The organism is Bacteroides faecalis (genome assembly GCF_003865075.1).
GTDB lineage: Bacteria > Bacteroidota > Bacteroidia > Bacteroidales > Bacteroidaceae > Bacteroides > Bacteroides faecalis.
The window spans coordinates 1-57,671 of record NZ_BHWB01000013.1; the positions used below are offsets into that span (position 1 = coordinate 1).

The window sequence follows — 57,671 nt, forward strand, 5'->3', positions numbered from 1 at the left end:
TTTTGATTCGGATAAGCCGGAACGCTTGGGTACTCCGACTGTTGCCTTTTGCGCTGATAGTTTGCATCTATCCTCAAATTATTTCGGTGATTTGATAAAGAAAGAGACAGGTAAATCCGCACAAGAATATATCCAGCAAAAGACAATGAATATGGCAAAAGAACTACTAACGGAATCGGATAAGAGTATCAGTGAGATTGCATACACCTTAGGCTATCAATATCCGCAGTATTTCAGTCGGGCATTCAAAAATAGAAGGATGCACACCAAATGAATTTCGGGCATTACAAACAAAATAGGTCAGATATTTTAATGGTTATTGTTTGTCTCTGAAGAACGATTGTACTTTTACGATATGAAGAGTTATTTGACAGCATAGCATCGCAAATCGCTGAAAATTGCACAGTTGCCAATTCGTTACTACTACTCAAATAATTCGCTAAAAATTTATTCCTCAACCGGTTATATCAACCGATGAAAATCTAAAATAAAAGAAACACTTATAGTAGTATTACAGATATTAAATAAAAGAAAACTTGTTTACTTCCGAAAAAAAGTGTATCTTATAAGCAACCAATCTTTAACCACAAGTTCCGGTTTTAAAACTGAAGCTTTTGATTATATAACCGAAGCTTGCGGTTAAAGTTTAGCATTGATAAAAACAAAGTTTTCTATTAAGAACAAGTAAATTATCTATTAATAGGGAACAAGTTTTTTATTAATAGACAGCAGTACATTTATTAATAGACAGCATGAACACCAATCTGGAAGAAGAACCAGATAACAGAAGAATTTGTTGAAAAGTAAGCACTATCCGTTTTCTTTTGTAATTTTGCACTAAATTTTCTCGAATCATGAAGAATGAACCTACATATAACTTGCTAAACTCTATCAATACTCCTGATGACCTACGACAGCTGAACGTAGAGCAACTGCCGGAAGTATGTGATGAACTGAGGCAAGACATTATAAAAGAACTCTCGTGTAATCCGGGACACTTTGCCGCCAGTCTTGGAACTGTAGAACTTACAGTTGCTTTACACTACATTTATAATACACCTTATGACCGTATTGTGTGGGATGTCGGTCATCAGGCTTATGGACATAAGATTCTGACAGGAAGACGGGAAGCTTTCTTTACCAACCGCAAATTAGGAGGTATCCGCCCCTTCCCTTCACCGGAAGAAAGCGAATATGATACTTTCACTTGTGGACATGCATCCAATTCGATATCTGCCGCACTAGGCATGGCTGTCGCTGCATCCAAAAAGGGAGAAAAAGACAGGCATGTTGTAGCAATCCTCGGTGATGGTTCAATGAGTGGCGGACTAGCTTTTGAAGGGCTCAACAATACTTCCACTACTTCAAACAACCTGCTCATTATCCTGAATGATAATGACATGGCTATCGACCGTAGCGTGGGCGGGATGAAACAATATTTATTCAACCTGACAACTTCGAATCGTTATAATCAATTACGTTTTAAAGCTTCCCGTCTATTGTTCAAACTCGGTATTCTGAACGATGAACGCCGTAAGGCTCTTATCCGCTTCGGAAATAGCCTGAAGTCAATGGCAGCCCCAACAGAATATTTTTGAAGGAATGAACATCCGTTACTTCGGTCCTATCGACGGACACGATGTGAAAAATCTTACAAGAGTATTACGTGATATCAAAGACCTGCAAGGTCCTAAAATACTACATCTCCATACTGTGAAAGGAAAAGGATTCGCCCCGGCGGAAAAACATGCTACCGAATGGCATGCCCCGGGTAAATTCGATCCTGTAACAGGAGAACGTTTTATTGTCAATACAGAAGGCATTCCTCCTCTCTATCAGGATGTATTCGGAAATACATTGGTTGAACTGGCGGAAGCCAATTCCAAGATTTTTGGTGTAACTCCGGCCATGCCTTGGATTCGGATTTCGATGAACATTCTTATGTCTAAAATGCCCGGACGGGCTTTCGATGTAGGAATTGCCGAAGGACATGCTGTAACTTTCTCCGGAGTATGGCAAAAGATGGCTTGCTTCCATTCTGCAATATCTATTCATCATTCATGCAACGAGCATACGATAATATTATTCATGACGTAGCGATCCAGAATCTTTCTGTTGTATTCTGTCTGGATCGTGCCGGACTGGTTGGCGAAGATGGTCCTACACATCATGGAGCATTTGATATGGCATATCTACGTCCAATACCTAATCTGACGATCGCTTCCCCCATGAATGAACATGAACTAAGAAAATTAATGTATACTGCACAACTTCCGAATAAGGGACCGTTTGTGTTACGTTATCCACGTGGAAGGGGTGTATTGGTCGACTGGGAATGTCCGTTTGAAGAGATTCCAGTTGGCAAAGGAAGGAAATTGAAAGATGGTGATGATATTGCCGTTATCAGTATTGGACCTATTGGCAATAAGGTAGCTTCAGCCATCAGTCATGCTGAAGCTGAATCCGGAAGAGAGATCGCCCATTACGATCTGCGATTCCTTAAACCGCTGGATGAAGAGCTACTTCACGAAGTTGGTCGCAATTTCAGCCGAGTCATCACTGTAGAAGATGGAGTGATTCAGGGAGGTATGGGAAGTGCCGTACTTGAATTTATCTGATCATGGATATACTCCGGCAATCAAACGTATCGGACTTCCTGACAAGTTTGTGCAACATGGTACGGTAACGGAACTCTACCAGCTTTGCGGAATGGATGAAAACAGCATAACCAAAGAGCTATTAAATCAATGTGCTCTTTTACCTGTTACAAGCAAAATAAAAGAACTAACGAACTAGAAATGAAGATCATTATCGCAGGTGCCGGCAACGTAGGCACTCATCTGGCTAAATTGTTGTCGCGTGAGAAGCAGGATATTATCCTGATGGACGATGACGAAGAGAAACTAAGTACTATTAGTTCCAATTTCGACCTGCTAACGGTCACAGCTTCCCCTTCATCTATCTCCGGTCTAAAAGAGGTAGGTGTGAAAGAAGCGGATCTATTTATTGCTGTTACTCCCGACGAAAGCCGGAATATGACTGCGTGTATGCTAGCCACTAACCTGGGAGCTAAAAAGACGGTTGCCCGCATTGATAACTACGAATATCTTCTACCTAAGAATAAAGAGTTCTTCAAAAAACTGGGTGTTCATTCGTTGATCTATCCGGAGATGTTGGCTGCTAAAGAAATTGTATCGTCCATGCGCATGAGCTGGGTACGTCAATGGTGGGAATTTTGCGGAGGTGCTTTGTTGCTTATCGGTACCAAGATGCGAGAAAAAGCAGAGATTCTAAATATTCCACTGCATCAATTAGGAGGACCGAATATTCCTTATCACGTTGTAGCAATCAAACGCGGCACGGAGACAATCATCCCGCGTGGAGACGATGTGATCAAACTGCATGACATCGTATACTTTACTACTACTCGTAAATACATCCCTTACATTCGGAAAATAGCCGGTAAAGAAGATTTTGCCGATGTACGCAATGTTATGATAATGGGGGGAAGCCGCATCGCTGTCCGTACTGCGCAATATGTGCCGGACTATATGCAGGTCAAAATTGTAGATAATGATATTAACCGTTGCAACCGCCTGACGGAGATATTAGATGACAAAACAATGATTATTAATGGAGATGGGCGTGATATGGACTTACTTATTGAAGAAGGCTTAAAAAACACCGAGGCTTTTGTTGCCCTCACAGGAAATTCGGAAACGAATATTCTTGCTTGTCTTGCAGCAAAACGAATGGGAGTTGAAAAGACAGTCGCCGAAGTGGAGAATATCGACTATATCAGTATGGCCGAAAGTCTTGACATCGGTACAGTTATCAATAAAAAGATGATTGCGGCTAGTCATATCTACCAGATGATGCTGGATGCAGATGTTTCCAACGTGAAATGCCTGACTTTTGCGAATGCGGATGTGGCAGAATTCACTGTACCGGAAGGAGCCAAAATAACAAAGCACTTGATTAAGGATCTTGGACTGCCGAAAGGTACTACTATCGGTGGTATGATACGTAACGGCGAAGGTGTGCTGGTTACCGGTGATACACTAATTCGTCCCGGTGACCATGTCGTAGTATTCTGTCTGAGCATGATGATAAAAAAGATTGAAAAGTTCTTTAATTAATAATATGCCAATGTACTAATATACCCAATTGATTGCGTTTTATATATACAACAATTAGTATATTAGTCAATATATTGGAGGATTACTTATATGATCAATTCCAAAATGATATTGCGGATTCTAGGTTTCCTGCTCTTGATAGAAACAGCCATGTTAATGTGTTGTGGAGGAGTTTCCCTATTTTATAAAGAGAGTGACCTGAATAGTTTCCTTCTTTCGTCAGCCATCACTTGTTGTGTTGGATTGTTGTTACTTGCTATCGGAAAAAATGCCGTGAGATCGTTAAACCGACGTGATGGATACGTCATTGTAAGCATATCCTGGGTTGCCTTTTCTATTTTCGGGATGTTACCTTATTATATAGGTGGATACATTCCTAAAATAACAGACGCTTTCTTTGAAACAATGTCGGGTTTCAGTAGTACAGGGGCGACTATTATGGATAATATAGAGTCCATGCCTCATGGAATTCTCTTCTGGCGTGCCATGACTCAATGGATTGGTGGTTTAGGTATTGTATTCTTCACCATTGCCGTTCTTCCGATTTTCGGTATGGGAGGCATTCAGGTGTTTGCAGCAGAAGCTAGCGGACCGACTCATGACAAGGTTCATCCGCGTATTGGAGTCACCGCTAAATGGATCTGGGGTATTTATGCAGGAATGACGGGGACTTTGATTCTTTTACTAGTATTTGGTGGTATGGGTATATTTGATAGTATCTGCCATGCTTTTGCAACTACCGGAACAGGAGGGTTCTCTACCAAACAGGCAAGTATTGAGCATTACCAATCACCTTATATAGAATATGTAATTTCCATCTTTATGTTCCTTTCAGGAGTCAATTTCACTTTGCTTTTATTGCTTGTAAATGGCAAAATTAAGAAATTCATTCATGATGCAGAACTAAAATGGTATTTCATGTCGGTGGTATTCTTTACTGCCTTTATAGCGATCTGGCTTTATGAGACAAGCCCAATCAGTATCGAAGAGGCATTTCGGAAATCATTATTCCAAGTGATTTCACTTCACACGTCTACAGGGTTTGCTACGACAGATTATATGTTATGGCCTTCTATCTTATGGGGATGTCTTATTATTGTCATGGTGGTAGGAGCTTGTGCAGGAAGTACTACGGGAGGTATCAAGTGTATCCGAATGGTGATTCTAAGCAAGATTTCCAGAAATGAATTCAAGCATATCATACATCCGAATGCTGTGCTTCCTGTTCGGGTAAATAAACAGGTGATTTCTCCATCCATACAATCTACAGTATTGGCATTCACTTTCCTCTATGTAGTGATTGTCATTATCAGTACGCTTATCATGATGGGTTTAGGAGTAGGATTCCTCGAATCATTGGGTACTGTTATTTCCAGTATGGGCAACATGGGTCCGGGTCTTGGACTTTTCGGTCCTGCTTATTCGTGGAGTGCACTTCCTGATATATCCAAATGGTTACTTTCTTTCCTTATGTTACTTGGACGGTTGGAGTTATTCACTGTGTTGTTGCTCTTTAGTTCTGATTTCTGGAAAAGAAACTAACTCTCTCAATTAAGCTTTACGCTTTTCTATGATTTAATAGTTTCTGCGTTATATGATAAAAAAAATGGTGCCGACCGCTGTCTGCACCATTTCCTGTTTTACAATCCTTTCAAAAGGAAAGATCAAATCTTTCTTAAAACGACCTTTCTTGTAATCGGTTTATTAATTTCATAAATCTTAGATACCAATACTTCCATTTCTTGTTGGCGTGCATCCCGTACAGATTCGTAAATCATCTTCGAATACATATCACGACGTCCTTTCAACCACATATTCTTATCTACATTTTCGTCCATGACTTCGATCGCTTTTCTATTATTAGCAAAAAGTAATCCTTGCTGTTGGAAAAATCCAAACTGACACCATGCATATTCGCGGAAAGTTCTTTCAAGTTCCCAACGATATTCATTGAGGTGCATGATGGCCAATGCTTGTTGATATTGAGGGGTCTTCGATTCAGCCGCCAAGTTGATACCTTTCTCCAGGTCAGCAGCATTCCAAGTGCCTATTTCTTCGTCATCAATCAATAATCTATATTGTCCTTTCAGTCCGGTTACTTTCAGGATCTCACTATTCATTTCTTCCATAAAAGGAACAACCTTGATAACATCTGCCTGACTTTTCTTTGATCCCCATCCACGAGCAATCGTATCCAGAGGATAAGGCAAAGACTCTGCTAAATAATCAAAGCTAATATCTTTACCAATCTTCTTTATATTCGAAATGGTACAGTTCTCTGATTTAACCGTCTCCTTTTTATTAGCGTTAATTTCTATATCCGCTACATTCTTACCGCTAAATCCTTGTGCTTTTAAAAATAAATAAGCCATTACCATGTGCCCATCGTTATCCGGATGGATTCGATCGTTTCCACAAAGAGTAAAAGTAGAGTCTTTTTGCTGAAACTGCTGATTTAGTGCAACCATCGGTGCATTCAAATCAGTAAATTCCCAACCATTCTTCGCAGCCGATTCTTTCTGATATTCAACGATTCTTTTAATCGTCTCATTCTTTTTCTTGAATACGGTATTATCTTTTATTTTTGCTGTTTCATCATAAGGAGAAGTTCCTAACATTACCATACGCGTACTCGGTAGTTCTTTGAAACGTTTCTCCATTTGCTGAAAATTTTTAATACTCTCTTGATACTTCTGTTCACCGAATTCTTTGGCATTATCACCGTTGTATTCAAAATAACCGGAATCATTCATTCCAAAAGTAACCATCAAGACAGTAGGATTCATACTGAAAATATCCCCATCCAAACGTTTGTTCATGTCATAAGCCGTATCACCTCCAATACCACCATTGAACACCCGGATATGCATATCCGGAAAACGTGTCATATAATACAACCAAATAAACGAATGATAATGTCCTCCATCCGTTATACTATTTCCTAAGAAAACAGCTCTATCTCCTTCTTTAAAGGGCTTTACAGTCTGAGCAAATGCAGAAGACACCAAACAAATGGACGCTACTGCCATCAATAAAATCTTTTTCATTTATCTTTTTACTTGTGTTTTAAAATATTCAAATTCAGCTGGTTCATTTACATCACCTATATGTATCAATCCCGGACGTGATACTCTATCCCAACGAACTAAATCTTGTCCTTGAAAATGTGTATCCTGCACCGGGGTCCACTCTTTTCCATCTTTACTTTGGTAGAAATTGAGGAGGCTTCCTTTTTCAACTGTGATTTTCAAATAAACTTCATTGTTGTTGTAAACAGATTCGTACAGAATAGATTCTTCATTATCTTTAATTCCTTTCAGGAAGAGTTTATTACCGGAAACTCCCCATATAACCAGATTCTTGTCATCTCCGTACATTGTCAGCCCTTTCACACTTTTATTTGTATTCACCAACTTTGTTTCATAAGAGTAATCCGGTGTTTCCGAACGCAAACATAAAGCTGTACCATGAAGATTTCCTTTCTTGGGGCGACCAGCTAACAACAATTTTCCCTTTTTGAAAGTAGTTAGCACATCAGAATAGAGATAATTCCAGTTCCATTCTACTTTCAGGCTCTTTCCATCAAAGGAGTCTTCAAATCCTTCCGACTCTTTCTGGAACGTACCGAGAAATGGTACAGGTTGTTTAACTTGTGCCACATTTCCAGTTTTGAAATGTACCCATCGGTCATCACCTACAAACATTTCCTGAAGAATCGGTTGTCTTCCGGTGTAGAATCCGTCTCCCTTTAAATAAGCATGGCATAAATAAAACATTCGTCCATCAGGAGTTGTCACAGCAGTACCATGACCACAGGATTTATAATCACCGTTTCCACCATGCAGAATAGGATTTCCTTCATATTTCTCATAAGGTCCTTTATAATTTTTGGAACGGGCTACATATACATCGTAATCACTGGACGGTCCGCAACATCCATGGGCAGCATATACTATATAGTAATACTCACCTTGTTTAAAATGATATTGTCCTTCCATTCCAATGTATTCATCATCGACTAACAGAGTAAATGGTTCACCTTCCAGCTTCAATCCATCAACAGATAATTTACTGCCTAATATTTCGATTGGACGTTTATCCAATCCGTATGCTTTCCAACTAATGTACAACTGTCCATTGTCGTCATATACAAAAGCATCAATAGCTTCCGTACCATATTCAATGATAGGACCATGATCAGTAAACTCATGAAGAGGAGAATCCGAAGTGGCAACTCCGATATATGAGATTCCGGTACTTTTCTGACGAGCAGTGTAATAACAATAAACCTTATTATTATGATAAAACAACTCCGGTGCCCAGAAAGAATTAACCGTCCAATCCGGCTGTTTTTTAAAGACGTGCCCTACTTGTTTCCAATTAATTAAATCCTTAGAAGTAAACATCGGATAAAAAGGAGCCCACTCTGAAGAGGTTCCGGCTGCATAATAAGTATCTTTAATCTTAATAACAGAAGGGTCCGGCATATCTCCCAGAATCACCGGATTGTGGAAATAGCTCTCTTGACCTACTGTATTCAGAGAACAAATCATTCCGAGAAGGAAAAGACTTAATTTATTCATTTGTTACCTCCATTGACTTTAGCCGGATCATATACGGCTACTGCGACACGCGAATCTGCACAACCATAATACAGATACCACTTATCTTTATAATATACCAGTCCTTCAATAAATACTGTACCCGCCGGATATTGGCCACTCTTTTCAAAATCAGACTCAGGGACATAGAACGGTTTATCCAGACGATCAATCAGTTTAGTCGGATCATTTGTATCAAACAAAGCCTGTCCGGCACAATAAGAGTTGGCTGTATACAGTGTATCACCTTCTGCACCTGCTTTATTTTTTCCATTATACATTAGAAGAATACCTTTATCTGTCATCACTGCCGGAGGGCCGCATTCGGTTAAATCACTATCAAATTTACCTTCACGAGTAGTCATCACTTTCAGGAAGTCTCCATTTTCGTCCAACATTGGCTCCCAATTTACCAAGTCTGTAGAAGTTGCTACATTCACAAACTTCTCTCCCCAGTACATCCAATATCTTCCATCAATCTTTGCTATGACTTGTTTACCGTCTACCAGTTTCGTTATGATAGAAGCTGATTTCGAGAATTCATCGAAGAAACGTCCGTCATAAGCTTTTGCAAAAGCAGGACCATATTTCTCCCATGTCTGCAAATCACGAGAGGTAGCCACTGCCAAACGTGCCTTCTTACGATTCCATTGAGTGTAAAGCATTACATACAATCCATCATCAGTCATTGCAATACGAGGATCTTCACAACCTCCGGGGCATTCTAACTCTTTTTGACTATCATCACCCGGATATAAAACAGGAGCGGACATACGTTTGAAGTTCAATCCATCTTCCGAGTAAGCATATCCCAAGCGGGAAGTACGGCTTCCAATACCCACAGCCGAATTATCTTCTGCCCGGTAAAGAACAACTACTTTGCCATCATAAATCGTAGCTGCCGGATTAAAGGTGTCGCTTGCCTCCCACGCAACTGAGTCCTGTCGCATCGGACAATAGAAGAAGGTAGTAGTGTCCGGAGAAATAACCGGATTCACTCCTGCCGGACGCTGAAAGTCGGCCCATGCCCAATTCGGAAATTCCTGAGATGTTTGTTTTTTCTCACCACACGATGAGATAAAAGCTACTGCCATCAATATACAGGCAATATTCAAAAAGTTTCTTTTCATATTTATACCATTTAGAATTGAACCTTAATTAAGGAAAAGAAGGAGGAAGAATCTTTGTTCCCCATTTTGTATCCGGTTTACTTGAAGTACCATAATCAATTGTAGCTCCATTGGAAAGTTCATCCCAATCGATCCAGGTACTATCGTATGGTTTACCATTCAGTTTCATGGAATGTATATAGATATTCTTTTCCGAACCACCTTTAATTACTATATCTCCTTTCTTCAAATGTACTTTTACTAACGAAAAGATCGGTGTATTTACCGTGAAACCTCCTACACCCGGAATTTCAGGATATAATCCGATACAGGCAAATACATACCAAGCTCCCATAGTACCTAAATCGTCATTGCCCGGCAAACCGTCTATCTTACTGGAATATTGTTCATTCAATACCCGGTTGATAACTTCCTGAGCTTTATACGGACGACCAATCCAATTGTATACCCAAGGAATATGGAAACTCGGTTCATTACCGGAAGCAAACCAGGCATCATTATATCCTGCGTCCAATCGGTCAAAAAATTCATCCAGACGTTTTTCGGCTTCCGCTTTACCACCAATAATGCCTACCAAACCTGCAAGATTATAAGGAACCATCCAGAAATAGTTCTTATAGGTAGATTCACGAAAGTCCTCTCCTAACGATTTCCAAGAACCGTCCGGATGACGTGACTGTAACCAACCTGTCTCTGGGTTATAGAGATTCTTCCAGGAACGGGCAAAGTGGAAATAACGCCAACTGGCAAATTCATCACCAACAGCATGTAAAGCAAATTGTCCGATTGCAAAATCTGCTGACGTATATTCTAACTGAATAGAGGCATTGTAGTAACCTTTATCAAGATATTGCTTCAGTCCCGGACGAGTTTCCTCATTCTGTGACTTAGCTCCGGGTTCTTCCGCTCCTTTTCGCATAATCTTGAAAAGTGGCTTCGGGTCATAATTGCGGGCACCAAAGGCATAAGCATTGGATACCAAAATAGAACTAGGATCACCTTGCATAACACCTGTTTCTATATTTGCCATTACCCAGCGTGGGAAAGAACCTCCGGATTGCTCGGCAAATAACTGATGAGAGATCACGATGTCGGAGGTTATTTCAGGATCCAACATTGCCAACAACTGTATCTGTGTGCGGTAAGTATCCCAATTACTAAATGAAGTATAATGTTTCGAACGGGATTTATGAACTCTGAAATCTGCACCCATATATTCTCCATTCACATCACTGCATACATTCGGGTGAACAAAAGAGCGATACAGATGTGTATAGAATTGTGTGGTACGGTCCGGATTTGTACCTTCCACTTCAATCATTCCCAAATAATGATTCCACTTCGTCTCAGCCTGGTTTTGTATCTGAGCAAAATTCCATCCTGGATTTTCTGCCTTTAGATTTTCCCTTGCATTCTCAACAGAAACATAAGACACACCAATTTTATATTGTATATTCTTCTTTCTATTTACATCAAATGTGAAATAAACTCCGGAATATTTTCCTTCTGCAAAAGTTGCATTTGGCTTCAGTTCATCTCTTTTCCAAATCCCGGATTCCAAAGCATCCGTATCAAATTCAGCAACAAAATACACTTTATAAGGAGTATTAAGTCCGCAGAAGTTACCTCCTTCGGCATATCCCTCACATTTATTTGGAGCAGTAATGACTATGGCAGCCTGTTCTATTGGAGTAGCTGAAATTCCTCCTCCGATAATGACAGTACCAAACTGTTGATCTTCCGGATACTCATAATGCGCCATCCCTGTTCTTTCCGTTACCGTTAGTTGGGCTTTGATACTCTCCTGCACTGTTGCTTCATAATAACCTGCATGTCCCTTTTCTTCTGTTACATTGATCCGATAGTCCAATATATTATTAGGAGACATTTTCAGTTTTCCTTTGACAGGAAAAGTCGGAAAATTTCCCATATGCTCGCATCCCGCACCACTTAATTGGTTAATCACAAATCCCGACCGTTTGGAAAAGTAAGACGGTGTAAATTGCACCATACCAAAAGGATAAGTCGCTCCCGGATAAAGATATCCTGAAGCTAACCCCACTCCTTTCGTACCAATCAGCGTATTCACCTGATGGGCGTAATCAGTTGCCACAACTTGGGCCTTGGCAACCTTTTCACTCATCAAAACAGACGCAAACAATAACACACAAAAAAACTTATATTTCATTACTGATTTTCATTCATTATACGAATTCTTATTCTTTAGACAAAGAGAAAGGAGCAGCATACTTGGAAGTACATCTTTCTTTATTTGGCTGGCTTCCCATTTCAAATTTCAACACTCCACCATCAAAAATATCGTCATAACGAATGTAATTCTTATCCAGAGTTCTTCCGTTCAAAGTAGCCGACTGTATATACAGATTCTCTTTACTATTATTATCTGCTTCAATCACAAATTTATTTCCATTCTCCATTGTAATGGTAGCTTTCTTAAATAACGGACTACCAATTACATATTCATCCGTACCCGGACAAACTGAATATATACCTAATGAACTCAATATATACCATGAAGACATACCACCTTGGTCTTCATCACCCGGATATCCTTTTTCCGTAGAATTGTACAATCTTTCAACAATCTGACGTACCCAATATTGAGTCTTCCAAGGTTGTCCGGCATAGCAATATAAATATGGCATATGTTGAATCGGTTGGTTACCATGAGCATATTGTCCCATATTAGCTAGTTCCATTTCTTTCATTTCATGGATCACACCACCATAAGTTCCCGGTTTGATCACATTAGGAAGAGTAAACACTGAGTCTATTTTAGCCGTAAACTTCTCGTCACTTCCAAACAAGTCGATCAATCCTTGTACATCGTGGAACACCGACCATGTGTAATGCCATGCGTTACCTTCACAGAAAGGTCCGCCCCATTCCAACGGATCGAATGGCTCTTGCCATTTACCATCTACACCTTTACCGCGCATAAACCCGACAGACTTGTCGAACACATTTTTATAGTTATACATTTGTCTGGAAAAGACATCTTGGTAGTGCTTATTTCCAACCATTTTAGCCAATTGGTAACCGCAGAAATCATCATAAGCATATTCCATAGTCTGCGCACTTGATCCCATAGATTCCGGATAAGGAACATAACCTAATTCAAAATATTCTTTCCAGAAGCCACGACCGTTAGCACCTCCCCAAGGACCTTTATTCATCGCTTCGTTAGCATATGCTTTCAGTGCTTTTTCGGGATCAAAAGAACGAACACCTTTTGCCCATGCATCAGCCAAAAGTGAGATTGAGTGATTACCCAACATACCTCCTGTCTCACCCGGAGAAGACCAGGAAGGCAACCAGCCACATTGTTCTTGTGCAGCAAGCAATGCATTCATATAACGCCCCTGCATAGTAGGATGAAGGATATTTGTCAGTGGGAATTGTGAACGGAAAGTATCCCAGAATCCGTTATCAGTATACATATATCCGTCATATATTTTACCATTATAGGGGCTATAGTAGTAAGGTTCTCCACTCTCCTTACGTTCATAGAATTTACGAGAGAATAAATTTGCGCGGAACAAACAAGAATAGAAAGTTTTGATTTGTTCTTCTGTACCACCTTCAACAACAATTCTGTTCAGCAACTCATTCCATGTCTTTTGACCACGTGCTTTTGTTGCTTCCAGATTCTTATCTTTACCTAACTCCTGATTTAAAGTTACCAATGCTTGTTCCGGGCTAATATAGGAAGAAGCTGCTTTTGCCTGTACTTTAGATCCTTTTTTAAACTTAATATAGGCTCCATATCCTTTTCCTGCTCCTTCATTCTTTTTCGGAAATATCTCATCTTTTTGATTTTCCCATATTCCATAGTCCTCAAAGGGTTTGTCGAATTGAACAACAAAATAGTTATGAAACGACTTTGAATCATTTACAAAACGCTGATTATTTACCCAACCTGAGATTTGTCTCTTTTGCGGATCAATCTTAATTTCACTCATGTCGGTATATCCGTCAATCACGAGATATGCATCACTGGTAGAAGGATATGAAAACCGTAAATGTACACCACGTGTAGTAGGAGCCATTTCAGTTGTAATACCATTATCAAATGTCACCTTATAATAATGAGGTTTGGCTATCTCATTATCATGGCTAAATTTTGTAGCACGATTATCTTGATTAACCACCAATTCACCTACCATTGGCATAAATGAATAAACAGCATAGTCACTTACCCAAGGGCTACATTGATGTGACTGACTAAAGGCACGTATCTTATCAGAAGCATAAAGATATTTAAAACCATCCCCATTCTTACCTGTTTGTGCAGACCACATATGCATACCATAAGGCATACCTGTTGTAGGATAAGTATTTCCGTAGCTCAGACCAAAATTAGAATCAGTACCTTGCAATGTATTCACATATTGTACCAAGTCTTTTTGTTGAGCATTTGTCACAGTCGAATACAAAAAGAAGATTAATAAATAAACTAGTTTCTTCATGGTTTATTAAATGTATTAATTAAATGAATGTCTATTGCTTATCAACATTAGTAATACCTTTCCAATCATCTGTACGGAATGGAGACATTGGAAGGTCTGCACCGTTATACATATTACATACGGGGTAATCAGCCCAAGCATAACGCACCGCAACCGGGAAAGCCACTTCGGGTGAAGATACAACTATTGAATTTCCTTCAATGACGGCATCTGCCCAATGAAATTTATGATCCAATCCGGCAATGGTAAACCCTTTCGGTTTCTCACCATTTTTCGTTTTCAGTCCACCGTTTACATGACTAAAGTTAATTCGAATTTTATTGCCTTCAATCTTGTAGTTTCTGTACATGGGGCCTGAATACGGTATTTTTTCTCCATAAGTCTGTGCGCGGGCTGCTAAAGCCAGTCGGCGTCCGACTTCTTGTTTGTTCTTCGGATGAATGTCAGCCTCTTCACCTATATCAATAGCTACAGCCATACCGGTATTCGCCAAATGCAGCGTTCGAGTCTGAGCCTCTCTCAATTCTGCCCAGGTTGATTCAACCGGTTCTTTTTGTTGAGTTGTAAAACTAGCTAACTGTACCATATAGAAAGGGAAATCATATCCCCAACGGTTTCTCCAGTCAGTTATCATCAATGGCATCAACTCACGGTATTGATAAGCTTCTCCCGCATTTGATTCTCCTTGATACCAAATCGCTCCTTTGATAGCATAAGGAATTAGCGGATTAAGCATCGCATTAAACAATAGAGTCGGATAATTCGGATTCCATGACATATCAACAGGCATCGGATCAATTTCTCTCAAATCCAAAGACACTTTATATTTCCAGTCACCTGCCATTTGTATTGATTCTGAATCAGAAAGACGAAGCGATATACTCTCCGGAGTTCCGTTGATACCACCATTACCACCAGTATCGAGCACTCGTACTGCAATCACAGCCTTTCCCCCTTTCACCAAAGATTTCGGAATTTTATAACTCCTGCCTGCCATCCATCCTTCCGTATGTCCAACTTCTACACCATTGAAATAAGTAAAGTCATTATCATCAATAGTACCAACATTCAAGGTCAATTCTTTTCCCGCCCAACCAGCAGGAATATCTACAGTCTTTCTAAACCACACAAGACCATTAAATCCCGGTAATCCATTTTCCTGCATCCAACCGGGAACCTTCATCGTCTTCCATGCGTTATCATCAAAATTGGGAGCTGCCCATATAGCCTCGCCATTGACACACCCTTTATCAATCTTTTCAATATTTACTTTCCAAGCCTCAACATCGGCCTCATATTTCTTCTTACGTCCTTCTTGTGTTGCTGGCTGCCCTTCCAATGCTTTCAATCTTTTCTGCATACTTGGCATAGTAGCCAATGCTTCATGACTCGTCCATGTTTCTATAATTGTACCACCCCAGGAAGTGTCGATCAGACCAATCGGCACATTACGATATTTATTCAGATCACGTCCGAAAAAATATCCGGCTGCTGAAAAATTCGCTACACTTTTTGAAGAACAAACTTGCCAACCATTTTCCGCAGCTTCTATTTTATCGATAGGTTGAGGACTTATGGCATTTTTCACCAACAAAAAACGAATATTAGGATAATTATTGGCTTCTTGCTTTTCCTGCTCATAATTATTTACCTTACCCCAACCCTCTACCTGCATCTCCATATTAGATTGTCCCGAACAAACCCACACTTCACCAATCATCACATTAGTGAGTTTTACAGGCTTTCCATCAGAGATAATCATTGTATAAGGACCACCAGCTACTGGTGTTTCTACCTTAGTCTTCCATTTACCTTGATCATCTGCTTGTACTGTATACTTCCTCTTGTCCCAAGAAGTAGTAATTTCCACCGTCTTATTCGGTTTAGTTTCTCCCCAAACAGGTGCTTGCGTTTGCTGCTGTAACACCATATTATCAGAGAATATGGGTAATAGCTTTACTTGTGCTGATAGCGTAGCACTCCCAAACAAAAATAGCAGAGAGATTGCGAATTTCTTATTCATACCTATGATTCTTATTTATAGTAGTCAATATACATTTTATTATATGACGAACAAAGATACAATAACCACTAAATATACATCACAAAAAGTAAAAGAGAATAATGCTTTTCAATAAAAAACATTATTCTCTTTTTACCATCAACTAATAATCTTTTTAGAAGGACAACTGAACTCCCAAATTTACAACACGTTGATTCATATAAGCATCACCTGCAGTATTTGTACTGATTTCAGGGTCTTGCTGATATTTATCATATCCTGTAAATGTCAATAAGTTATAAGCATTTATATAAAAACGAATGTTATCAATAAACTTAGGCAATACTTTCTTAGGAAGCTGGTATCCCAAGTCTATTGTTTTTAGACGGATATACCATGCATTTATCAACCAGAAATCAGACATATAATTAGTAGCGCTATTGACTGTATTACCTTGTAACGTCATACGAGGGAATTCAATAGGTTCTCCACTCTCAAAACGTTCTTGTGTCCAACGCTTTTGATGTATTGGTTGAAATTGGCTCTGACCTGATTCGATACCTGTTCCATTAATAGCAAAACTATAATCAAACGATCCCTGAAACAATACATTGAAGCTAAATCCCTTCCAGTACCCACCTATTGACCATCCCAATGTAGTAGTAGGAAGATTTGGCTTTCCAATCGCCTTCTTATCAAAATCATTAATAACACCATCATTATTCAGATCGGCATATTTCAAATCACCAGCTTGTACCGGTACCTCAGGTGTAGCCGGTGCGGACACATCACCTGCATTGATTTTTGCAATATCATCCGGTGTATAATAACCAACCCAATGATAACCGAATGGTTGATTAATCGGTCTACCAGTTTCTCTCAGCCAATCATATTTTTGCTGAGCTTCTGCTTTAAAATCGACTTTATTCTTTGCATAAGAAAATACAAGATTTGTGTTAAAATTAAAATCTCCATAACGATCTTGAAAGCCAAGCTGTCCATCAAATCCTTGATTTGTAGTTTTTGCGACATTAGTAGGTGAAATGCCAATACCTAAAATATCTGGAATATCATTTCTGGAAACTAATTGATCGTATCGTTTGTCGATAAAATAATCAACTGTAAACGAGATCTTATCAAATAAATTCATTTCCAAACCGACATCAAACTTTTTAGCCTTCTCCCAAGTTACATTCAGGTTACTCAAATCTCCTTCTTTGTATCCACCGGAAGTATGATTATTGCCTTCACCAAAAGGATAGCTATCTCCTTCTGTATATTTTTGTCGATAAAGATAACGGTCACCACCAGCAACATCAGAACCAACGAGACCATACGAAGCCCTTAGTTTAAGTACTTGTACGTTATCTACTAACCAATCTACATTTTTAAAATAATTTTCTTCTGAAATAATATACCCGACACCGAATGCTGGAAAAAATCCGAAACGATTATCCTTTCCAAAACGGTCGGTACCATTATAACCCATATTAAGATCTATTAAATACTTATTCTTATACTTATAACCTAATTTCAGAGAATAGCCTTCAAAATTATTGGGTACGGACGCACCACTTTCATTCGTTGTACTCTGACGGTTGTACAAGAACATTGCATTTACATCATGTATCATATTAAAAACATGCGCATAATCTAAAGATGCCTGAACATTCAAATCTTTAGTTGCCACATTCGTGTTATTGAACACAAAATACTGTTCATAATCGTATACCCGATCCGGATGAATCGTATACGTATCTGTCTTCGAATCATAATGATAGGTCGGATAACGATTACGTACTACTCCACGGAAGTTTTCATCACGGCTACCATATGCCAACCTGAAATTAGCAGAAAGTCCTTTAGTCAAAAAATCCATCTTCCAAGTAGCCCCATACAAAATGTTATTGTCATTACGGCGAGTACGTCTGTAGCCTTCATTTCCCAGCCGAGCATTTAACGTTGGTTTTCTATCCTGTGTATCATATAAATATGCATAGGAACCATCCGGATTTAATACGGGAGCAGAGTAAGGATGCATACTTTTAAAATCATAAATACTTCCTGTTACATTCAATTGATACGGTTCATTGATATTCATGAAACGAGAAGAAACATCCAAACGCATATTAAAATTATCAGTCACATCAAAATCAATATTCGTACGATAGTTAAAACGGCGATAGAAATAATTAGGATTAACCCCATCTCCAACATCTCCACCAAAATCTTTGACCAGACCATTCTGCGTAAAATATCCGGCAGATACGAAATATCTTAATCTTTTAGAACCACCAGATACATCAACATTGATATTTTCCTGAAAAGCCATCTTCTTAAAGATCTCATTATACCAATTCACATCCGGATGTCCGTAAGGGTCAGTGTGATCTCTGAAAGCAATCATATCTTCATCTGTGTACGGAAAATCTGACAATGTTCCATCATTAGTATGCGCTTCCTTCACTAATTGTAGTGATTCATAGGAGTTCAGAAATTTCGGAGTACGAACCGGAGTCTGCATACCACTTTCTAAGCGTACATTAATCTTCGGCTTTCCTTCTTGCCCTCTACGAGTTGTCACAACTAATACACCATTTGCTCCTTTAATACCATAAACAGCCGTAGTGGAAGCATCCTTCAAAATAGAGATACTTTCTATCTCATTTACGTTGATTTGTGCCAACTGCTCATAAGTATATTGCATATCATCCACAATGATCAAAGGTTTATTTCCATCACCGTTCAGAGAACTGACACCTCGAATAAAAAAGTCGGAAGCATCCTTACCCGGCTGTCCGGACTTTTGCTGACTGAAAAAACCAGGTAACTTACCGGTCAAAGCATTTTGTACACTACTGGTCGGTACATTACGAATCTCACTCGCTTTTATACCACTAACAGCGCCTGTTAAGGTCAGGCGTTTTGCCTTACCGTAACCTACCACTACGACTTCATCCAAGTCTGTTTGATCAGGAGCCAATACTATATTCAGCGTCTGTTGATTATCGACCTTGATGCTTTGTTTCTTAAAACCAACATAAGTAAACTCCAATATAGCACCTTTATTCACTGTCAATTGAAAATTACCGTCAACATCGGTAATTGTACCCACTGTTGAATTTTGCACCTTTACATTTACACCTGGTAAAAATTCACCGTCAGTAGAAGAAACCATCCCCTTCAAAACAAACGACTGAGCGAAAGCCGACGTAAACATGCAAATACACACTAATATTAATAATAGTTTTTTCATAATATTACCAATTCGGATTTTGAATCATATTATCATTCTTTACTACCTCTGAATATGGAATCGGATAGAAATAACGGTTCACATCAAATGTTGTCTGCAAAACATTAATATTAATGAAGCTCGTTTTACCTCCGGTTGTCTTAATTTCCAATCCCTTTAATGGATTTCGGAATATATTCTCAGCACTTCTCCATCTACGAATATCCCAATAACGATGTTCCTCAAAAGCCAATTCAATACGGCGTTCGTTATGAATCAGCTCACGCATCTGATCTTGCGTCATTTCTCCAACTTCCTTCAAACCATAGTTATTTTCACCGGCTTCAATGCCCGCACGCTTTCTTAAAGCAATAATCGCATCATATACATCTGACGAAGGAGTGTCCAAGCTTTCATTTTCGGCCTCAGCATAATTTAGTAAAATCTCCGCATAACGATACATTATCCATAAATGTAATTTATTACTATAATCTTGCTCTGTTTCAAATTTGCCCATGAACTTACACATATAATAACTTGTCCTGGTGTATTCAGCAACTCCGGAAGGATTATTAGCTCCTCCTTTAGAGGTATCAAGTTTATTTCTTAACCATAACGATCCATGATGCAACACTGTATAATCCAAACGCGGATCACAATTAAGATATGGATCTTCCTGATTCTTGACATATTTACTACCTTGATCAGCAAACATTCCGTCTTTCATAGGAAAAGCATCTACCAGATTCTGTGTCGGAAGAGTCCGACCTTTACCCAAGCTGTTACCAGAGAATCCTAAAGGTCCGTTATTGTTTTCTATAGAAGTATTCTCACTACCCGGACGATAAAAAATAACTTCCGGATTAGCCGTAACATTATAGAAATTCAAGAATACGTCACGAAAATCATTATTTAAGCCATAGACTGCTTTGCCTTCCGGTCCATATTCGTCAATAAATTCCTTCGCAGCCTTAGCCGCTTCTTTCCAACGATTTCTATCATAAGAAGCATATCCTATTAACTCATTACCAGGTTCAATGGGACGTTCATTAAACAGAGGGCTTGCTGCGTACAAAAGCACCCTAGCTTTCATAGCCATACAAACCTCGCGGGTGGCTGCATGTGAATATTGATCAAAGTCCGGCATCGGGTTTGTGCGTAAATCATCTTTAATTGCATCCAATTCATCAACAATATAACGGATACAGTCTTCAAACGTATTACGAGGCAACTCCATATCATCACCCAATACATGTATGTCATCTCCCATCAAAGGAACACCTCCATAACGTTTAACAAGTTCAAAATAGAAACACGCTCTCAAAAAACGAGCTTCCGCCTTCATTGAGACATTCAATGGATGAGATTCTCCTTTAGCATTCACATAAGTTTGCATAAAAGGAACAACATCAATATTATCAAGTAAAATATTCACTTTACGGATCCCTTGGTAGTACACTCCCCAGTCCATATTGGAAGTACGAGAAATTGCCGTATATTGTCCTACTTGTAATTTATATACATCTGGGTCGGAAATGTTTATAGAAACTGCGTCATCAGAAGCGGCATCCAAATAATCTCCTCCAACACGGTTGTGCCCATTTTGTAATCCCGCATAAATATTACTCAAAAATTTTACGGCATTCGTACCTAAAGAATCGGTCGGAGAAAATACAAAATCAAGCGACACAAATTCCACAGGCTTCGGTTCATAGCCATCGGAACAAGAAGTTATCGTAATTAACAGACTGGCTCCGAGCAGTGCTAAAAATTTATTTCGTATCATAAACATAGTACATTAGAATTTAACATTAATACCCGTACTGATGCAACGTTGTAACGGATAATTAGAGAAACGCACTTCAGGATCAACCAATTCACATGCGGCTTTGGTAAACAAATTCTGTCCGTTTACAAATACCTTCACGCGGGTTCCTCCCAAAAAGTTACGACAGAATGATTCAGGTAAGGTATAACCTAAACTGATATTCTTCAAGCGGAAATAATTACCGGAACGCAACCAAAAAGAAGAATTCCAGCCGTTACCTCTATTATAATTATTTCCTCCGGCTGATAATCTCGGGAAAGTAGCTGTTGCAGCAGTTTCCGGTGTCCAACGATTCAACATATTTTCATACGTTTGTCCGTAAACTTGACCATTTTGCTGAAATCCTTCCATTAGAGTCCAGTCCGTCATCATAACATCTTTATTATATACTCCTTGCCAAAACATGGAAAATTCCAGACCACGCCATTCAAATCCCAAATCAATGCCAAAATAAGAAATAGGTTTCTTGCCACCGATAACCACCTTATCAAATTCATTAATAACCTTGTCTCCATTCTGATCCTTATATTTAATATCACCCGGCTGAATGTTATCAAACCCTGCAATAACCGGACTTTCTTTTATTTCTTCCAAGGAAGTGAAAAAACCTTCCGCTTCTAACCCCCAAATAGCTCCTACAGGATTGCCTGTCTCCCGAAGATAATCGTACGGTACTTTTTGTTCATCCTTAAACAATAATTTACTTTGTTCGCAACTCCAGTTAGCGGATACATGATAATTAAAACTTCCAACATGATCTTGATATGTAATAGCCAATTCTCCACCGAACCAACGCGCTTTTCCTATATTTTCACTCGGATAGTTCTGACCTATTAGTTCAATGCTCTTACCACGTCCCTGTAACAAATCAAAATATTTATCATTATAGTAATCGGCAGCCACTCTCAATCTATTGTCAAACAACATTAAATCCATACCAATATTTAGCTTATCTCCTTTCTCCCATGTTAAATATGGATTTGCCAACGGACTTCTCTCTGTAAAACTTCCGGGACTAGAGAAATTAGTACCATAACTATAAGAATCTCCAGAATTAGAATAAGTTTGATAATAAGTATAATACCCCGAGTTACTGATACCATTTCCCGTTCGGCCAAATACAGCTCGCAATTTCAACTGATTCATCCAATCAACATCCTTCATAAAGTTTTCTTTACTGATATCCCATCCTAATCCAAACGCATAAAAAGTCCCCCACCTTCTACCCGGAGCATAACGGTTATAAAAACTTTCGCTCAACGCTACTTGCGCAAAATATTTACCAGCATAATTATATGCAACATCCGCAATGACATTAGAAGGATATTCCGGGAGGTCCCAATTCGTAATCACCGTTTTCGTATCCCCCATAAGACTCGCCTTTAAAGAATGTGCACCAAACTGACGTTCATAATCAATAGCCAATTGCCCATACATTTGTTGATAATTGGAGACTGCAACAAAATTATTTAACTGTGGCTTTGGTTCTCCATAACGCGCATATATTTCATTACCTTCCTTATCCAATGTATAATCAAATACTTCTGATTTTTTAGTACGTAAAGTGGCAGAACGAGATTGTGAAGTCACGCTTCCTACCAACCGCGCAGATAATCCTTTAACCACTTTGTCGAAATCATATTTTAAATTGATACTTCCCAATACATCTCTGGCTCCATCAATAATATATCCTGAATTAATGACTTGCGACAACAAGTTATTGGAGAAAGTTTGGCTACCTCCCCATGAACCATCCGGATTTACTACCGGATATGCATTGTTCGGAGTCGTATAAATAGAATTTAATATACTCGTGTAACCACTTCCGTCACCACCGGGTTGCGTACCCTCTTCCACACGTCCCATCAATGAAATTTTGGCAATAAGATCCTCAGTGATATTAATATTCACTTTAGAATTAATCATGTAGCGATCAAATGTCAAATTCGTACTATGTGCATCTCCACCGGGATTTTTAAACAAGCCATTCTCACCTACATAACCCACGCTTACAAAATACTGTGCAAATTTATTCCCTCCCGTAGCATTTAGATTATAAGATTGAATGGTGGAACTATTATTCATCGTCTCATCATACCAATTCACATCAGGATGTGTATAAGGACTGGAAGCATTACGGAATTTAGCAAAATCACTATACGAATACATGGGATCACGACCATCATTCAACAATGCTTCATTTAACAAATAAGCATATTGATAAGCCGAGAGAGGTTTAGGAGTCTTCAATGAACTTTGCACACCGAAACGACCAGTAAACGAAATCTGAAAACCTTGTTTTATCGGTTCCTTAGTAGTAATAACCAATGCCCCACGTGAACTTTGCATACCCAAAAACATTGACGACAAAGCATCCTTTTGAATAGAAACCGACTCAATAGCCTCCGAATCGATTGAATACAAATCCCTTTGCACTCCATCAATCATCACAACCGGCGAATTATGACGTGACGATATCGAAAACTCAGTATTGTCACCATATGCACCTTTACCCATTACACCATCTGCCGGAACATTACCCAAAATGGCTCCGGAAGAGATATTGTCTGTCTGATGTATACGTGCCCCGCGAAGTTGTGATATGTTCAAGCCCGGTAATCTACCCTGCAATGAAGGAATAATTGTGGTAGAAAGCATTGAACTCACTTGATCGGTATATACTGTCGCTGCCGATCCCAAAAAGCTGTTTCTATCTTTTATATCATAAGGTCCATTAATGACTTGTGGAAGTTTCACATATTCCTCAGCCAGTGTTACTTTAAAAACACGTTCGGTATTTTTTAACTTATTCACCTTTATTTGCTTATTCAGAAAACCTGGGTGAGACAAACAAAGCACCTCTCCTTTCTCGTATTGAAATTCAAAAATACCATCAAAACCGGTAACAGCCTTAAAGTCTGACTTTTTCATTGTAACTATGACATCCGGGACCGGATTACCATACTGATCGACTACCTTACCTGTAATATTAGCATTTTTTCCTGCTTCCTTAGCTACTACTTGTGGATATCCAATACCCAACAGTAACAGCAACACGATCCACGTGAAACAGCAACGATTGCTTTTCTTTTTTAATATATTACGCATATAATCATCTTTTTTTATTAAACACTAATCGCATCGAAGTTCAAACACAAAAGGTTCTTGCGCTCCTTCTTCGACTTCTTCTCCGGCATTATCTCTATCATCATCCGATCGGGTCACTTTCACCGTTCCGTCTTCATTCGAAAATACATATTCAATGTAAGAAATGGTTTCACCCTCCGAAATTCCAAAGAATTCTACAGGCCAGACTGTCAGATTATATCTCGACATTTTTTCCTCTTTCACCATCAATGTCTTCGCACTTTTTTCGTTCACTGTATACACATTTCCTTCTACTGTATGTGCAACCGCTTCCAAAAAGACTTTATCAGCAGAGGCTAGTTCGTTATCGGAAACAACATCTCCCTGAAATGTAAATGTCACAAAATCATCTTGTAAAGATGACAGAGGTTCTACCTGATAATAATGCATAGAACAGAAGTCTATGACACTTCCCTGTCCCTCGACCACTTCAAAACACTCGGTTTCACCCGGATCATCACCATAGCAAGCAAAATGTGCGGCATCTCCCCCAAGTCCGTCAGAAGAATGATTAATAAAGAAAGCCGGTCTGAATCTCTGATTATTCATACTGGCACGACATTTAATAGTAACAGTATAATTAATTCTACCATTGATAGTAGCATAGTTTTTACTTCTAAACGCTACCCATTCCATATCATTCAAAACATTAGCTCCCACACCAAATTTTTCTTTCAGTACTGCATCCCAAGACATTCCCTTACCTTGCGGCTGATCATTCACAGGAATAGCAGTCATTGGTTGTTCTATACTAGAATCTTCAAATTTATCCTCAGTATATGTTACCTTGGCATTTTCACGCGCATTCCAATTTCTTGGGACAAGAAACACAACAATAAAATCTTCAGCAGAAGCATCTCCATCAATTGAAATATGCCCTTCAAATTTAAAAGTTGCCACTTCTCCGGCCTTTACATAATTCACCTCTTCCCCGGCATCATTATAAATGAAATAACGATCAATTATAAATTCGCATCCGAGTACGATAAAAGGAAGTAACATTAAAAATGCACCTACCTTTATTTTACGTTTTACATTATATCTCATAAATGTTCTGTTTAATCATTTTTCTACTTCCTCGAAAGAATAAACATAAGAGTTACCAACACATCCCGGACTAAAAGAAAGAGTAATCTGACGTTTTCCATTCACAATCGGATAACTAATCTCCGTTTTAACTTCTTCATCAGTTTCTTCTTGTTTGAAAACCAAGAAAAATGGAAAAATAGGATCATCTATCTTCCATTTACCGTTTTTCTTCACTAAAAACGGTAAATAATTCTCCATAGTATAAGTATTGTCTTTATTCAAATGCAAACGAAATCTGCTGAAGTCCATCGCATGTGTTATATCCGTTCCATTACGGGATACAGTTTTCAGTTGCCATATTCCATCCAATGACTTTGGTACTTCTGCATAAGTCGTTGAATCAGGCGTTATCTCGTCCTTAAAAGTATCACAGGCTGTAACTAATCCCAACAAGATAAAAAGGTATATCGTTATTTGTATCTTAAGATTCATACTTTTTTCTTTTTAGTAAAAATTGTCATTAACTATTCATAATACGGATTCTGCAATAAATCAACAGACTTCACAGTTTCCTCATATGGTATCGGATAAAAATACATAGCCTTACGGAACACGTGCTGACGAGCATCAATTTCCCGCCATGATTTAGTCCCATCAGGATTCCTTGTAATTTCAATCCCATGCATCATTTTATTATCTGTATCTTCTGCAATCATCCAACGCCGTACGTCAAAAAAGCGATGTCCTTCGAAAGCCAGATCCAACCTACGCTCCAAACGAATAGCATCTTCCATTTCTTGAGGAGTCATATTATCTTTTATTCCATAAGTATTGTTTTCTCCGGGTTCTATACCAGCACATTCACGAATCTTCCGCAAAACAATGTATGGGCTGATTTCCTGTCCGCCAATCTCATCCTTATGATTGGGTCCATAATATTCATTAACAGCCTCCGCATAATTCAACAAGATTTCAGTGTACCGAATCAACGGACGAGATTGCGGCCCCCCTGTACCAATTTGATTGGCAGCGCTTGTAAGAGTCAAGAATTTACGCGTATATAATCCGGTAGGAGTTCCACGGTATATAGCATCTTGACTTGTACCTACAGATGTATTGATTTCAATGTCATCATAATGGTCTTTCATAATACATCCATCATATGTCACTGTAAATCTAAAACGTGGGTCACGATTAACAGCAGGATTTGCCGGATCATAATCATCACTCTCTGCTGTTGGTGTACCATCTGCCATCGGAAACAACTTGGCTAAATCATAATAAATATATCCACCAATACCATTTCCTCCCGTACTAGGCGGAGCAAACCAAAAATTAGTATCCTGACCACTACCTCTTTTTCTCTCAAAAATAGTACTGTTATACACCTCAATCCCTACTTTAGTATAATAATCGGAAGGTAATAATTGCGCATAATATCCCCATCCAGGATAAGGATTATTATTCTCGTCCGTATTACGGACATAAACATTATATTGCTGCATTTTTATTACCTCAAGCGCCGCATCTATGGCATCCTTCCAACGTTCCTTAGAATATTCCGGATAACCTACCAATTCTTTTGGATAATCGGCAGGAGCGAAATCACTACCATTATACAATTTACTAGCCGCATAAAGTCGTATACGTGAAATTGTCGCATAACAGATACCTTTATTGATGCGACCGAAATTACGACCGGCCCTTGTAGAAGGTAATTCTTTTGCAGCCTCCTTACACTCATTTACAATATACTCCACGCAATCAGCATAAGAATTACGAGCTTTACGAGCCTCATCAACAGTTTCATACAAATCATCACCAATCAAAGGAACTCCTCCATAATGCCGAATCAACATTGCATAATACCACGCACGTAAGAAACGCGCCTCTGCTTTATATTCATTCTTAACTTTAGCATCCATCCGGCTATTGTCAGCATACTTTAAGAATAAATTCACACGACGGATGTTTCGATAAGCAATCCTCCAAACATCATTTTTCTCTACAGCAACCGGATTGACAGTTCCCGTAGCAAACAAAATATCGGTCGACAAACCTGTATTTGCTTTATATGCAGCTTCATCACTGCTAGTTTGCAAACCTCCATGACCTCCATATCGATTATGATGAACATCATAACCAATATCTACATAAATCTGACTCAGAAAACCTGCTGTATAAGTACTATCAGCAAAAACAGCTTCTCGATCTAGACTTTTGGTTTCAGTCTCATCCAAGAAATCTTCTGCACAAGATGAGAATATCCACGTTCCCACAATAGACAAGAAAAAATAAAATAAGCCTTTCATATACAATAGAAATAGCGGTTAATAAATTATTTATAAAACTCTTTTTTTATTATTAGTTATTTTTTCATAATATAAGGCTGTTATATCATTTATATAAATGACGATTAAATATTACTGTACCACTAAGATTATCTCAGTATTTTTTAGATTTATTTTAATAATGCGAATCAGTAGTTGACCTCCCCTTACTGATTCAGTTAATTAAAATATTATTATTCAATTAATTACCTCATCAATCCATTTCTTAATTTCTTTAAAAATCAGTATATAAGAAAAACAAAAACACTCATTATTCTAATTATAATTCCTGAGAAAAAAGAGCTAAAACTTATAAAAAGATATATGTATACCTGTGATATTCACCATCCTTCACAGAATTTCTACTACCAGAGGTTCAGTCATAATGCAACACTGATCTTCACTGACCAGGAACCGCTTACCATACATCTGTTCCGCGAAGCATATCAACGCTATTTTAGCATCAAAGAGATACATACTACTAAAGAAAAACAAGTTCATGTTTAAAACAAAGTAACTTTACTGCTGTTATCCACAAGGGATTCTGTCATCGTTTTCCTTGGATATTATGATGAACTATATCCCCAATGACGTATTTTTACTGCCGGCAACTTACAAGTAACAAACTGACTAAAAACAATATTAATACGGTAAAACGCATATATCTATTCATGTTTCATTTAGTGAACTTCTTTCCTGTAATAGCTCTATAAATATATCCAGCTAATATACACGAGCCTTTTTTATTCAAATGAACATTATCCCACACATAGTAGGTAGAATCCACCTTTTGTTCAAAAGGAGTGTAAAGATCAACCAATTTCAAATGAAATTTCTTTGCCACTTTTCTTTGTATGGGATATATTTCTTTTGTTATCACATCATTACGGATACCATACAGATTGTTACCCGCGGGAATACATCGGCACAATATAATTTTCGGTTTAGACCCACAGTGTTTAAATGTACGAACCATATATTCCAGATCCAGTTGAAATTCATCTTTATACTCCCAGTTTTCCGGTTTGGAGTCATTGGTACCTAGCTTGATTATCACAATATCCGGTTGAAATTTTTGTGCATTCACAAAAGCTTCTGTGCTCATATAGGGGTGATCACCTTTCCGCAATAATGTATGTCCCCATTTCCCGAAATTTCCTATTTCATATTTATCACCAAGCATTTTTGCCAAAGGAGTCGGATAGTTATCCGGCCCCTCGGTTATGCTATTTCCTATGCAAGCTATCTTTATCTTTTCTTGTGCTAATCCCTGAGTAGGCATATAGCAAGTAAAGATAAGAAGTAATAAACTTATTATCCTGTTCATCATTTTTCTATTTTAAGTTGTCTATTATTTCTTCATTTCTATCGGAAGTGATTCCTCATATTGCTTCCTAAGCATTGAAAGTTCTTTGACCTTTTGCCGGATATTTGTCTTTAAGATTTTCTGATTCAGAAGGATTTTTTTTCAGGTTGGTAAAATACAATCCTTCCAAAACTTTATTTTTATCGTTTGGTAATACATCAATTGCATCACTTATTAGTTTCCAATCTCCATAACGAACAGCCCACTGTTTCTCAAAATCAAAATGAAGCACATCATGAGGTGATTCTAGAGTTCCTTCTTTGATCAGAGGTAGCAAGTTTTTTCCATCCAACTCCAATCCTCCGGTACTAATATTACAAAGTTCTGCAATCGTCGGGAACCAATCCACATTCATGGCAATTTGATTTCTCACTTCACCTTCAGGAAAATGTCCGATCCAAGAAACAATGGCAGGAACTCGAATTCCTCCTTCAAAAAGAGAAAACTTGCCCCCACGATAATCGCCACAATATCCTCCACCGCCCAAAGTACGAACTTCGGTGCTATGCCCATTGTCTGACTGGAAAATCACAATAGTATTTTCATCCAATCCCTGAATGGTTAAAAAAGTACGCAACTCCTCCAAATAGTCATTAAATATAGAAACAAAAACAGCATATATCCGCCACGGATTAAGTAATTTAGAATAAAAGATTTCTTACTCATCTGTTTTCCATACTAAATTCCATGTACACTTTTTAATGTACACCATCAGATGTTATCCTCTCTGAAAAACAGTATCTTTTTACCTTAAAAATATTATATGACCAATATATTCTTCCATCAATTCCTCTGGTCATACATAAAAATACTATCTGACCAGAGAAGAATTGTGGAAAATCAAACACCAACTTTAATCTTTTACCCTAAAATTTATTGAACTTTATAATAAGAACGGTTCAGAATTGAAATACCACTAAAAGACTTAAAAAATAATGGCATAAAAATAAGAAACAGATCAAAATCCAAAGCATACGCATTATAAATCTCCTCAACTTTTGTATTTCTTGCTTAGTAACATATACCTTTACGTCAAAAATATGGATTTAGCCACTTTTTGATTATAATGCGTACGCCCTGGATCGAATTCGATCAATCAATACACTATAGAAAAATGTTATTTTCGCATTTGATCTCTCATACTCTCATCTTTCCATATATAAATATCAGTTATTCAATAATATAAACTAATGAGAGTTTCCTATGAGAGATCTATTTTCAAATGTAATCTCTCATTCTTTCTTCTTACGATAAAAAAAGTAGCTTATAGGTTCCCAAATCAAAACAATATTGGTACATTCTTCCTAAAAATCACATTTGTACAAATATTCCCAAGAAAGTCCTTTATTGTCTCGGCTTGTACCCATATTCCACATTCGGTCCTCAAAGAACGATTTTAAGAACCAAATTAAAGAACCGATTCAAAGAACAAGGTCATGATAACTCTTACCTTAATATTTATGAGAATTCAGTTTATTGTGTTCTAAAACCAAACATTAGAGAAATTGTATTTCCACTAAAGAACTACAAGAAGAAAAAAACAAGAAAAAAGTTCAGCATTAGATTAGCTATATATTAAATTAAAAATTATTTTTGCAACGTTTTTTAAATTTTATTCTAATATTATGTACAAGATTTTTCTGATTATCCGTTTATGCACCTGTTATATTCGCAATTACTAGTCTGTCAAAGAGTTTGTCTCCAAAATACCGTCTGTTTAATTTGTAAATAAACTCGTTGAGATACAACTGTAAGTATTTCCTTTTGATTTTATGGTAGTTGCCCAGCAATGTCCGTTTTGCATTACTGATTGCGATATGCACCCATTTGAGTGTTTCCTTGGTGGTTTTGGCGTCTGATTTCTCGGTGACGTGCAATTCCACCAGATCGGAGATGTCAACGTAAGAAGTGCTTTTGTCCGAAAATACGATGGCATCATCCTCCATGCAGTCCCTGACCACGCCGTTGATTCCTTCACTTTGATGGCTATCCAGTACCCTGGCCTTGAAATAACGCACATGCTTCTCCTTTTTGCCCGTTTCGATATCTTCCAACGGGGTGCTTTCGGCCATCACCGCAACGTTCTGCTTTCCCTCGGCTCCCCGGCCACGTGTACCCTTGCCTCGCTCGATTTCCTTACTGGCCACCGAAAAGTAACCCTCATCCAGTTCTATCATCCCTTCCAGTGTATACCTTGCATCCCGGTTGCCCATCGCCCTGCGGAGTTTGTGTACCATCGCCCATACCGGTTCGTAACGCTTCAATCCTAATTGCTTCTGGAGTTCGTTGGTGGAGAATCCCTTTTTTGTGCAACTCATCAGGAACATCGTTTTGTACCACACCAGAAACGGCAGCTTGGAGCTCTCCATGATCGTACCGCTGCGCAACGAGGTGCGGAAACGGCAACCTTTGCATTCATAACTCCATTTACCCTGTAACCAATAATGGGAAGTGCCCCCGCATCGCTTGCAGACAACCCCTTCCTTATCACGCTGCTCCTTGAAATGCAAACGACAATCTTCCTCCGAACCGAAATGAGCCGTAAAACTGAATATGTTCATAATCCCTGCTTTTTGAGCGCTAATATACTAAAAATATTAGGTGTGTTTGCGGAGAATCAGAAAGATTTTTCATGGTTTCCATCTAGTAGAAGCTTATCAGGACTTAAAGAAAGCTAAACGATTAGCAAAAAATCAGACAGTGACCCGATGTATAAAGTTAACCATAGCTATTACCCTTTCCCTAATTTTATGGTTCCTGCCTATTAATACATTGGGGATAGAAGGCTTAACTGTTATAGAACAAAGACTTATTTCAATTTTTATTTTTGCCACTCTCATGTGGGTATTCGAAGCTGTCCCAGCATGGACTACTTCCGTATTAATAGTCGTATTACTATTGCTTACCGTTTCCGATAGTAGTTTATGGTTCTTAACTCAGAACATTCCTGCAGAAGAATTGGGACAAACTGTCAAATATAAGTCTATTATGCACTGTTTTGCCGATCCTATCATCATGCTGTTTATAGGTGGCTTCATTCTTGCTATCGCAGCAACCAAAAGTGGATTGGACGTATTGTTAGCACGAGTTATGTTAAGACCTTTTGGAACACAATCACGATATGTGTTATTGGGATTTATCCTCGTTACAGCTGTATTCTCGATGTTTCTTAGTAATACTGCTACAGCTGCCATGATGCTTACTTTTTTGACTCCCGTATTAAAAGCACTCCCGGCAGATGGAAAGGGAAAAATAGGATTGGCTATGGCCATTCCTGTGGCTGCCAATGTAGGCGGTATGGGAACTCCTATCGGCACACCACCTAATGCCATTGCTTTAAAATACTTGAATGATCCAGAAGGATTAAACTTAAATATAGGTTTTGGAGAATGGATGAGTTTTATGTTGCCTTATACGCTAATAGTATTATTTATCGCTTGGTTTATACTTTTACGACTGTTCCCATTCAAGCAAAAGAGCATCGAACTGCAAATTGAAGGTGAAGCAAAGAAAGACTGGCGTTCCATTGTTGTTTATATCACCTTTGCTATAACGGTGCTATTGTGGATGTTCGACAAGTTTACAGGAGTAAACTCCAATGTAGTGGCGATGATTCCGGTAGCTGTATTTTGTATAACAGGTGTTATTACCAAACGTGATTTGGAAGAGATCAGTTGGAGTGTACTTTGGATGGTAGCTGGTGGCTTTGCATTGGGCGTAGCTTTGCAAGAGACCGGACTGGCTAAGCATATGATTGAAGCTATTCCATTCAGCACATGGCCTCCTGTACTAATGATTGTCGGTTCTGGACTGATCTGCTACGCTATGGCAAACTTTATTTCCCACACTGCTACTGCAGCTTTACTTGTTCCTATTCTCGCTATTGCCGGAATCAGTATGCGTGAAAACCTGTCATCATTAGGAGGCGTAGAGACTTTATTAATTGGAGTGGCAATCGGATCATCACTAGCAATGATATTACCAATTAGTACACCACCTAACGCTTTAGCACATGCCACAGGAATGATCCAACAAAAAGATATGGAAAAAGTGGGTATAATCATGGGAATAATCGGACTGATATTGGGATATACCATGTTAATTATACTCGGTTCCAACAAATTACTATAAATAACTTCCTTTCATAAAACAGGCCCTGTGTGAATTAAGCATTCTTACAGAGCCTGTTATAGTAAAAGTATCAACCTTTTGTAATCAATTAACAACCAACAAGAGTGTTCCCGTTCAGATATCTCCCTTGAGAAGCTGGTTTTCCTCGTTTATCGTAATATTATATGTAAAAAATAGACCATGTCATTCGCTAACTGGGAAGCTATTACGCAACATCTGGCGATAAAGTTTAAAGATAGATTTAATTGTGGTAATTTTATGCTCGTCGAGAGTGCGCCCTCTTTAGTGCTAGCCTTTCCCCCAACCGAAGGGTTTTGAAAGAAAAACATTGCCTGGCATAGTTTATTTTATTTTTATGACAAGCAAAAATAAAACTTCTTCCTGAATTTAAGAAATAACATAAACTTTATCCTCCTCAAAAATCTAATGGAATAAATCTATTTATGCATGAATCATTTGCAAATAACTAAAATATTGAATATTTTTGTTATAGGATATCTTAAATCACAATACTCTCATGGAAACCATTTTACTTATCGGCATTACCATTGTAGTTGCCATATGGATTATACGAAAAGAAAACAAAAAACTCAAGAACACCTACGGACTACACAGAGCTAATAAAACATTTAGCGAAGAATGTGTCCGCTTGCTTAAATATGAAAAATACGGATGTTACAAACTTACCGGAATGAAATACAAATGCCTGAAACAGGCTGATTATGGAATACATCACGGATATGCAATAGCAGAAAGAAATAACCAATATGACAATGCCATTATAATAAAGAGGAAAGACAATGGGAAAATTATAGCTTGCGTGGAAAATGAGGGAAACAGGCAACTATATGATTTTATCATCCAAAACGAAGGAAAGGTACATGCATTATATTACATATGGAAATATAGTAAAAATAGAATTTACGGATGTGCCTATATTAAAGATAGGGACGAATATTGATAATCAATATTTTTATAGTTGAGTATAAATTCGTGTTACCTAGCCATGAAACTCGTAAAGAACAAGACGGCTTTTATAAAGGCGCCAATATATAACAAAACGATGTAAAATAGTGAGCCCCGCAGCAATTGCTTTGAATTTAGAACTGGAAAAAGCTCGGATGAACAGGCAAAAAAGGAAATCTTTCAAAAAATGTGTCAATTGAACGATGAGGATAAGACTTATACTAAAGAATATAAAGCACTTCAAAAGAAAAGCAGGGAAGTTAATAATAAATATAAGACTTATGAGAAAGAGTATATCTTGCCAAAGCCTACGATGGTGGGATTATATTATCTGTTGAAGCAACAAATCATGAGAATGCGTGACTCTGAAGAAGTTTCTAAAATCATTCATATATAAAATTGGGATATGCAAGTAAGTTTATAGATAATCCAATGAGTGATTATGTGAAACTTTGGATAGCCAGTCGTGAAATAAAGGTCGGTGGGAATTATATAGATTTCACAGCTCCTGATTTCGAAGGACTCCATCATACATTATCCAAAGGAATAAAAGGAAAAGTGGCTTTGATGGATTTATGGGCTTCTTGGTGCAGTCCCTGTCATCGGTCATCTCTCAGCATGATATCTGTTTATGAGGCTTATAAAGATAAAGGTTTTACTATTATCGGTGTTGCCCATGAACATCTTGTGGATGATATGAAATATATTTGTCACGAGTTCTTTGAGACTAATGAAGAATAAAAACAAGCCGCAAGACACATAAATATCTGATAACCACATAAGGAAAGAAAATTGTTACTTTTACTCTAAATCAACCTCTGTTTATAGATTATGTACTTTACATTTTCAGATTATAAAGCCTTTATTTACGTACTTACCACTAAGAATCATATCCGTACCACTCAAGTAGATGGAATACATCACTCCAGTGCTGAATTCTCGTCACTCTAGTGCAAAGAACTATGCATTAGAGTGGAAAGAACCAAATGTAGGTTTAATAATTCGTCAATACTTAATGTATATCAGCTGATTACAGAATACTTTTCATAAAAAGGAGCAATTGCCTGCACAAACACTACTATCTGGCAGAATACAAAAATCAGGCGGTTAGGAGCATGAGAGATAATCATCTCTCATAGAGACCTCTCATTAGCGTATATTATTGAATAACCGATATTTATCTACGAAAGGATGAGAGTATGAGAGATCAAATATAATATTAAATTTCCCTGCTTCAACCATAAATTTTTTATTCTTCACATTCACTTTTTTCCCGTCTTTCCTACAGGAAACAGTACTATCAGGCATACAAACTGTAGCTGTTGTCCCAGGAGGAATGGTAAGACGAAGATTTAATCGGTTACCTTGCAGTTTCCAATCGACAGCAATAGTACCATAAGGAGATGCTTTGGTAACCTTTGCCCAAGTCAGCCCAGTTGGTATTTGAGGATCGATATAGAAGTGACGATAACCAGGCTTGGCCTCATCAAGACGGATTCCTCCCACAGCTTGATAAAACCAAGTACCGATACCATTGTAACAGTTATGTATCCGGCTACGTTCACCACTCCAGTATTCCCAAGTAGTGGTAGCCCCATTATCTATCATATAGAGATAGCCGGGATAATCCCGTTTCTTCATCATTTGATAAAAAAAGTCAGCTTCTCTATTCCGGATAACCCATTCCGTCAAGATAGGGACCCCAACCAAACCGACAGCAATATGCCCATTATGTTTCTGTTCAGTAGCAGCTATCATATTCCTTTTTACTTGAGTGTACAAAGAATCGGGCACAACACCTACCAACATCGGATAACACATATCCAATTGTGAACCGGTGGAATAAATACCTTCACCCGCACGATAGAAGGTTTGGTGTATAAGTTGATTAAGTCTCTTCTTGCGATTGGCAAATTCTTGAGCTTCTTCTGCTTTTCCTAATGTTAAAGCTATCTTATTCATTGTGTCCAGGCATTCGCTAATAAAACAGTTACTCACCAAATCTACGGAAGATTGCGCACCGGCATCCACTCCTGCCGGAGCCAACCAGTCGCCAAGATACCAGTTTCGATATTTTGTATCCGGCCAACGTTTCAACAACCCACCTACAGTATATTTGTCCACATACTTAAACCATTCTTTCATTTGAGAATAATATTTCTCAATCAATCTCGGGTCATTATAATTGATATAAGTTCTCCATGGGGCCCGCACTATAAATCCGCACCAATAAGGACCACCACCATCAGCGCCGTGATTAGGTCCTACATGCGGCAAACTTCCCCCTTCTTGCATAGAATCTCCCCATCCCTGCAACCAGTTTACAAAAGTTGGCGCCACATCATACATTGTTTGCAGGCTCATTGTAGAAGAGTTCCCGTCTCCGCCATACCCTGCACGTTCCAAATGTGGACAGTCCACCATATATCCGCTGAATGTCAAACATTTCATCGTATACTGAATCATGTCGTGAATGGCATTCAAATCAGCGTCAGAACATTCAAAAGTAGCAGTTTGGGGATAATCCCCATAAATCTGCAAAGACTTCATCCACCCGATCTCAGGCTTCACTGGAAGGTTGGAAATACGTATATACCGAAATGCGTGATGATTGAAACGATTTCTGAAGCATTCTTCTTGACGACCGCCGGAAATATAGATATCGCTCTCGCCTTGTTTATCAAATTCTCCTTCTTTGTTCAGATTATCACTGTATTCCATACAGACTTCATGTCCTGAAGGTAACACAGGCATCTTCATCTCAAACCATCCGGTCTGATTTTCTCCCATATCCACCAACCAAGTACCTTCGCCTAACTGCTTTATAGAAACAGGCTGTAATACCCGGTGAATCTTGTTAGCCTCACACATCTGAGGAGCAACAAGATGGTCAGGAACATCCACGATTACCACAGGAGCCCATTTTCTCTGATCAAGAGATTGGGGTGAAAGGTCCACCGGTAAAATTCTCCCATCTACTTTTTCACCACCAAACTGAAGCGCACACCAGTTACCCGTATCCGAATAGCCACTCTCGCACCCGTTCCACGAACGATCCGTTTGAGTCAGCACTTCCCATCTACCATTTCTCAAGACATCCAGTTCCGCTTTCACCAGCGGTCCGTCATAAGCTGCGCCATAAGTAGTTTTCTTATACCATCCTTGGCCAAGCCAAATCAATAGATCATTTTCCCCTTCTTTCAGATAAGAAGTAATATCATAGGTAAGAATGAGTGAACGTTTCCCCAATTGCGATACAGCAGGAACAAGCACATTCTCACTTACTTTCCTTCCATTAACATAGATTTCATGATATCCTAATGAGTTCACGTGCAGGAATGCCGTTTCCGCTTGATTCATTCTCACTTTCTTACGAAGTAAAGGGGCGCAGACCTGTCCTCCCTCCGGAGACGATCCGATATAGTCACCATGAAATTGACTTTTATCCAGAAGACCGACAGAAAAACGCGCTACGGAACTCCATGCAGAAACTTTCTTTTTCTGGTCCCAGACACGTACTCTCCAATAGCATAATGAACGGGAAGTCAAAGGTGAGCCACGGTAAGGTACCATTACTGAAGCGTCAGACTTCAATTTCCCCGAATTCCATAAATCCGCTTCATCCCGAATGATTAAAAGACTGTCCGTCGCTACCTGAATTTCATAATAGGCTTGCCCTCCTTTCCATCCGTCACCTTTCAGTTTCCAACTAAAATGAGGGACAGTATTGTCAATTCCCAAAGGATTTATCATATTCTCACACTTTAATTCGCCCAAAGTAAAGGAAATACTTGTACCTTTTCCATACATTACTGCCGAGATATTACAAAAGCAGTATATAAATCCTATGCCTAACAAAATTCTTATGTCCTTCATAATAAAGATCTTTTCAAATGTTTCAGATGTCAACCTTTACGGCAATCTTGCATTTATAATCGTTTACATTTTATTCAATTTCATCAGTTTCACCTTATGAGTAGTCGGTTTATTTATTTTATAAATTTTATCAACGATTGTGTCCATATATTTCGTCCACACTTCCCGTACTTCTGGATACATAGCCTTCGTAAACCAACCATAGCTAGCCCTAAGAAAACCATCTTTCGGTAGATACTCTCTAAGTTTGTCAATCGCTTCCTGATTATCAGAGAATAATAAGCCTTCTTTTTTCAGGAAAGAATATTCAGTCCATAAATATTCCCTAAACCGCTTTTCCACTTCAAAACGTTCTTCATTCAGATACATGATTTTCATCGCTTGCTGATATTGCGGAGTGACCGGATAATCAGCTAAATTAATCCCGTTCTCCAATTGCCCGGATGAAACATCATCAATGAATTGTCCGTCTATAGTCAATCGATACAGTCCCTTCTCCAAATTGGTTACTTGAAAACGTTCCTGATTAAATTCTTTCATAAACGGAACTAACGCCATCGCATCACGCTGTGACTTTATATTCCCCCAACCTTGTCTTGGAATAGAATCCAGGGGATAAGGAAGTGCATAAGCCAAATAATCAAAACTCAAATCATTTCCGTCTTTCTTCAATTTTGAAATCTTACAATTCTTTTGAGATATCACTTCCGAGTATTCCGCGTCAATGGAAACATCGGCAACTTCATTTCCCGCCAATCCTTGTGCTTTCAAAAATAAATAAGCCATTACCATTTGGCCGTCATTATCAGGATGAATCCTATCTACCCTACAAAAAGTAAAGGTAGAATCTTTTTTCTGTTCTTCCAAATTTATTTTTCTCATCGGCTCGTTGAAATCGACAAATCCCCAGTTGTTTTTTTTCGCAGAGGAGCGTTGAGCGTCGATTATCTTCAAGATAGCCCGATTCTTGTCAGGCAGATTAAAAAAGTCCAATTTAGTTGTTTCATCGTAGGGCGAGCCACCTATCAACACTTTGGTAACTTTCTTCTCCGCGAGCAAACGCTTCTCTATTTCCCGATAACTCTCCAATGACTTTTCTACCTGCTGTTCGGATAATTCTTTCACATTGTCTTTCCAGTAGATATCATAGCCGGTATCGTTCATACCGAAAGTAAGGGTTACATAAGTCGGGTTCCTGTTAAAGACATCATAATCTAATCGGTCTTTAATGTCCCATGCACTTTCTCCACCAATTCCCGCATTCATGACAGTAATCGGCTTATTGGGGAAACGGGTCATGTAATACAACCAAATAAATGAATGGTAATGTCCGCCATGAGTAATGCTGTTTCCTACAAATACTACCCGTTCTCCTTTTTTAAATGGAGGAAGGGATGATTGTGCTTGTAAACTGCCATAGCTAATACAAACCAATAACAATAGAAGAAATATTTTAATATTTATTTTACAGTTCATTCTATATAAACTTTATATGAGACATCCGGAATATAATCCCTGAATTAAAGAACTCTACTTAAATAAGAATGCATCATCATTAATTGCTAATACGCAAAGAGTCCCTGTTTTCCGAAATGTCATTCTCCCCCGATATTAATTTTTAATATTGCATAAACGATCTCGATACAAATTCCATTACTTCGGGCAGTTCCATTCTCCAATAACTCCAAGAATGTCCACCGTCTTTCACCCGATATTCATGACCGATCTGATTCTGTCTTAATTGAATGTGTAAGACACTATTATCTATTGTCAAAAAATCATCATCTCCACAACTGATGTACCAACGCACCCATTTAATAGCGTTCACCTTATCTTCTGAAATTTTTAGGATATCTTCTATGCTAAACTGTTTAAAGTAGGATTCTGCCTTTTCCACCGGGACTTTTGACATATCCGACATACTCCTCATTTGCTCAATAATCCAATTACCGGAAACGGCACTTAGAGGAGCAGCCGCAGCAAACATTTCCGGATAGTGGAGTGCGTAAAACAATGCTCCTCCTCCTCCCATTGAAAGGCCAGCTACAGCACGATAACGTTTTTCAGCACGTGCTCTGTATGTTTTTTCTATATGAGGGATCAGTTCTTTGAAAAAGAAATCCTCATAATTGTAACTTCCATCCGGGAGGTTGAAATATCCTTTATGTACCGAGTCAGCATCAGGCATCACAATGATCATTGGTGCTGCCTTTCCTTCGGCTATTACTTTATCGGCAATACGTTGCACTTGCCCAAATTGTACCCAGCCGGTATGATTGTCTCCATGTCCATGTAAAAGATATAATACCGGATAACTACAGTCATTTTCATTATAACCGGCGGGCAAGTAAATAGAATAATGGCGTTCCATCCCTAATATCTTACTTTTTACTGTATGAGTTTCATATACTCTGCTACTTTGGGCATATACTGTAGTAGCAATACTAATAAATACTAGTGCAAATAGTAAAATCTTTTTCATCGTTTTTATTATATTTTAGTTTGCAGAATATCACAACACCACCTGATTAAAGGACAAATCAATCCCTATCAAACCACCAAAATTACATTATTATTTTATTTAATAAATAATACAATACTTTCATTTAAAATTCCATGAGTGAGTATGATATAAAAATCCGGAGACATAACGACTAATTATCAGATTACTATCTCCAGATTTTCAAATATAAGAAAAAAATATTTTTTCTCTTATTACCAGTCTATCATATATCTAATTTTTTCTGCTCTGCTTTTCCATACTGCTTCACCAGCACGCTTACGCCCCCTTTCAGCAGTTCTGGTTCGGCTTCCACACTGATCACTTTCTCTTCGCCCGGCATCAAAGTTACATAGTTATCGGACATAATAACTGGTAGCACACGCTCCTGGGTTTCTTTATTGATCAGTCTCACACGATTGGCAAAAGCTACAGTCTCTGAGTTATTCTTCAGTTCGATCTTCATCTTTCCATCAGACATTGACTTATCTACCAACCTACATGACAGTTGTGCTTCCGGCAACGTATTCAACAAAGTGTAATTAAGATCATCCACTCCATTTCTCCAATAAAAGTTTTCTGATAGTAAATTCCCCTCTGCATCTGTCAATTCTAATTTTATGAAATGGAGTGGGGTCAGCCCATCCATCTTTTTTGTCTTCTCATCATATATCTCAAATTCAAACAATGAATATCCGAATTGTGTAGCACGTTTGGTGCCTGCCAGTTTTACATACCGTGCAGTTACAGGTTCCAATTCTATTTTCTCCGTACCTCCTTTTCCCTCTTTATTCGTATAAACCGTTTTCCATTCTTCTGCATCGTTTGATACTTGCAAATCATACTCTTTGGCAAAAGCAGCTTCCCATTTCAGGACAACATTGTCGATCTTTTCCTCTTTACCAAGATCAATATAAATCCACTGATGATCACTATATTCACTTTCCCAACGACTTCCGGCTCCTCCATCGGCAACCATTGAAGCACTTTTGGAAGTACCTGTTGTCGAAGAAGCTACTACATTTTTCCCAAAAGCCAGATTAAACGGATTAAAGTTTAATGTAAAAGCTTCTGCAATATTACTAGCAGCTACGTCAATCTGTTCAGTTTGTCCATATGCCGGAACTTCTTTTCCATTCAAATCGTAAATTGTAGCCTTAACAACCGCACCTTTAAGATCTTTAGCAGTGGTATTTACTGCTTTTATACTATTGTTGGAAGCATTCCACTGGATATGCAAATGTTCACAGGCTTTCTTCGCTCCCCAATAAGCACCTGTAGGATCATAATAATAGTCATAAGTCTGCCATACAAACGAGGGATAGGCCGGATGACTCATCCAGATCAAAATACCTGCGGCATCATTCCACATCTTATCGTTCCATGCTTCATACATGCCTTTCATTACTTCAATATTCAACAACTGAGCTTTTTCACAAAACTCTTCCAGACCGGACGACTCTCCGTATTGGGTATTTACTGAATTCTTATAATTGATCGGATTAGCATTTGAAGCCTCTTTCCCGAAAAAATGCTTGTTCCAGACATTATCATCATCGCTCTTCAACTGCTCGTCAGTAGGCAAAGGCCACCATGACTCTTGCGGAATAAATAACTTCACACTTTCGAAAGTCGGAAAAGTAGCTGTACCTATCTCCGTACGCATACCATATCCATGGTCAATACCGTAAGGATATGCCGGTGTATTAAACGCCAAATTACTGCCTGAAGTTTCGAAATGATGTCTTGGAGGTTGATTTCCCCACCAGCCACTTCCGGATAAACCATCCTGATTGGAGCAGGACTTATACATACGATCGTTCTTATCTTCTTTGGCAACAACTTCACGAAGATAATTGTCCAGTTCCGGTTTAGGATGCGTTTCATTAGCTCCACACCAGATTGCAATGGAAGGATGGTTTCTAAGACGTTTGACTTTATCAAGAGCATTCGCCTTAAAAGCTTCCGGTTCTGCTACATCATTATAGGCAACGTACAGCCAGAAATCATTCCATACCATAATACCATACTGATCACAATAATCATAAAACGCATCATCCGTCACACATCCTGTCCACAGACGAATCATATTATAATTCATTTCTTTGTGAAGTCTGATCTTCGTCTCATACTCTTTACCCTGACAACGAAGCAAGTATTCACTCATCCCCCAGTTTCCTCCTTTTACAAATACTTTCTGTCCATTGACAAAAAATGTCAAAACAGGATAACCGACTACATTATCAACCATCTTATACTCATATTTCTTGATACCAAATGAAACTTCTTTTTCATCCGATACCTCACCGTCTACGGAACAAGTCAGCTTACAAGTATAAAGATTCGGTTCACCGTAACCATTCGGCCACCACAGTTTCGGATTATCAATAACTAACTGGGTAAATTCGTCCTTATTGATAGAAACTTTAGAAATAGTTTTCCCCTCTATCTGAAAATCTTTAGAGAAAGATATATCTCCTGGCTGAATAATTCCGGAAACCACTACCTTCTTTGGAGAAGAAGAAGTGTTTTTGATATCTGTTGAAATAGAGATTTCCGCCTTTTGCAGGGTTGGCAAATCCGAACGCACCCAAGGATCCTCCATTATTACATCTCCCGTAATGGTAAGATACGTATTACCTGTGATACCTGCCAAACGTCCCGGAATATAGGGTATCCAATCCCAACCGGCACCCGCCAGATAACTAGGACTACATGCCACTCCATACGGGTCTGTAGCTTTCCTTGTCTTTTTCTGGTCAGGATCAGTAATCAAAACGGCAATCGCATTCTTTCCTGATTTCTTGATCAGATCGGTCACATCAAATTTTGAACGTATCATGTGCCCACTTACATCTTTAGTAGAAGTCTTCGTACCGGATATTTTCTCTCCATTAAAATAGAAATCTGCATAACGGTTCGTATTGTCAAAATGGAGCCAGACACGTCTGCCTTCTGAATAAGAAACCGGAAGTTCAAATTCGGTCCGATACCAGAAAGGACGATTATAATAAGTCTCATCTACTTTATAGATATTATCGGAGTAGTCCGGATCAGGAACAATTCCCGCTTCAACATAAGCGGTAAATACGGCTCCCGGAACTACACCTTTAACAGATTCGGTCATTTCATAGCCAGGTGTAGATATCTGCTCTCCGGTAGCATTTCCCAAATCAGCCTGTGGTTTCACCTGCCAAACGATTTGAGGATTTGAACTGTTTAATGACATCGTTGAGGTTTGTTTCACACATCCCGAATGGGTAAAAGCAACCACCCCCAACAAAAAAAGAAGCCTAAACTTATTTATCATGTTGGTAAAAATTTAAATTACTACTTGTTATGCTAATTGTATGACAATCAAATACCCCAACTCATATTAGGTTGATCGCCCATATATAACTCCAGAGTTCCTCCGGATACAATATCTGTGAAATCCAGATAACATTTATTATATTCTTTACCGTTTAACAGAGCTTTTTGTATATAGATATTAGTTGCACTATTATTATGGGCAATGACTGTAAATGTCTTTCCGGAATAATAATCAGGATCAAGCTGGAACTCTATTTTACTGAACACCGGACTCGTAATTTCCATTCGAGTATTGCCCGGACAGGAAGGATGAATACCGGAAGCGGACAGAATGTACCAGGCAGACATCTGTCCCACATCTTCATTGCCGACAATACCTTCTACCTTATTGGCATAAGCCTTCTCGCAAGTATAACGAGTCCACTTTTGGGTATACCAAGGTACATCAAGCTGATTGAAAAGGAAAGGAACAAAATGTACCGGTTCATTTGCATGATTGAAATATTCGTTCCATAGCATATTGGAAGGAGTTTTATTGAAGAAATCGGTCAGATCGGCAATTACTTTGTCTCTTCCTCCCATCAATTCTACCATTCCCGGAACATCATGCGGAACAAACCAACCTTGCTGATATGCATTCGCCTCCATACAACCGTACCATTCTTTAGTACGTGCATCTTCTGACCATGCTACCCATGTACCGTCTGCATTACGTGGACGGAACCATTCTTTTTCTTTATCAAAAACATTATGATAAGCTTGTCCTTTTTCATAGAAGCTTTTAGAATCCTCTTCTTTTCCCAAAGCTTTTGCCAGTTGAGCAACACACCAATCTGTATAAGCATATTCCAAAGTATGTGAAATACTTAATGGTTCAGGAGAGTACCCCAACATGTCATTTCCAAATTTATGTGAAGTATTGACTGCATACTGATAAGCTTTTTCTACATCATAAGTTCGGATTCCTTTCAAATAAGCATCAGCTAATACAGATAATGCAGGATTTCCCAACATACACCCGGAATAGGAATTCAGAAATTCCCAGCGCTCATAATATTCACGTCCACTCTGATCAGCCATCGTTATTAATGAGTTAAGTTCGTCACTCACTAAACGCGGATTGATAATGGTCTGTAAAGGGAACTGACTACGGAATACATCCCAACCGCTAAATATAGTACGCTTAATAAATTTACCGTCACTCTCATGCACTTTCTTATCTCCTCCTACATAACGTCCATCCACATCTGTATAAATGCGAGGATCAATCATTGTATGATATAAAGATGTGTAAAAAACTGTTTTTTCATCTTCTGTCCCTCCGGATATTCGTACCCGGCTAAGTTCCTTATTCCACAAAGCATTTGCCTCCTGCTGCACTTGCTCAAAACTTTTAGAAGCAATTTCCTGCTTAAAGTTATTGGCAGCACCTTCCATATCAACAAAGGAAATCCCTACTTTTAATTCTACATCATCCCCTTCTTTAGTGGGAAATTCTGTAAAAAAGCCAAGATGCTTACCTTCCAACTCCTTTTTATCACGAATCACAGGAGCTTCGGATACGCGAGTGAGATAAGGAATACTGACTACTTCGTCGCGTTTACGTACCCAATCATCGGGGATATCAGCACTCCAAAATCCATAATTGTTTAAAGGTTTATTGAATCGGGCATAAAAGTAAACAGTATAATCTGCTTTTCCTTCACCATTTCCCCAACCGCCACCGTCAGGTGTACACTTCATCCATCCTTGAATGGTATAATCATCTATTACTTTAATATATTGAGAAGTAGATGTTCCTCCTACTCTGCGTGCCAGATCGACCTGAACACGTGATTGTTCATTGGATGGGAAAGTAAACCGTAGAATTCCGCAATGTGGAGTGGCACTACTTTCCACTTTTATATTATAGTCAGTCAGCTTGACAGAATAGTATCCAGCTTTGGCAATCTCTGTTGCTTTATCGTAAGTAGAACGATATCCTTGAATAGTATTATCTTCTTTACCTGCTATTTTGTGTAATTCACCGGTTGTTGGCATCACAAGAAAATTACCCAAATCACCAAACCACCCTACTCCACTCATCTGGGTAAAGGCAAATCCTTCAATCGTTTTATGTTCATCACTATATCCAGATCCGTTATCACCACCAGTTATTGTATTGGGACTAACCTGTACCATCCCATAAGGAGTAGTAGCTCCCGGAAAAGTCTTGCCTAATCCATGATAAACACCCGCAGCTCCAACACTAGTACTGGCACCAATAAATGGATTTACATAGTCAGTAGGAGTAAAATCAGCATTCACTTTATTTACAGACGAACATGACATCATCCATAGAAAAGTGCAAGCGATCAGAAGATTTGTAGTAATTTTACACATACACACAATTACGTTTTTCTATATTTAACACTTAATTAACGTTCAAAAAGAAAGTCTTAACACCAAAACGGGGCATTGAAACATTGATTTCGGATTTCCCATTGCGTGTACTTATCTTCTTTCTTTCAATACACTTCCCATTCAAATCAATTTCTTCCACATCAGATAATGGGATAGTGAAAGCAACCCTCTGAAGAGTATTATCACCTTCCGCATTAAATAAACGTACCATAATCTTTCCATCCTGTAAGTTAGTAGCACTTAACTGATAACCGGTATTCTGTAAGTCAATGAAAGATTTTGATTCCAAATCTACGAAAGAATGAAAAGAAAATAGTAACGGTTCGTTCCAACAATCGCTATTTGTAGAAATAGAAGCTTCATCCCATTTTCCACGATGAGGGATGATGGCATATTTCATCTTCATAGGACCGGTGATTTTATAGTCAGGTCCCCAAAGCCCGCCACCAGAATATTGTGCTGTCAATCCTAACGGATAATCTTCTCCATGAGAATATGAAGTAGTATGATCTGACAATAATGCCAGCGCATAGTCACCGTTCTGCTCTGCCAAATCTATCCAATTAAGGATGACATTATGTTTGATCTGATCCCAAGTATTAAAGAAAGTATTATCCAACTTACTCTCACAAACATCAAACGGAGCATTCTTATAAATACGGGGAGAACGAAGATCTGCCGGAAATAAAACGCTCAGTTTAAACCGATCATCACAATAAGCTCTGCGATTATCACGCCAATTCTTTTCTTCGTACTCTCCAATGCCTACATTATTTTTCCAGTTAACAGTAAGATCAAAGTCGATTCGTTTTTGTCCACGGACAAGAGTAATGACTTGTGTAAACGGATGCGTAGCTATTTCACCCTCCACCTGTATCCTGGTTTCGTACTCATTATTACTTAATATAGTCATCCGGGCAGGAGTTTCAGTAGAAGAATGAAACTTACCTTCTTCATAAAAATACCCTCTCATTTCTCCTAATGAATATTCTCCATTATTTTTAGCAAATTCTTTATTGCCCTCTTTTTTAGCAATCAGACTTTTTATAATTCCTCCCTTCGACAAATCAAAAACGATTTTATACATATCATTTTCGAACACATACTCCTGTCCGCTTACCTTTTTATGTTCTTTATTTCCTGAAAACGCCTTTTTACTTGATTTATTCTTCCGGACAAGGTATGTAGAGTAACCGAAGGGAGGAACTTCTGCCATAAATAACAATCTCACTTTACCGTCTTCTCTTTCTAAGGAATAACCTATCGATTTCTTTTTCCAGTTACAAATTTCCAAATCTGAACCTATATAATCACTAGGTAAAATGACACTTACCATTTCTCTTCTTTTCGTACCAAGAGTGTTATAAACGCGTATATATCTCTCACTGAGAGCCATATTAGTGTTATAAGCTTGCCCTTCCTCATAACTCTGCATAGCGGCATCTGTTATTTCATCTGCAATCTTATTGGTACAGTCAGTCCAACGTTTAATTGCATCTGCCCATGTTCCGCTTTTGTCCAATCGATTATAGGGCACAATCCATGAATCATGATGTTGCGACAGCATCAAAGTACGCCATGCCTCATCCAACTCCGCTTGCTTATAACTATATTCATTTTCCCAATAAGCCATCACGGACATTTTTTCAGCCATCACAATTTTGTTCTCTGACGTGCGAACTTCCTGAGCTATTCTTTGTAACACCTGACTTCCCCACATCAAATTTACATGCATATCTTCTTGCGAAAAAGACCAATTGTCATCAGTTTTGCCAATAGAGATATCCTCAATATAATCTCTCCATCTTACATATATAGAATTGTTTTTTGTGTTCTCTCCACTCCCTAACCATGGACCATTTTTCCAACCGGCATCTTGATAACACATACCTACCGGATGCTTGATCCCTGCATCTCTACATTCTTTTAAATATGATATTTCATTACACCAAGCAGTTGTCTGCCAAGTAGAGTTCTCTTCCAGTTGTTCACAGGCATAACGAGGAACGGTCAGTATGGAAGTTCCATCCTGCCCCACCCAATTCACGAGTTCTCCTCCATAAGCACTGGTATATCCCCCCCAACAAGTATTCGGACACTTTAATACCGCATACTTAAAACCAAACTGCGTAAGTATCTGAGGCAAACAGCTTGTGAAACAAGGTTCTTCAACCGAATAAGTGATAAAATCTACTTCTGGAAAATGTTTATTTATCTTGTTAATACCATATTGAAACTGTCGTATAATACTTTCCCCTGATATATTGTAACAATAAGGCTGTGCATAAGTGGGATTAGTGAACTCTATTTGTTCACCAGTAACCATCCCTTTTAAACGAGCATATGCTTCAGGAGTCCTCACCTGCACAGTATCCCAGGTTTCAGGTTCTATTTCTAAACCAATCCTCCATTCCGGATGACGGGATAACTGATCAACTATGAACTGAGTCTTCCATTCTACCGGATAATGACCATAAATACCTCCATGATATCCATCCACAAAATAAACTTGTTGTGAATGCACATATGTACAAATAAAACTTACTAATAGTATAATATATAATTTGTTCATAGTATTTTAATCAGCCTATGTATTTTTACGTTCCCCTAGGTTACGCATAAATTCCTTTAATTTTCGCTGAGCTAGTTCCTTGTCACCCTCCAAAAGTATCCAATCCAAAAGCGATACCATATTCTGATTTTTAAGAAACTCTTCTCGCAATTCTTCCTTTTTATTTATCTCTGATAACATTTCTTGCTTCTCTTCAGAAGTAAGCTCATCCATAAAATATTTAGTTAGATCAATTCCCATTCTTTTGTTTTTCTTTTTATCAAAGAACGATTATCAAGGGAAATACCCCTAAAAATATCTAATAATTTTCCAAAAATCTTATGCAGCAAGACATATCCCCAATTTCCCTCTTAATTTTTTCAACGCAATACTCATTTGACATTCAACCGTATTCACCGATATTCCAAGACGTTCGGAGATTTCCCTATATTTTAGGCCTTCCATACGACTTAACATAAATATATCGCGACATCGTTTTGGCAAACCATTTATTGCCTTACGAATCAAAACTTCCGTCTCATTCACTTCAGAGATATTACATTCTAAAGATTGCAATTTCAAACTTAGTTCTACTTCAAAAGAAGACTGTATATGTTCTATGTACTTCTGTTCAAAAGCTTTGTGCTTCAAGTAATCTAAACATCTGTTCTTTACAAGTCGGAAAAGATAAGCATTCACATTTTCAATAAGGTCTATTGAATCTCGTTTCTCCCACATGTCAGTAAAAACATCTTGAGTTATATTTTCAGCATCTTCTTCCAAGATCACATATTCTCTTGCAAACCGAACCAGTTTAGAATAATAAGTAATATACAATTCTGAAAATTCCATATTTGTTTTTCATTTAGATTAAGTACTCAATTATTAAAAATCTTATACTGCAAATATAGAAATGGAAAAAGTATATTTCTTATGTGTGGTAGGCTTTAAAGTAAACGATTTCAAACCAACAATCCACATAATCATTTATAATACAGCAAATTACACACATCGCTTTAAAACGGTTTGGTAAACCAAATAGAATTACTTTTGAGACAAAGAACCAAGTTTTTTGACCTCTTCTTCGAAATGATTCCCTTCAAGAATAGACATTCTCTTCACTTTACTTTTATAATTATATATCGTCTGAACAGAATAATGCAAAAAGACAGCAATCTGTCCAACATCTACAATACCTAAACGCATCAAAGCAAATATACGCAATTCAGTATTCAACCGTTCTTTTTCCGGTTGATATTGTTCCTCCGGTTTCAAGAGTGCATTGAACTCTTCTACAAAGTTCGGATATAATTTCAGAAATGCCTTATCAAAATTGAGATATAACTCTTCAAGTTCTTTTTCAAAAGGACGGGAGGATGTTTTATGCAATTCGTCAATCTGTCCTGTTTTTATTTTCCGATTAACATTCCTCCTATATTCATCAAGCTTATTTATATAAACAGCACATTGATTCATGAAATATCCAATATACTTTTCTTTAATCAGATTAGCCTCATCAAGGTTTTTATTCAAAGCTACCAATTCTTCATTCATTACCTTGAGATTCTTTCTAGCTCTTGAAACTGCCTTTGTCTGTTTATACGTAAAATATAGAGTAATAGCAAGGGCTATCGCAAACAAACTGACCAACAATATATAAAAACGAAGATTCTGTTTCTGTTGCTCTAACCGATATAAATAAGTATTTTCTATAATAGGATGAATACGGGCAATCACAGTGTTTTTAAAACGGGAATTATAAAAAATAGCATCATCCAACGCTACTTTTATATAATTATAAGCCCTATTTATATCGCCCTTATGGTAAAGCTTTACCGCCAAACTCAATAATGCTTCATTCTCTTTTACAGCCAGTTTCGTATCTGTTATCGCTGCCAAAATCAAATATTTCTCTTCAACATCAAGATTACCTACCAATCGGTTAGCTCTCGACAGTCCCATAGACATCATCGCATATCCATGAGTATCCGGTTTTTCCTTATTATATATTTTAGTTAATATCGGAATAGCCTCTCTTACACGACCATTTTCCTGAAGTTTTATAGCCTTCTCCTTCAAATATTCATCTGATTTCTCAGGTAGAATGCTCATCACTGTGTCACGATAAGCTTCTTTCTTCACTATATATTCACTTGAAAACCTTTCATCATCAGTATATTTAATCAGGTTTTCATAATATCGAATATTATTCCAGCAATATATAGCTTTCAAATAATCAGGCAAACTATGACATTGAATGGATTTATAAATATCATTAGCCTGAACAAATAGTCCGGACAAAGAATAAACAAAAGCTAATTGAAGCCTACTTTCCAACAAATGCTCTTTATCATTAAGACTTTTAGCTATTTCTATATTTTCCTGTATATATTGTTCAGCAGAATCACAAACAAAAGTACCATATTGCTGAATAATCTCAGCATTCAAACGAAACAAATCCTCTAAAGTCTTTTGCTGCACTTTCTTCAATTTCAAGTCTTTTATGACAGCTTTTTTCTTATCCGTATATACCTGACGTTCAGATATTACTTTGTCTAAAACAGTCAATAATGAATCATTCTCATTACCTGCATAGAGGCAGAAAAAAGAAGTTGTTAAAAACATTACAAACCAAAGTGTGCGTTTCATATCTTATAATCTTAATCTTGCAAAAAAATATATTTTTTACGGGTATTCCATCAAAAAGTGCATAAATCATTATTTTTATTACATTTTTTAACCATACATAAAGATAACATAGTACAATAAAAATAGATGTTTGCAATAATTTTAATATGAAAGAAAGGAGATTTCATCACAAGCCACGTTAAAAAAAGCTTTTTTGTAATATCGAGTTTGCAAAAAGTCTGAATATTAATTCTATATTTGCGGTCATTAAAAGAGAAAGATGAAACAAAGTTTAAAATATGGATTACTCTTGGCATTAGCTTTGCTAATTCACTCTGTCACTAATGAGACAGTGGAAAATATTTGCAAAGCTTCCTACCCGACTTATAGTCAGAAACAGTGCTATTTGTCTCAAGAGTCACCGGTTCAAAATGCACTTGAAAGGCTTTATCATTTTTACTCTACTCAATCTTGCGATATGAGCCATGTGGATGTGGTGCATATTCCGGCAGATAAAAGCATGTTATTACCCATCGCTTATCTCCGCGAGCATAAAAATAAAACAGCTCTATCCTATTCTCATTTACCCCACGTTCCAAATTATTTCTATGATCCTATAACCCATTATATATATGGTCTGAGGAAAATTGTTATTTAACGAACAATTCAATACTTATTCGATTTATCGTTCGGTTTACTTTTTAATCCAGTGGGAATAAGAAGTTTATTGCTTATCTTTTATATAATATTCAATCTAAACAGCTATTGAAATTATGAATTTTACATTGTTAGTTGTTGTTTTACTGACGGCACTTGCTTTTGTTGGTGTAGTTATAGCTCTTTCACGAGCTATCTCACCCCGTTCGTATAACATACAAAAGTTTGAAGCTTATGAATGTGGTATACCAACACGTGGTAAATCATGGATGCAATTTCGTGTGGGTTACTACCTTTTTGCCATCCTGTTCCTAATGTTCGACGTTGAAACAGCCTTCTTGTTTCCATGGGCAGTGGTCATGCGAGATATGGGACCACAAGGACTTGTTAGTATCCTTTTCTTTTTTATTATTTTAGTTCTGGGACTTGCTTATGCCTGGAGGAAAGGAGCATTGGAATGGAAATAACTAAAAAACCAAAAATAAAATCAATTCCTTATGAGGAATTTATTGACAATGAATCATTGGAAAAATTGGTTCAAGAACTCAATGCAGGAGGAACTAATGTTGCTCTCGGAGTTTTGGATGATTTTATCAACTGGGGACGCAGTAATTCACTGTGGCCACTTACATTTGCCACGAGTTGTTGTGGTATCGAATTCATGGCATTGGGTGCCGCTCGTTACGATATGGCCCGCTTCGGGTTTGAAGTAGCACGTGCCAGTCCACGACAGGCGGATATGATCATGGTTTGCGGAACAATCACCAATAAAATGGCTCCGGTACTGAAACGTTTGTATGATCAGATGCCTGACCCGAAATACGTGATTGCTGTAGGAGGTTGTGCCGTAAGTGGAGGACCTTTCAAGAAATCTTATCATGTAGTAAATGGGGTAGATAAAATTCTACCTGTAGACGTATTCATACCAGGATGTCCGCCACGTCCTGAAGCTTTCTACTATGGAATGATGCAGCTACAACGTAAAGTGAAGATAGAGAAATTCTTTGGCGGAACAAACAGAAAAGAAAAGAAACCGGATTACTTAAAAAATGAAGAGTGAGAAATGAAGGATGATGGATTAATTGCGATTTCAAAAACTGTATAGAGGTTCTTCATTCTTAATTCTACATTCTTAATTTAATAGATTTATGCAAGAAATACAATTTATAAAACCAGCAGTACTACACGATGAAATGCTGCGCTTGCGGAAAGAAAAGCAGATGGACTTCCTCGAAAGTCTTACCGGTATGGATTGGGGAATAGCAAACGAAAAAGACACACCGGAAACTCTTCGTGGCCTAGGAGTAGTCTATCATCTCGAATCGACTTCAACCGGCGAACGGATTTCTATCAAAACTGCAACTCTAAACCGAGAAACGCCAGAAATTCCATCGGTCAGCGATATCTGGAAAATAGCTGATTTTTATGAGCGTGAAGTATTTGACTATTATGGAATAGTCTTCATCGGTCATCCTGATATGCGTCGTCTGTATCTTCGTAACGATTGGGTAGGTTATCCAATGCGTAAAGATAATGACCCGGAAAAAGATAATCCACTCCGTATGGATAATGAAGAAACCTATGATACTACCCAGGAAATAAAACTCAATCCAGATGGAAGTATCAAAAATAAAGAAACATTATTGTTCGGAGATGAAGAATATGTCGTTAATATTGGACCTCAGCACCCTGCGACTCATGGTGTGATGCGTTTCCGGGTTTCTTTGGAAGGTGAAATTATTCGCAAAATTGATGCAAACTGTGGTTATATCCACCGTGGCATTGAAAAGATGAACGAAAGTCTTACATATCCGCAAACATTGGCATTAACCGATCGCCTGGATTATTTAGGAGCTCATCAAAATCGCCATGCACTTTGTATGTGTATTGAGAAAGCAATGGGTATTGAAGTAAGTGAACGTGTACAATACATCCGTACTATTATGGATGAGTTACAACGTATCGATTCCCATTTATTGTTCTACTCTTGTCTTGCTATGGACTTGGGAGCATTGACCGCCTTTTTCTATGGTTTCCGTGATCGTGAAAAGATTCTGGATATCTTCGAAGAGACTACAGGAGGACGACTCATTCAAAATTATAATACTATCGGTGGCGTACAAGCAGATATTCATCCCAACTTTGTAAAGCGGGTAAAAGAATTTATTCCTTATTTAAGAGGAATCATCCATGAATACCACGATATCTTCACAGGAAATGTCATTGCACAAAGCCGTCTGAAAGGAGTTGGCGTATTAAGTCGTGAAGATGCCATTTCATTCGGTTGTACCGGAGGCACAGGGCGTGCTTCAGGATGGGCTTGCGATGTACGTAAACGTATGCCGTACGGAGTGTATGATAAAGTAGATTTTAAAGAAATCATTTACACTGAGGGAGACTCATTTGCCCGTTATCTGGTACGTATGGATGAAATCATGGAAAGTTTGAACATCATAGAACAACTGATAGATAATATTCCAGAAGGAGTTTATCAAGAAAAGATGAAACCTATTATTCGTGTTCCTGAAGGTAGCTATTATGCAGCTGTAGAAGGAAGTCGTGGAGAATTCGGTGTATTTCTTGAAAGCCATGGTGACAAAATGCCTTACCGTCTACATTACCGTTCCACCGGATTACCATTAGTTGCAGCTATCGACACGATCTGTCGTGGAGCTAAAATAGCTGACCTCATTGCTATTGGAGGAACAATTGACTATGTAGTTCCGGATATTGACAGATGATAATAAACAAAATTCTTAATTTAAGAAATATGTTCGACTTTAGTATAGTAACAAACTGGATACATGAGCTACTCACTTCCATTATGCCGGAAGGATTAGCTGTTTTTATAGAATGTGTAGTCATCGGCGTATGTATCATTGTGATGTATGCCATCCTCGCCATTATATTGATTTACATGGAACGTAAAGTCTGTGGTTTCTTCCAATGTCGTCTCGGCCCGAACCGTGTCGGTAAATGGGGTTCTATCCAAGTACTATGTGACGTTCTGAAAATGTTAACCAAGGAAATTTTCACTCCGAAGGATGCCGACCGTTTCCTTTATAATCTTGCTCCATTCATGGTTATCATCGCCTCCTTCCTGACGTTCTCTTGTCTCCCTTTTAATAAAGGAGCAGAGATTTTGAATTTTAACGTGGGAGTATTTTTCCTGTTGGCAGCCTCCAGTATTGGTGTAGTAGGTATTTTGCTGGCCGGCTGGGGTAGTAACAACAAGTTCTCTCTTATCGGAGCCATGCGAAGTGGTGCACAAATCATCAGCTATGAGCTTTCTGTTGGAATAAGTATTATGACAATGGTTGTATTAATGGGAACCATGCAATTCTCCGAAATTGTAGAGAATCAAGCAGATGGTTGGTTCATATTTAAAGGACACATTCCTGCCATCATAGCTTTCATCATTTATCTCATTGCAGGAAATGCGGAGTGTAACCGTGGACCGTTCGACCTTCCCGAAGCAGAAAGTGAATTGACTGCCGGATATCATACAGAATATTCCGGTATGCATTTCGGTTTCTTCTATCTGGCTGAGTATTTGAACCTCTTTATAGTTGCCGGTGTGGCAACCACTATTTTTCTTGGAGGATGGATGCCTTTACACATTATCGGTTTAGATGGATTTAATGCAATAATGGATTATATTCCCGGTTTTATCTGGTTCTTCGGTAAAGCATTCTTTGTTGTATTCCTTCTAATGTGGATCAAGTGGACCTTCCCACGTTTGCGTATCGACCAGATTTTAAATCTGGAATGGAAATATTTGGTTCCTATTTCTATGGTAAATCTATTATTAATGGCATGTTGTGTAGCCTTCGGCTTTCATTTCTAAATGCCAAGATGTTACATAGAAGCTCATGTGGAATAATTAATGTAAAACGAGAATTATGGAATATAAAGATCAAAAATATACGTATTTAGGAGGTCTAATGCACGGCATTAGCACCCTAGCGACGGGTATGAAGACCAGTATCAAAGTTTACTTCCGTAAGAAAGTGACTGAGCAATATCCCGAAAACCGAAAAGAGCTGAAAATGTTCGACCGTTTTCGTGGTACGCTGAACATGCCCCACAATGAAAACAACGAGCATCACTGCATTGCCTGCGGATTATGCCAGTCAGCATGTCCGAACGACACTATCAAGATTACAAGTGAAATGATCGAAACGGAAGATGGCAAAAAAAAGAAAATCCTGTCGAAATATGAATACGACTTGGGATCATGTATCTTTTGCCAACTGTGTGTCAATGCCTGTCCACACAATGCTATCACATTCGACCAGAACTTCGAACACGCAGTGTTCGACCGGACAAAACTTGTCTTGCAACTCAACCATAAAGGTAGTAAAGTTATAGAAAAGAAAAAAGAAGTTTAGATATGGGAGCAACACTTGAAATAGTAGTATTCTACTTTTTGGCAGTATTTATTATTGCAATGTCCATTATGACAGTGGCCACCCAACGTATCGTACGCTCGGCTACCTACCTGCTTTTTACCCTCTTCGGTACAGCAGGAATCTATTTTCTGCTAGGCTACACATTTCTGGGATCTGTTCAGATCATGGTTTATGCCGGTGGTATTGTCGTACTTTATGTATTCTCCATCTTATTAACCAGTGGAGAAGGTGATCGTGCAGAGAAAATCAAACGAAGCCGGTTTCTGGCGGGACTCTTTACAATGATTGCCGGTGCAGCTATTATTTTGTTTATTACCCTGAAGCACAATTTCCTGCAAACGGATAATTTGGCTCCGCAAGAGATAAATATTCATGCCATCGGTAATGCTTTGCTAAGTAGTGACAAATATGGCTATATATTACCTTTTGAAGCTATCAGTATCTTGTTGCTGGCTTGTATCATCGGAGGTATCATGATTGCACGTAAAAGATAAAACAAGTATTAACTATCAAATAGTAAGTTTGAATATGATACACATGGAATATTATCTGGTAGTATCAACTATCATGATGTTTGCAGGAATCTATGGATTCTTTACTCGCCGTAACACACTGGCTATCCTGATTTCTGTCGAGTTAATGCTGAACGCAACGGATATCAATTTTGCAGTGTTCAATCGCTTTCTTTTTCCCGGTGGAACGGAAGGCTATTTCTTTGCATTATTCTCCATTGCCATCTCAGCCGCAGAGACTGCTATCGCAATTGCAATCATGATTAATATTTACCGGAACCTGCGAAGCATCCAAGTACGCAACCTGGATGACTTGAAATGGTAAGGATGAACTCATTAACAATAATAATACTAAGTAATTAAAATAATTTGTATGGAACTAACAATTCTAATACTCCTTCTTCCCTTTCTCTCCTTCCTATTATT

At 38.2% G+C, this 57,671-nt stretch carries 40 protein-coding genes and 2 pseudogenes (1 of these 42 running past the window's edge); 18 read left to right on the forward strand and 24 right to left on the reverse strand.

Annotation, left to right across the window (positions count from 1 at the left end):
- The 4 genes and pseudogenes from EJF25_RS17900 to EJF25_RS17915 all read left to right on the forward strand — a co-directional run.
- Window positions 1-299, forward strand: a pseudogene (locus EJF25_RS17900) (helix-turn-helix domain-containing protein); the annotation flags it as partial.
- Between the two features lie 555 nt (window positions 300-854).
- A pseudogene (gene dxs / locus EJF25_RS17905) lies at window positions 855-2,796 on the forward strand (1-deoxy-D-xylulose-5-phosphate synthase).
- Window positions 2,797-2,798: 2 nt separating this feature from the next.
- Window positions 2,799-4,139 carry a Trk system potassium transporter TrkA gene (gene trkA / locus EJF25_RS17910; protein WP_125042212.1) on the forward strand — a complete coding sequence of 447 codons (1,341 nt, stop codon included), beginning with the start codon at window positions 2,799-2,801 and terminating at the stop codon, window positions 4,137-4,139.
- Between the two features lie 90 nt (window positions 4,140-4,229).
- Window positions 4,230-5,681, forward strand: a complete 1,452-nt coding sequence (locus EJF25_RS17915; protein WP_125042213.1) for a TrkH family potassium uptake protein — start codon at window positions 4,230-4,232, stop codon at window positions 5,679-5,681.
- A gap of 122 nt (window positions 5,682-5,803) precedes the next feature.
- Here the strand turns inward: EJF25_RS17915 and EJF25_RS17920 are convergent, their stop codons facing one another.
- The 12 genes from EJF25_RS17920 to EJF25_RS17975 all read right to left on the reverse strand — a co-directional run bounded on the left by EJF25_RS17920 (window position 5,804) and on the right by EJF25_RS17975 (window position 27,913).
- The gene (locus EJF25_RS17920) at window positions 5,804-7,186 is read right to left on the reverse strand and encodes an SGNH/GDSL hydrolase family protein (protein ID WP_125042214.1); all 1,383 of its coding nucleotides are present in this window, start codon (window positions 7,184-7,186) and stop codon (window positions 5,804-5,806) included.
- The gene (locus EJF25_RS17925) at window positions 7,187-8,722 is read right to left on the reverse strand and encodes a family 43 glycosylhydrolase (protein WP_125042215.1); all 1,536 of its coding nucleotides are present in this window, start codon (window positions 8,720-8,722) and stop codon (window positions 7,187-7,189) included.
- Window positions 8,719-9,870, reverse strand: coding sequence for a beta-1,2-mannosidase (locus EJF25_RS17930; protein ID WP_125042216.1), 1,152 nt, complete (start codon window positions 9,868-9,870; stop codon window positions 8,719-8,721). Before EJF25_RS17930 ends, EJF25_RS17925 begins: the two co-directional genes overlap by 4 nt.
- Window positions 9,871-9,898: 28 nt before the next feature.
- On the reverse strand, window positions 9,899-12,058 hold the full coding sequence (locus tag EJF25_RS17935) for a GH92 family glycosyl hydrolase (RefSeq protein WP_125042217.1): 2,160 nt from the start codon (window positions 12,056-12,058) through the stop codon (window positions 9,899-9,901).
- A 28-nt stretch (window positions 12,059-12,086) separates the two neighbouring features.
- Window positions 12,087-14,360, reverse strand: a complete 2,274-nt coding sequence (locus EJF25_RS17940) for a GH92 family glycosyl hydrolase (protein ID WP_125042218.1) — start codon at window positions 14,358-14,360, stop codon at window positions 12,087-12,089.
- Window positions 14,361-14,391: 31 nt separating this feature from the next.
- Window positions 14,392-16,383: a sialate O-acetylesterase gene (locus tag EJF25_RS17945; protein ID WP_125042219.1), complete on the reverse strand. Its 1,992-nt coding sequence runs from the start codon at window positions 16,381-16,383 to the stop codon at window positions 14,392-14,394.
- Window positions 16,384-16,537: 154 nt separating this feature from the next.
- Complete coding sequence (locus tag EJF25_RS17950) at window positions 16,538-19,618, reverse strand: SusC/RagA family TonB-linked outer membrane protein (RefSeq protein WP_125042220.1); 3,081 nt, start codon at window positions 19,616-19,618, stop codon at window positions 16,538-16,540.
- Window positions 19,619-19,622: 4 nt separating this feature from the next.
- Entirely contained in the window at window positions 19,623-21,389 is a 1,767-nt protein-coding gene (locus EJF25_RS17955) for a RagB/SusD family nutrient uptake outer membrane protein (protein ID WP_125042221.1), read from the reverse strand.
- Between the two features lie 6 nt (window positions 21,390-21,395).
- Complete coding sequence (locus EJF25_RS17960; RefSeq protein ID WP_125042222.1) at window positions 21,396-24,533, reverse strand: SusC/RagA family TonB-linked outer membrane protein; 3,138 nt, start codon at window positions 24,531-24,533, stop codon at window positions 21,396-21,398.
- A 24-nt stretch (window positions 24,534-24,557) separates the two neighbouring features.
- Window positions 24,558-25,619, reverse strand: a complete 1,062-nt coding sequence (locus EJF25_RS17965) for a DUF4961 domain-containing protein (protein ID WP_125042223.1) — start codon at window positions 25,617-25,619, stop codon at window positions 24,558-24,560.
- Window positions 25,620-25,634: 15 nt separating this feature from the next.
- Entirely contained in the window at window positions 25,635-26,093 is a 459-nt protein-coding gene (locus EJF25_RS17970; RefSeq protein WP_125042224.1) for a DUF5004 domain-containing protein, read from the reverse strand.
- A 32-nt stretch (window positions 26,094-26,125) separates the two neighbouring features.
- Complete coding sequence (locus EJF25_RS17975) at window positions 26,126-27,913, reverse strand: RagB/SusD family nutrient uptake outer membrane protein (protein WP_125042225.1); 1,788 nt, start codon at window positions 27,911-27,913, stop codon at window positions 26,126-26,128.
- A 342-nt stretch (window positions 27,914-28,255) separates the two neighbouring features.
- Here EJF25_RS17975 and EJF25_RS17980 point away from each other — a divergent pair, with 342 nt between their 5' ends.
- The gene (locus tag EJF25_RS17980; RefSeq protein WP_235016860.1) at window positions 28,256-28,438 is read left to right on the forward strand and encodes a hypothetical protein; all 183 of its coding nucleotides are present in this window, start codon (window positions 28,256-28,258) and stop codon (window positions 28,436-28,438) included.
- 169 nt (window positions 28,439-28,607) lie between these two features.
- Here the strand turns inward: EJF25_RS17980 and EJF25_RS17985 are convergent, their stop codons facing one another.
- The 3 genes from EJF25_RS17985 to EJF25_RS17995 all read right to left on the reverse strand — a co-directional run bounded on the left by EJF25_RS17985 (window position 28,608) and on the right by EJF25_RS17995 (window position 31,858).
- Window positions 28,608-29,261 (reverse strand): GDSL-type esterase/lipase family protein, encoded by a 654-nt coding sequence (locus tag EJF25_RS17985; RefSeq protein ID WP_125042226.1) that lies wholly within the window; start codon window positions 29,259-29,261, stop codon window positions 28,608-28,610.
- A gap of 64 nt (window positions 29,262-29,325) precedes the next feature.
- Window positions 29,326-29,874: a sulfatase family protein gene (locus EJF25_RS17990; RefSeq protein ID WP_235016861.1), complete on the reverse strand. Its 549-nt coding sequence runs from the start codon at window positions 29,872-29,874 to the stop codon at window positions 29,326-29,328.
- Window positions 29,875-30,949: 1,075 nt separating this feature from the next.
- A complete protein-coding gene (locus EJF25_RS17995) occupies window positions 30,950-31,858 on the reverse strand; it encodes an IS1595-like element ISBbi1 family transposase (RefSeq protein ID WP_005807145.1) in 909 nt (302 codons plus the stop codon).
- A 55-nt stretch (window positions 31,859-31,913) separates the two neighbouring features.
- Here EJF25_RS17995 and EJF25_RS18000 point away from each other — a divergent pair, with 55 nt between their 5' ends.
- The 4 genes from EJF25_RS18000 to EJF25_RS18015 all read left to right on the forward strand — a co-directional run bounded on the left by EJF25_RS18000 (window position 31,914) and on the right by EJF25_RS18015 (window position 35,135).
- Window positions 31,914-33,428: an SLC13 family permease gene (locus EJF25_RS18000; RefSeq protein ID WP_125042274.1), complete on the forward strand. Its 1,515-nt coding sequence runs from the start codon at window positions 31,914-31,916 to the stop codon at window positions 33,426-33,428.
- Between the two features lie 517 nt (window positions 33,429-33,945).
- The gene (locus tag EJF25_RS18005) at window positions 33,946-34,389 is read left to right on the forward strand and encodes a hypothetical protein (protein WP_125042228.1); all 444 of its coding nucleotides are present in this window, start codon (window positions 33,946-33,948) and stop codon (window positions 34,387-34,389) included.
- 201 nt (window positions 34,390-34,590) lie between these two features.
- Complete coding sequence (locus EJF25_RS18010) at window positions 34,591-34,791, forward strand: hypothetical protein (RefSeq protein ID WP_148098100.1); 201 nt, start codon at window positions 34,591-34,593, stop codon at window positions 34,789-34,791.
- Window positions 34,792-34,826: 35 nt separating this feature from the next.
- Window positions 34,827-35,135: a TlpA disulfide reductase family protein gene (locus tag EJF25_RS18015; protein ID WP_125042230.1), complete on the forward strand. Its 309-nt coding sequence runs from the start codon at window positions 34,827-34,829 to the stop codon at window positions 35,133-35,135.
- Window positions 35,136-35,543: 408 nt separating this feature from the next.
- Here EJF25_RS18015 and EJF25_RS18020 read toward each other — a convergent pair whose 3' ends face one another.
- The 9 genes from EJF25_RS18020 to susR all read right to left on the reverse strand — a co-directional run bounded on the left by EJF25_RS18020 (window position 35,544) and on the right by susR (window position 51,685).
- The gene (locus tag EJF25_RS18020) at window positions 35,544-38,270 is read right to left on the reverse strand and encodes a family 78 glycoside hydrolase catalytic domain (protein ID WP_125042231.1); all 2,727 of its coding nucleotides are present in this window, start codon (window positions 38,268-38,270) and stop codon (window positions 35,544-35,546) included.
- A 63-nt stretch (window positions 38,271-38,333) separates the two neighbouring features.
- Window positions 38,334-39,746, reverse strand: a complete 1,413-nt coding sequence (locus EJF25_RS18025) for an SGNH/GDSL hydrolase family protein (protein WP_125042232.1) — start codon at window positions 39,744-39,746, stop codon at window positions 38,334-38,336.
- A gap of 142 nt (window positions 39,747-39,888) precedes the next feature.
- Window positions 39,889-40,752 (reverse strand): alpha/beta hydrolase, encoded by an 864-nt coding sequence (locus EJF25_RS18030; protein ID WP_125042233.1) that lies wholly within the window; start codon window positions 40,750-40,752, stop codon window positions 39,889-39,891.
- Window positions 40,753-40,996: 244 nt separating this feature from the next.
- Entirely contained in the window at window positions 40,997-44,080 is a 3,084-nt protein-coding gene (locus tag EJF25_RS18035; RefSeq protein ID WP_125042234.1) for a discoidin domain-containing protein, read from the reverse strand.
- A 47-nt stretch (window positions 44,081-44,127) separates the two neighbouring features.
- A complete protein-coding gene (locus EJF25_RS18040) occupies window positions 44,128-46,464 on the reverse strand; it encodes a GH92 family glycosyl hydrolase (protein WP_125042235.1) in 2,337 nt (778 codons plus the stop codon).
- A gap of 31 nt (window positions 46,465-46,495) precedes the next feature.
- Complete coding sequence (locus EJF25_RS18045) at window positions 46,496-49,057, reverse strand: glycoside hydrolase family 38 N-terminal domain-containing protein (RefSeq protein WP_125042236.1); 2,562 nt, start codon at window positions 49,055-49,057, stop codon at window positions 46,496-46,498.
- A 15-nt stretch (window positions 49,058-49,072) separates the two neighbouring features.
- Entirely contained in the window at window positions 49,073-49,297 is a 225-nt protein-coding gene (locus EJF25_RS18050) for an anti-sigma factor (RefSeq protein ID WP_125042237.1), read from the reverse strand.
- A gap of 78 nt (window positions 49,298-49,375) precedes the next feature.
- Window positions 49,376-49,888: an RNA polymerase sigma-70 factor gene (locus tag EJF25_RS18055; RefSeq protein WP_125042238.1), complete on the reverse strand. Its 513-nt coding sequence runs from the start codon at window positions 49,886-49,888 to the stop codon at window positions 49,376-49,378.
- 192 nt (window positions 49,889-50,080) lie between these two features.
- Window positions 50,081-51,685: a SusR family glycan utilization regulator gene (gene susR / locus EJF25_RS18060; RefSeq protein ID WP_125042239.1), complete on the reverse strand. Its 1,605-nt coding sequence runs from the start codon at window positions 51,683-51,685 to the stop codon at window positions 50,081-50,083.
- Window positions 51,686-51,944: 259 nt separating this feature from the next.
- On the opposite strand from susR, the gene EJF25_RS18065 reads away from it, so the two are divergent.
- From EJF25_RS18065 to nuoL, 9 genes are all read left to right on the forward strand, one after another.
- Window positions 51,945-52,322, forward strand: coding sequence for a hypothetical protein (locus tag EJF25_RS18065; RefSeq protein WP_125042240.1), 378 nt, complete (start codon window positions 51,945-51,947; stop codon window positions 52,320-52,322).
- A 115-nt stretch (window positions 52,323-52,437) separates the two neighbouring features.
- On the forward strand, window positions 52,438-52,788 hold the full coding sequence (locus tag EJF25_RS18070) for an NADH-quinone oxidoreductase subunit A (protein ID WP_025074749.1): 351 nt from the start codon (window positions 52,438-52,440) through the stop codon (window positions 52,786-52,788).
- The gene (locus EJF25_RS18075) at window positions 52,779-53,381 is read left to right on the forward strand and encodes an NADH-quinone oxidoreductase subunit B (RefSeq protein WP_025074750.1); all 603 of its coding nucleotides are present in this window, start codon (window positions 52,779-52,781) and stop codon (window positions 53,379-53,381) included. Before EJF25_RS18070 ends, EJF25_RS18075 begins: the two co-directional genes overlap by 10 nt.
- An 88-nt stretch (window positions 53,382-53,469) precedes the next feature.
- Window positions 53,470-55,062 carry an NADH-quinone oxidoreductase subunit D-related protein gene (locus EJF25_RS18080; protein WP_125042241.1) on the forward strand — a complete coding sequence of 531 codons (1,593 nt, stop codon included), beginning with the start codon at window positions 53,470-53,472 and terminating at the stop codon, window positions 55,060-55,062.
- 29 nt (window positions 55,063-55,091) lie between these two features.
- Window positions 55,092-56,168 (forward strand): NADH-quinone oxidoreductase subunit NuoH, encoded by a 1,077-nt coding sequence (nuoH, locus tag EJF25_RS18085; protein ID WP_125042242.1) that lies wholly within the window; start codon window positions 55,092-55,094, stop codon window positions 56,166-56,168.
- A gap of 55 nt (window positions 56,169-56,223) precedes the next feature.
- A complete protein-coding gene (locus EJF25_RS18090) occupies window positions 56,224-56,712 on the forward strand; it encodes a 4Fe-4S dicluster domain-containing protein (RefSeq protein ID WP_125042243.1) in 489 nt (162 codons plus the stop codon).
- Between the two features lie 2 nt (window positions 56,713-56,714).
- A complete protein-coding gene (locus tag EJF25_RS18095) occupies window positions 56,715-57,227 on the forward strand; it encodes an NADH-quinone oxidoreductase subunit J family protein (RefSeq protein WP_125042244.1) in 513 nt (170 codons plus the stop codon).
- 34 nt (window positions 57,228-57,261) lie between these two features.
- A complete protein-coding gene (gene nuoK / locus EJF25_RS18100; protein ID WP_025074755.1) occupies window positions 57,262-57,570 on the forward strand; it encodes an NADH-quinone oxidoreductase subunit NuoK in 309 nt (102 codons plus the stop codon).
- Between the two features lie 48 nt (window positions 57,571-57,618).
- Window positions 57,619-57,671: the 5' end (the start) of an NADH-quinone oxidoreductase subunit L gene (gene nuoL / locus EJF25_RS18105; RefSeq protein WP_125042245.1), read on the forward strand. Its footprint extends 1,837 nt past the window's final position; 53 of the gene's 1,890 nt are visible here — the first part of the coding sequence; its start codon is at window positions 57,619-57,621; its stop codon lies beyond the right edge, outside the window.

What these genes read in the sequence shown, in the direction of transcription:
- EJF25_RS17930 (WP_125042216.1), bottom strand. Translation starts at nt 9,870, where the DNA reads ATGAAAAGAAACTTTTTGAATATTGCCTGTATATTGATGGCAGTAGCT.
- EJF25_RS18035 (WP_125042234.1), bottom strand. Translation starts at nt 44,080, where the DNA reads ATGATAAATAAGTTTAGGCTTCTTTTTTTGTTGGGGGTGGTTGCTTTT.
- EJF25_RS17955 (WP_125042221.1), bottom strand. Translation starts at nt 21,389, where the DNA reads ATGTTTATGATACGAAATAAATTTTTAGCACTGCTCGGAGCCAGTCTG.
- EJF25_RS18005 (WP_125042228.1), top strand. Translation starts at nt 33,946, where the DNA reads ATGGAAACCATTTTACTTATCGGCATTACCATTGTAGTTGCCATATGG.
- EJF25_RS18030 (WP_125042233.1), bottom strand. Translation starts at nt 40,752, where the DNA reads ATGAAAAAGATTTTACTATTTGCACTAGTATTTATTAGTATTGCTACT.
- EJF25_RS18080 (WP_125042241.1), top strand. Translation starts at nt 53,470, where the DNA reads ATGCAAGAAATACAATTTATAAAACCAGCAGTACTACACGATGAAATG.
- EJF25_RS18095 (WP_125042244.1), top strand. Translation starts at nt 56,715, where the DNA reads ATGGGAGCAACACTTGAAATAGTAGTATTCTACTTTTTGGCAGTATTT.
- EJF25_RS17920 (WP_125042214.1), bottom strand. Translation starts at nt 7,186, where the DNA reads ATGAAAAAGATTTTATTGATGGCAGTAGCGTCCATTTGTTTGGTGTCT.
- EJF25_RS17975 (WP_125042225.1), bottom strand. Translation starts at nt 27,913, where the DNA reads ATGAAAGGCTTATTTTATTTTTTCTTGTCTATTGTGGGAACGTGGATA.
- EJF25_RS17980 (WP_235016860.1), top strand. Translation starts at nt 28,256, where the DNA reads ATGTATACCTGTGATATTCACCATCCTTCACAGAATTTCTACTACCAG.
- EJF25_RS17945 (WP_125042219.1), bottom strand. Translation starts at nt 16,383, where the DNA reads ATGAATAAGAAATTCGCAATCTCTCTGCTATTTTTGTTTGGGAGTGCT.
- EJF25_RS17970 (WP_125042224.1), bottom strand. Translation starts at nt 26,093, where the DNA reads ATGAATCTTAAGATACAAATAACGATATACCTTTTTATCTTGTTGGGA.
- EJF25_RS18065 (WP_125042240.1), top strand. Translation starts at nt 51,945, where the DNA reads ATGAAACAAAGTTTAAAATATGGATTACTCTTGGCATTAGCTTTGCTA.
- susR (WP_125042239.1), bottom strand. Translation starts at nt 51,685, where the DNA reads ATGAAACGCACACTTTGGTTTGTAATGTTTTTAACAACTTCTTTTTTC.
- EJF25_RS18055 (WP_125042238.1), bottom strand. Translation starts at nt 49,888, where the DNA reads ATGGAATTTTCAGAATTGTATATTACTTATTATTCTAAACTGGTTCGG.
- EJF25_RS17965 (WP_125042223.1), bottom strand. Translation starts at nt 25,619, where the DNA reads ATGAGATATAATGTAAAACGTAAAATAAAGGTAGGTGCATTTTTAATG.
- EJF25_RS18090 (WP_125042243.1), top strand. Translation starts at nt 56,224, where the DNA reads ATGGAATATAAAGATCAAAAATATACGTATTTAGGAGGTCTAATGCAC.
- EJF25_RS17960 (WP_125042222.1), bottom strand. Translation starts at nt 24,533, where the DNA reads ATGCGTAATATATTAAAAAAGAAAAGCAATCGTTGCTGTTTCACGTGG.
- EJF25_RS17925 (WP_125042215.1), bottom strand. Translation starts at nt 8,722, where the DNA reads ATGAATAAATTAAGTCTTTTCCTTCTCGGAATGATTTGTTCTCTGAAT.
- EJF25_RS18070 (WP_025074749.1), top strand. Translation starts at nt 52,438, where the DNA reads ATGAATTTTACATTGTTAGTTGTTGTTTTACTGACGGCACTTGCTTTT.
- EJF25_RS17940 (WP_125042218.1), bottom strand. Translation starts at nt 14,360, where the DNA reads ATGAAGAAACTAGTTTATTTATTAATCTTCTTTTTGTATTCGACTGTG.
- trkA (WP_125042212.1), top strand. Translation starts at nt 2,799, where the DNA reads ATGAAGATCATTATCGCAGGTGCCGGCAACGTAGGCACTCATCTGGCT.
- EJF25_RS18040 (WP_125042235.1), bottom strand. Translation starts at nt 46,464, where the DNA reads ATGTGTAAAATTACTACAAATCTTCTGATCGCTTGCACTTTTCTATGG.
- EJF25_RS18015 (WP_125042230.1), top strand. Translation starts at nt 34,827, where the DNA reads ATGAGTGATTATGTGAAACTTTGGATAGCCAGTCGTGAAATAAAGGTC.
- EJF25_RS17950 (WP_125042220.1), bottom strand. Translation starts at nt 19,618, where the DNA reads ATGAAAAAACTATTATTAATATTAGTGTGTATTTGCATGTTTACGTCG.
- nuoK (WP_025074755.1), top strand. Translation starts at nt 57,262, where the DNA reads ATGATACACATGGAATATTATCTGGTAGTATCAACTATCATGATGTTT.
- EJF25_RS18075 (WP_025074750.1), top strand. Translation starts at nt 52,779, where the DNA reads ATGGAAATAACTAAAAAACCAAAAATAAAATCAATTCCTTATGAGGAA.
- EJF25_RS18050 (WP_125042237.1), bottom strand. Translation starts at nt 49,297, where the DNA reads ATGGGAATTGATCTAACTAAATATTTTATGGATGAGCTTACTTCTGAA.
- EJF25_RS18045 (WP_125042236.1), bottom strand. Translation starts at nt 49,057, where the DNA reads ATGAACAAATTATATATTATACTATTAGTAAGTTTTATTTGTACATAT.
- EJF25_RS17985 (WP_125042226.1), bottom strand. Translation starts at nt 29,261, where the DNA reads ATGATGAACAGGATAATAAGTTTATTACTTCTTATCTTTACTTGCTAT.
- EJF25_RS17935 (WP_125042217.1), bottom strand. Translation starts at nt 12,058, where the DNA reads ATGAAATATAAGTTTTTTTGTGTGTTATTGTTTGCGTCTGTTTTGATG.
- nuoH (WP_125042242.1), top strand. Translation starts at nt 55,092, where the DNA reads ATGTTCGACTTTAGTATAGTAACAAACTGGATACATGAGCTACTCACT.
- EJF25_RS17995 (WP_005807145.1), bottom strand. Translation starts at nt 31,858, where the DNA reads ATGAACATATTCAGTTTTACGGCTCATTTCGGTTCGGAGGAAGATTGT.
- EJF25_RS17915 (WP_125042213.1), top strand. Translation starts at nt 4,230, where the DNA reads ATGATCAATTCCAAAATGATATTGCGGATTCTAGGTTTCCTGCTCTTG.
- EJF25_RS18025 (WP_125042232.1), bottom strand. Translation starts at nt 39,746, where the DNA reads ATGAACTGTAAAATAAATATTAAAATATTTCTTCTATTGTTATTGGTT.
- EJF25_RS18020 (WP_125042231.1), bottom strand. Translation starts at nt 38,270, where the DNA reads ATGAAGGACATAAGAATTTTGTTAGGCATAGGATTTATATACTGCTTT.